Here is a 57,671-nt window from a genome sequence, read left to right as displayed (position 1 = left end):
TGAAAGGGCATGGTCATTGCAGGCATGTAGCCAGGAACGGCTTCATGGGCGATAAACACCGTACGGCCATCGTCACCAAAACCCACAATGCGGCCGCGCATTTCGTAGGAGCGCGATAGTTGGCAACCCATCCATGCCAACAAGAACACCAGTAGAAAGCGGGGCATCACCGGGGCAGGGATCGTTTTATCAACCGTACGCTGTAGCAACCGAATGGATCAAAGCTCAGCTAAAAATTCAGGATCGGCGGCGGTAAAGGGCAGCAGCAATGGCTTCAAGAAGCTGCTTGCGGGTAAACGGCTTGGTTAAGTATTCGTCGAATCCAGATTCTAAGAATTGATGCCGGTCTTCGGGGCGCGCATAGGCCGTAAAAGCAATAGCCGGAGTGTCGCGATACGAAAACTTGGTGCGTAACTCACGGAGTAAATCGACACCGGTGCGTGTTTCGCCCAGGTTAATGTCCAGCAAAAGAATTTCAGCCGTGGCCTCTTGAGCCAGCCGAAGCGCCTCGTCGAAGGTAGCTGCCAGCAATACCTCGAATTGATCTTGGAGGAGATAGCGTAGCAAGATGCGCGTCTCTGGGTTGTCTTCGACGGCCAGCAGTTTGGGCTTAGGGGGAGGCATAGCGATACTGGAAAGTTCTTTTTGGAAAAAGATCGGCTTTTCGAAGCAGCACTTAATCCAGTTGCCATTGGGCGAGGAATTGCCACAGGCGTTTAGGGGTTCCAGTTAAGGGTTGGGTGATTCCGTAACGGACCTGAAGGCGTGCTTGTCGCAGTGGCCTAAGCTGCAGGCGCAGTAGCATGCGCTGCCCTTGGCTCGTTAAGGCGCTCAGTGCGGTGCTGTAGCGCAGGCTGGGTTCCAGCGTGTAGAGCACTAAGGAAGGCGTTGTGTTGAAAAACGTGAGCTGGGCATCGAGCTCGATGGGCGGGATTGGTTGCCAGCGAAGCAGGTGTTGCAGCAGCCATCCTCGACCTGTTGTGCTGTCGGTGCGCTGTACGTATTCAAGGCGTGTCTTAAGGTGCACGGTAGGACTGAAGGTATAACTACCTTGCCAACGGAGGGCCAAATAATGCAATGGTAGGGTAGTTTCAAGCAACGACCCGGCTGGTCCAGCGGCTTCGATGCGGCGAATGCTCTGGTGCAGGCGAAGTTGCAGGGAGCTTTCCAGCCAGGGACGTGGCCGGTAACGGAGCTGTATCCAACGCACCTGGCCACTAGCAGGCCAAAACATCCCGTAACGGGGCCACAGGTGACGGTAATGATCGACGGCGAGCTGGAGTTGCCAGGCTGGATCGAGCAGGAGTTCTAGGCCGCCATAGAGGCCTGTTTCCCCGCTTGGGGGGCCGCTGCGGGTATCGAACGGATCGCCATAAAGGCTAACAAAGCGTGTTGGAAAATGACGAAAAGCCAGTGTAGCTTGTGCAAAGCGCCCCAGCGAGCCTGATAAGTGGCCACTCAAGCCGAGCGGTCGTCCTGCTGTAGCTGCAATTTCTACGCCCAGCAGGGCTTGTCTGAGTGCGATTTGTCCAAAGGCTCCAGCTGCTTGGGCCACCCGGCCGCGCCAAGCATGGCGCTGATAAAGGGCAGGGGTAGGCTCCAGAGGCGAGCTCCAACGAACTTCGTAGACCACCAGTCCTGCTGAGAGTGTGGCTTTGGTGACCAAAAGTGCACCACCCTTTACATCAGCCCGGACCTGGCTTTTACGGCTTTGTTCTGCAGGTGTGCGATGCAAGCCAGAAGCTGGCAGGCTTACGATGCTTAAGAAAGGGGTTGCCACTGTGTCTAGGCGTGCGTCAAGCCAGCGTCGCGAGGCAAAGGCAGCCAGCGATACGCTAGGGGCTAAAGTGAACATGACGGCCAGGCCGCGGAAAAAGCGGGTCTCGTCGGTTCCGCTATAGGGGGTAAGGCCTGACCCCTGGCGCAGTGGGGTACGGGCTGCGGCCTGATAGCTGTCGATGGCAGGGAGCGACCAAAGCGTAAGCCCTAACCCCCAGCGCACGCTAAAATCCCCTAGAATGAGCCGGCGTAGGATACCGCTGCCTTCAAAAAGCAGAAACCCTACCGTGTGGTCGAAGCCATAAGTGCGCCTTTCAGGATCCCAGCGCAACGGTTCACCGGGGTCGTTTTCTAGCGTCAGGCCAGCCCGCAATGCCTTGTAGCTCAGGTGCAAACGCGTTTGCAGACGATAGGGAGGGCCAAGATAAGCTTCCTGGTGGGCCTCAGGATCATAGTCGAGCCGCTGGAGGAGGTAGCCTGTCAACCGTTGTGGGGAGGGAGGGGGATGTACCGTCAGGAAGGGCCGCAGTCGTTCTAGTAACTCCGGAGAAAAACCCTCGATGTGCAGCAGCTCTTCGAGGTTTTGCCACGGGCCATGCTGCTGACGGTAACGTACCAGGCGATGGGCTAGCACGAGGGAAAATCCGGGAAGCTGCGCCAGCGCTTCGGCTGTAGCCGTGTTAACGTTAAGGGGTTGCTGGCGGAGCTCTTCGAGCCAGGCGGCTAGGGCTTCGAGTCCTTCTGGATCGATAACTGCTCCTTCGAAGGCTTCTTCGAGCAAGCGTTGCAGGGTGTCAGCCGGCTGGGCTATTGCCGGCAGGACAAAAAGAGCAGGCAGCAGCAGACGCAAACAGCGCATAGCAGCCTTTTAGAGCCGAAGGGAAAGGGAAAGCGCTGGCGACCAGCCCAGCTGCGCATGATGTTCAGCGGCGATGTCGGCCTCTAGGGCTCCAAGGGCAATGCCAAAACCTGCTGTAAAACGTTCAGGGAGCGACCCACTACCGGCCCGCAGGGCCAAGACCGGCAGTGCCCAGACCTCGATGCCGACGCGAAAGTCAGGCGCAAAACGCATGGTCTGCAGTACATCAAGTAGAAGCTGGAAACGGTTTGAGGGCTGGTAAGCCAAGCCTATAGCCAACGTTTGGGGTAGCGCTTCGCGTCCAGCCCAGCGCGGGGCATTGACGTTGGTTGCTGCCAAACCTAGGGCCAACCAAGGGAAAACTTCAGCCTGCAGGCCTCCCCATATGCCTACAACCCCTGCCGAGCCGTAGCGTGTGAGGGCAACGTGCTGGTAGCGCAAGCTCAGCCCAAGGCGTAGCGGCCGCCGGCTTGCCGGATAGAAAGCCTTGGCCAAGCCGAGCCACAGGTGCGTTTCCCGAAAATCTTCAAAGCCAAACGTACGGACACCAAGGGCAAACGTTGCCGGCGAGGTTGGATGCACATAGGTGACTGCGCCTAAGCGCAACGCCTCTAGACCGTAGGCCTGGCTGACCATGAAGGACAGCATAGGGCGCTGGCAGCCTGCCCAGGAAGCAGGGTTTGCGTGCGCCCAAACCTCGGCACTCAGCGCCGTTGTCGCACCGGCCAGGGCTACAGCCCGCGCACCGCCTTCGAGCGTTTGCGCGTGAGTGATTCCCGCCCATCCTAGCGTAGCCACCACCAAAAGCCAGATGTGCACCTGTTTCAACATGACCCTTTTAAGAAGACACACCTTACGGTGTGGTGAAAGTCTAATTTGGCGCAATTCTTTTGGGAAACCCACGCCACAAGTAACCGTACGATACCGCGCTATGGCTTGGATGCGCTTATACCAATGGATAGGGATGTGGCTTTTGCTGCTCGGCATTGCCAGTGTAACTGGCGTGCGGGCACAAGAGCTGAACTGTACGGTTTCGGTCAACTATCAAAAGCTTCAAGGCTCACAGTACAATTACTTGCGTGAGCTGGAGGACCAAATCCGGCGCTACCTAAACGAGCGGCGCTGGACAGACGACGCGTTTCAGGATATCGAGCGGGTTGATTGTACCCTGCAGGTCTTTTTTGAAGAGGCAGTCACGCTTACGCGCTTTCGGGCACGCCTGGTGCTGGCTACACGCCGACCTATTTATGGCACGCTGCAATACACAACGGTGCTGCAACTCAGCGATCCAAACTGGGAGTTCGAATACCCGCAAGGCACGCCGCTGATTTACAATCCAGAACGCTTTGACCCGTTAAGCTCGGTACTGGATTTCTACGCGCTGGTGATGCTGGGTTACGATTACGATACGTTTAGTGAACTGGGCGGCACACCGCTGTTTGAGCGGGCACGGCGAATTGCTGATCTAGCCCAAACTGCCGCAAACAGTGGTTGGAACCCGATAGGAGACGATCGAAGCCGGGTAGCTTTGATTACCCAATTACTTGATCCGCGATACCGACCGCTACGTCAGGCCTATTTTCAGTATCACTTTAACGGCTTAGACCATTTCCTACAAGATCCTGATCAAGCACGGGCAGCCATTCTCGAAACGCTACGCACCATAGAACGGCTAAACCAAGAATTGGCCCGATCATATATGATGGACTTGTTTTTTGCCGCCAAGTATCAAGAGCTAGCTGCAGTGTTTTTGGGGTCGCGCTTTCAGCAGGAGGCTTTTGTGTTGCTAAGCAACCTGGACCCCGCACATTTGTCGGAATACAACAAACTGGCACAATAAACGTGCAGCAAAGGAATGTTTTTGTATTTTATTGGAAGCGGTTCCAGATTCGTTTTATATAAACCCAGTTGAAGTTATGCCGCGTAGACCCAGACCCAAATGGCCGGCTGAAATTAACGGCCATCGTTTGCACCCGGAAAGCTTAATGATGAGTTACGGCTACCGACCCGAATGGTCGGAAGGAGCGCTCAAGTGCCCTATCTTTCAAACTTCGACGTTTGTTTTTCAGTCTGCAGAAGAGGGTAAACGCTTTTTCGAGCTGGCCTATGGATTGCGTGAGCCGCAGCGGGCGGAGCAGCTTGGGCTCATCTATAGCCGTTTGAATAATCCCGATCTCGAAATTCTCGAAGATCGGCTTACGCTTTGGGATGAAGCTGAAGAAGCTGCCGTCTTTCAGAGCGGCATGGCTGCCATTTGTACGACACTGCTCACGTTTTTGCGTCCTGGCGATGTGGTGCTGCACAGTGAGCCACTCTATGGAGGTACCGACTACCTGATCAAACGCATCTTACCCGAGTGGGGTATTCAGCCTGTGGGTTTTCTAGCTGGAGCTTCGGAGGAGGAAATCCGCGCGCGCATTGCGGCGGCGGGAATAGCTGACCGGATTCGGGTACTGTATGTCGAAACACCGGCCAACCCGACCAATCGGCTTGTGGATCTCCAAGCTTGTGCACGCATTACTCGAGACTTGGGGCAATCAGCGCGGCCCGCATTGCTCCTGGTCGACAACACCTTTTTGGGGCCGCTTTGGCAGCATCCGCTTAAGCATGGGGCTGATCTTGTGCTCTATTCGGCGACCAAGTACATTGGGGGCCACAGTGACGTTATTGCTGGAGCTGTTTTGGGCAAAAGTGAGCTTGTCAAGGCGATTAAGGCCACGCGTACGTTTACCGGTTCAATGGCCGAGCCGTGGACAGGTTGGCTGCTGCTGCGCAGCTTAGAAACCCTCAAAATTCGCATGGAGCGGCAAGCCCGTAATGCCCATCGCGTGGCCGACTTTCTGGCTGAGCACCCCAAGGTAGAAAAAGTCTACTATCTGGGCCATTTGCAGCCGAGTGACCCCCAGTGGGAGGTCTTTCAGCGCCAGTGTGAAAGCCCAGGTGCCATGATTTCGTTTGAAATTCGGGGAGGAGAGGCCGAAGCCTTCCGATTTCTAAATTGCCTGAAGCTGATTAAGCTAGCAGTTAGCTTAGGAGGCACTGAATCGCTGGCCGAGCATCCGGCGACGATGACGCATGCCGATGTCCCCCCTGAAGAGCAGCGGCGTATTGGGATTCGAGAAAATCTTGTGCGGCTTTCTGTAGGGATCGAGCATCCAGCGGATCTGATCTTAGATCTAGAGCAGGCGCTGGAGGCTGTTTAAAAGACTGGTTGTGCGAAAGGGGGGACTCGAACCCCCACGGCCTTGCGGCCACGAGATCCTAAGTCTCGCGCGTCTACCAGTTCCGCCACTTTCGCGTGCTTTACACATTGCCCTTAAATATATTCCAGTTGTTGGGCAGGTTCCAATACGCTGCTCAGAGCTTTCGATGAACTATTGTTGCAAGACCATGAAACGCGTAGATGGGCTACTCATCCTGAGCCTGATCTGGTTTTGGGGATGCGCAAGCAGTCGTCCCTCTGCTACTGTTCCTGCGGTTTCTTCCACGGCGCCCCCACCTCCTGCCGTAGTACCTGAGGTGCTGGCGTCGGGAGCAGCTGTGTTGGCTTCCGACACCGTGCAGGCTGGGCGTTTTGACAACGGCAAGATGTGGACGTTTGAAGATCCGCCGATCGCCTATTTTGCCGAAGCCTATGGTTTTCGTCCCGATTCGAACTGGTTTCGCGAGGCACGTTTAGGGGCACTTCGCTTGCCGAACTGCTCTGCCTCTTTTGTGTCGCCTAATGGTTTGGTGATGACCAACCACCACTGCGCCCGCGAAGCCATTGTAGCAGTCAGTCAGCCCGGAGAAAACCTGCTAGACCATGGATTTTATGCCCGTTCCCTTGCCGAAGAGCGCCGGGCTGAGGACTACTATGTCGACCAGCTCATTGAAATCCGGGACGTGACTCATGAAGTCTATGCGGCACTGGAAGGCGCTGAGACCGATGCCGAGCGGGCTATGGCCCGCCAGCAAGCCATTGAAGCGCTTGAGCAACGCCTTTTGGAAGAAAAAGGCGGTGAGGAAGCAGGCTATGTAGTCGAGGTTATCTCGCTTTACAACGGCGCAAAATACTCAGCGTATATTTTCCGGCGCTATCGCGACTTGCGGTTGGTAATGGCACCTGAGTTACAATTGGGATACTTTGGTGGCGATCCGGACAATTTTACCTATCCGCGCTATGCGCTCGATGTGACGTTTTTCCGGGTCTACGACGAAAATGGCCGGCCAATGCGCACGCCACATTACTTTCGCTGGAGCCAGGAAGGGGTTAAAGAAGGGGATGCTGTTTTTGTGATCGGTAACCCTGGTTCCACGAGTCGCTTGCAAACCGTGGCGCAACTTGAGTTCCGGCGCGATGTGCTGGAGCCAGCCATTTTGCGGTTGATCCAGACGCGCATGGCTGCTCTTCAGGAGCACCTACAAGGGCTACCCGAGGGCTCGGAGCGTGAGCAGGTGCGCAATGAAATTTTCTCGCTCAGCAATGCCGAAAAGCTCTACACAGGCCGTGTTAAAGGCCTGCGGGATCCTTACATTATTGCCCGGCGGCGTGATGCGGAGCGTCGCTTTCGCGAAGCGTTGCAGCGCGATTCAACATTGGCGCAAACCTATGATCCCCTATTTGACCGAATGGCTGAGCTCGTTCGTCAGCAGCGCACGTATGCGACGGAGCTTCAGGCTTTTCTCGGATTTAACCCGGGCAGTAGCCTAAGCAGTACGGTGGAGCGCCGCGCTATTTTGGCGTTTATCTACGCTAGCCGAAAGCAGGTTGGAGCTTCGGAGGAGATGCTCGCTGAGCTGCGCCAGCAGATCCTTAGCGTTGAAGACCAGCCCAAAGGTGTGCAATGGCGCTACCTCAAAGCGCGCCTAGAGGACTTTGTGCATTACTTTGGAGCCAGTAGTCCAGTAGTGCAGCAAATCCTGCAGGGGCGGGATCCTGAAGAGGTTGCCCAGCACATTGTGGCCCATTCGGTCTTGGCCGATTCGGCGCAAGCGGCGCAGGCGCTGGCCTCTGGCACGCTTACGCTGGAGGATCCGGCCGTTGCCTTGGTTGCAGCAGTATGGCCACGTTTCCAAGCGTTCCAGAGCGCCTGGGCAGGGATCTCCGCGCAGCAGCAGGAGATCGCCAGCCAGCTTGGACGGGCGCGTTACGAGGTCTATGGTACTGCTGTACCTCCCGATGCTACCTTTTCGTTGCGCATTGCCGATGGGGTGGTCAAAGGCTACACCTACAACGGCACGCTAGCGCCCCCATACACAACGTTTTACGGGTTGTACGACCGCTACTACGCTTTTGGCCCAGCCACCGATTGGACGCTGCCGGAGCGCTGGCTCCATCCCTCAGAGACCTTTGACCGTTCTACCCCGCTGAACTTTGTGGCTACGGCCGACATTATCGGCGGCAACTCGGGCTCTCCTGTCATTAACGCCAAGCTTGAAGTGGTGGGATTGGTCTTTGATGGCAACATCGAGAGCTTACCCGCCGATTACATCTATCTGCCCGATCGAGGCATGCGGGCAGTGGCAGTCGACGTGCGAGGCATCTTGGAGGCGCTTGACGAGATCTATGATGCTGATCGTTTGGTGCTGGAACTGACCACCGGGGAGGTGGTCGGCACTGAAGAGGAAGCCGATGCGCGCATGAGCCAGAAGGCACCGTGAAATCTGCTATAGCACATCGCTTAGGGCTTTGGGGGCTCAGCTTTACGCTGGGCCTCCTGAGCCTGCGCTGCGCTGGTCCGCGTGAGACGGCGCGACTGGTTGACGTGCCGCCGCTGGTAACCGAAGTCGATACGACTTCAGCTTCGGTACGCGCAGAGGCTTCGGATGAGCGGATACCCGATACCGTACGTGCTGGGCGTTTCGATTGGGGGCGGCTCTGGACGTTTGAAAATCCCCCTCTGGACTATTGGGAGACAACCTATGGTTTTCGGCCCGATTCGGCCTGGTTGGCCCAAGCTCGCCTGGGAACGTTGCGCCTGGTTTTTGAAAGCGGCCGCTGTACGGGGGCTTTCGTTTCGCCTCATGGACTGGTGGTAACCAATCATCACTGCACCTGGGAGAGTCTCGACCGCATTGAGCGCCCTGGCGAGGCCTTGCTGGAGCAGGGTTTCTATGCCGATTCGCTTGGCGACGAGCGACGATTGCCCGGCGTGTATGCAGAGCAGCTCCTAGAGGCTCGCGACGTAACCGAAGCCATTGTGCGCGGCTTAGATGAAATCCGCGACGACGTAGAACGAGAGCGTCTACGTAATCGTCGCATAGAGCGTCTCAAGCAACAACTGACCGCAGAAGCACGAGGGCGAGACACCACGCTGCAGGTTGAGATCGTATCCCTCTATTATGGTGCGCGTTATACAGCTTATACTTGGCGTCGCTATTACGACGTGCGGCTGGTGATGACGCCCGAGCTCCGCATTGGGTATTTTGGCGGTGACTTTGACAATTTTACGTATCCACGCTACAGCTTTGACGTCAGCTTTCTGCGCATCTATAATGCGCATGGTCAGCCACTGCAGAGTCCATGGCATTTTCCCTGGAGTACGGAAGGTGCTCAGGCGGGGCAGCTGGTTTTTGCCATAGGCAATCCCGGGCCTACGCAACGCCACACCACAGCCAGTCAGCTTACGTTTGCGCGCGACTACACGTTGCCTCAGCGGCTTCGGCTGTTGCGCCGAAGGGCGCGTGTGTTGGAAACCTATGTGCAGCAGTATCCCGATTCGGCCGACCACTACGGATTGCGCAGCGTGTATTTTGCCATCAGGAACGCGATCAAGGCTGCCGAAGGGCAGCTTGAAGGCTTGCGCGATGCCTACCTTTTGGCCCGAAAAAAGGCTGCCGAAGATTCGCTGCGGCAAGCCATGATGCGTAGCGACTCGCTGCGCAACCGCTATGGCAATCTGTTTGCGCAGCTTGAGATACTCCAGCGGAGTAAGGCTGCAGCGGCCTCGCAGGCTGCTGCTTTTGAATTCTTCGGCTCCAGCACGCTGTTGAGTTCACATATTCTGCTGCGGGCCCTCTATGGCTATGCCTATGAGCTGATGCGTCAGCGGGGTGTTTCACCCGAACGCCTAGAAGAAGTGCGCAAAGAGGCCTTACAAATTCGAGACTGGCCCGATTCGGTGGAGGTGGGATACATCACGGCGCGCTTGGAAGAGCTGCGCGACTATTTAGGGCTCCAGCACCCAAGTGTGCAGCAGCTTTTGGGGAATCGCACGCCGGCCGAAGTAGCTCGCGACCTGGTAGCCCGCAGTGCGCTTAAGGATTCCAGTAGTTTTGCCCGGTTGCTCAAAGAAGGGTACCTGCGCAGCAAAGACCCCTCTGTGCCCGTTATCGAAGTGCTTGGACCTCTATACTTTACGCTAGGGCAGCAACTAGATCAGCTCGAGGCGCGGGAGCGCTATCTTAATGCCCGCCTAGCTGCGTTGCGTTTTCATGTTTACGGCCACCTTGTGCCGCCCGATGGCACGGGAACGCTGCGCATTGCCGATGGCCGCATCGAAGGCTATCCGTACAACGGCACGCTGGCGCCAGCGTTTACCACGTTTTTGGGGCTTTATGACCGGTTTTACAGCTTTGAAGGACGTGGACCCTGGAATCTGCCTGCCCGATGGCTAACGCCTTCAGAAGCCTTTGTGCGGGCTACGCCCTTTAACCTAGCGGCCAGTACCGATATTTCGGGGGGCAGCTCCGGTTCGCCTCTGGTTGACCGCGATCTGCGCTTGGTAGGCGTGGTGTTTGACAGCAATATGGAAGGTCTGGCGGCTGAATATCTTTATCTGCCCGAGCGCGCCCGAGCTGTAGCTGTTGACAGTCGCGGCGTGCTTGAAGCGTTACGCCATGTGTATGGAGCCGACCGGCTGGTGGTGGAGCTTGTCACAGGACGGTTGCTTGAGGCTGAGTCCGCTGTTGAAGCTACTAGGCCCTAGCTGCTTTAAGAAGGGCTACAATTGTAGGTGTGATGTCGCGCAAATCACGCGCATGCCGAAAATGCATAGCCCCTTGGCCCCAAGCTGCCAGCGGTACAGGGTTGCGTGTGTGCGTGCGCGCACGCAGGTCTTCTAAATTGCCGTGATCGCTGGTGACCAGCAAGAGTTGTTGCTTGGGGTCCAGCAAGTCCAGCAGCGCCGCAAAAAATCGATCCAGTGAAGCAAGCACGCGATAAGCTTCAGCCATATCTTGGCTATGGCCGGCCTGATCGGTGAGAAAGTACTCCAATAGCGTAAAGGCATGGTTTGTGGCTATATGCATCAGGCGGTGGGCTGCTTGGGTTTCATCAATGACTGTAACCATAAAGCCGGCGTCGCGGAGCCTTTGTCCTGTTAGATCGGCGGCTAGGGCGTTTCCCTTCGCCAGGGCTTGCAGATCCCGAAGCATGACACCAGCCTCTAAGCAGCAGCGTGCTGTTACATTCCAGCGATTGCGCATGCGTGCCTGCGTAAAAAAGGTTGGGGGATAAGCATTGACAAAGGCAACGCTGCGCTGGCGGTTTTGCAATCGTCGAAAAACGTTGTAGCGGGCTAGCACGCTGTGTGTGCGTGAGTGCGGATAGGGTCCGTAATGCCGGCCTGCGATGCGGGCACAGTTAAATCCGGTTAGCAGCGTGGCCTGTCCAGTGCCACTTTGGGGCAAGCCTGCAACGCCCAAGGTAGCGTCGATAGGCAAAAAAAGCTGTGTGCTACCAAAGCGTGGCCGTGTTTCTAGGCTCCAGGCTTGACCACCAGCAAGTTCCATTAAAGCAGGCCAGCGAAAGCTGCTCAGGGGGTTGCGTGCATGCACGGGCCCTAGGCCAACCCCATCGAGAAACACCCATAACACCTGAAGCAGCGGTTTCATGATGGCATCAGGGCGCGGCGGGCTGCTTCGACGACCCATTCAAAATCTACCGCATCTCGGACAGGATGTACTTCGGGCAGCGTGCGGGTACTGATGCCAAAGACAGGGCGATTGGCTTGAATGGCCCATTCAAGGGCCCGTTGCTCTGGCGTTTCCTCGCGGGGTTCTACAAACACTACGGCCTGGGCTAGTGCAGCTTGCACTAGGGCCCGTTGTTCGTCCCGTGTGTCGCTGGGCGGTTGCTCCATAAGAAATGGGGACAGCAAAAGTCCCCCAGCACGTAACGTGGCTGTTGCGACCGGACGAATTGGCGGCAGCAACTGGGCTAGGCCGGCGTTGGTCACCATAATGGCAGCTCGAGGTGGAGCAGCGTTGTGGCAGAGCTTCTGCAAGGCTACGTCGAAGCCCGTAGTTGCTCCAGTAACCGGAATGCAGCCCGCGTCGATCGCATGTAACACGAGGTCTTGGGCCCGGTCGTAAGCACTTTCCGAAAGCGGTGGCCGAGCCAGTAAGGCAATGCGAGGCTGCTCGAGCACGTCTAAGTTACCGTAAGCGAAAAGCAAAAAAGGACGCCACTCGGGAGGTAGTGCTTCTAGTCCTGCAGGCCAGGCGGGGTCACTGGGGGTGAGGACGCGTATCCGCCGCGTGATCAGATTCGCCAGCTCTGAGCGCGCTTGCGCCAGCTGCTGTTCCATAAGGCTGGTGTTGTAAAGAAAAGCAACCAAGCGCGCCGAAGCCGGCCGGTCGGCTAGGGCTTCCTGGAGCTTTTCGCGCGAATGCTGTTGGAGGGCATCGTAGCGCGACACATGCCGTACGAGCCAGCCTGCTGTGGCTGTATCGGCTTCAGGCAAGCGGGCCAGCGCCAACGCAAACAGTGTGGTTGCAGCCATAAGACAGTCAACATACAGTGTAATATAGAAACCCTTCGACAGTTTGCCTATAGTTTCTATTGAGGCTTATTGCCTAACATAGTATCGTCGATACTCATCAAAAGCAAAGTTATGTGGCAGGCATTCTGGCAAGCCATGCGACGCTGGTGGCAGCAGGAAAACGCAGGAGACTGGGCGCTAGTGCTTAGTGGTGGTGGAGCGCGTGCGGCGTATCAGGCTGGCGTCATTCGTTACGTTGCTGAGGCATTTCCAGACAGGGCATTTACGATTTTGGCTGGCGTTTCCGCAGGAGCTATCAATGCAGCCCAGCTCGCTAACCACACCGGCACGTTCCCTGAGGCAGCTGAACGGCTTGTGCAAACCTGGCGGGCCGTGCGTCTTGAAGATGTCGTGGCGCCCGTTTCGCGCTGGCAGGTGTTGCGCACGCTGCTTCGGCGCGCCCGGGACGACGACCAGCCCTTGCCTGAAAACACGCTGCGCGGCTTGGTGGATAATGCGCCTTTACGGGCTTTTTTGAAACGCCACTTGCAAACCACAGACGGTCGGCTGCACGGCGTAGCCTTCAATCTAAAACGAGGTACACTACGTGCTTTTGCGGTTACAACCACGAACTACTCGACGGGGCAGTCGGTCACCTGGGTCGAAGGTCGTAACATTGAAAACTGGGAGCGCCCCGACCGCCGTGGGGTGCAAACCGAGCTGACCGTTGAGCATATTTTAGCCTCAGCGGCCTTGCCTTTTGTCTTTCCAGCCATTCGACTGGGGGATGCTTGGTATGGGGATGGTGGTATTAGCCTGCTCACGCCGCTGGCCCCAGCGATTCACTTAGGAGCCGACGCAATCCTGGCCATTTCAACACGTTATAAACGCACCCAGGAAGAGGGGAACGCGCCTGATGTGGTGGGTTATCCACCGGCTGCACAAATACTGGGCATGTTGCTCAATGCCATCTTTTTAGACACGTTCGATCAAGATGCGGCCATGCTGGAGCGCATTAACCGATTGGTGCGGCAACTTCCACCACATCAGCGGCAAGGGCTGCGGCCGGTTCGGCTTTTGATCCTCAGGCCATCGGTCGACTTAGGCAAGCTAGCAGCCGAGTATCCTCCACCTACGCAGGGGGCGCTTCGCTTTTTAACTTGGGGCTTAGGCGCGACCGAGACGAAAACGCCTGACTCGCTTAGCATGATGCTATTTGAGCCGGATTATATTGCGCGATTACTAGAGATCGGCTATGAAGACGCTCGCCGGCAGCACGATCACCTTGCGGAATTTTTGGAAAGAGCGCCACGGCGCCCTCCCGGCAATGGGCATGCAGAAGCTTCCCTGGTGTTCAGCGGTGCGCAAGCACCACGCGTAGCCCAATAAAGGCAGGGGGTGAAGCAGGGGTTTCCCCGGTGCGGGGATCGCGTGCGGTTACGGCTGAGGCACCCCAGGGAATGAGTCGACCTCCCACGTCTACAGCCCATTCGGCTACGTTGCCATCCAGATCGTACAAAAGGGGTGCTTGGGGATCTTTGGCGTTTCCAGGGGGACGCGAGCCTACCGGCATCAGCAGCTCGTCAGGTCGAATCGTGCTAAGCACTGCTTCCAGTTGCTTGTGCTCGTCTGGATTGGGTGTGTAGCCGAGCCAGTAAGTTAGCGTGTTCTCTGATGGTCCAGCCAGCTGCTGGAGTTTTTCCAGCTCCCGCTTTGTCGGTAAGCGATAGGGCTGGCCTGTTTGGCGACGCAGCCAGGCTACGTAGGCTTGGGCTTCCTCAGCCGAAAGACCATTGGCCGGATAATTTTCGGTTCCAGGCGGTACTGGATAGGCTGCATGGAAAGCACGAAACTGCGCCCGCGTGATTTCAAAGCGGCTCACTTGTAGCGTATCGCCTAGCATGATCATTTCCGGAAGCAGCAACCCCTGATGTTCTACTCCATAGCGGCCGTCTTTGGTGCGTGCGATAGCTCGAGCGCGCAAGCGTAGCGTCAAAGGAGCGTCTTCGGGAAGGATACGCTGGCGCAACCGTAAGTCTATCGGGTTGCGCCCAAATAGGTACATGTCGGCCCAAGCCAGATCTTCTTCCATTTTGCGCTTCTGGTGGGAGGGGCGTTGGAAGCTATGGGGTTCGCCGGGATACAGCAGAAAGCGCACAGGCGCTTTACCCAGTTGCTGGAGCGCCCGGTAGTGCTGCCAGCCCTGTTCGGTAGGTACGGCTGTGTCTTGGTCTCCAAAATGGATGAGCGTGGGGGTAACTACCCGATCCAATCGAAAAAGCGGACTTTTGGCAATATAGTGCTCTAAGCGCTCCCAAGGTGGTCCCCCGAAATAGGAGTCGTCAAAGCGTACGCCAAAGGCACAGTTGCCATAGTCTGAAATCCAGTTCACGTTGCCAGCACCCGGCATAGCCACCTTAAAGCGTTCAGGATAGGCGACCGTTAGGGCAATGGTCAGGATAGCGCCATTGGACCAACCCATGACGCCAAGGGAGTCGGGATGGACAAGCCCTTGGCTTACCAGGTGCTCAATGCCGCGGATGATGTCGGGCAATTCCAGTTCGTAATACCGGCCTTTAATAGATTCGACGAACTTCAGTCCGTGGTGGCCGCTGCCGTGATAGTTAGGGCGCAGCACAAAGGCACCCCGCTGCGCCCAAAGCGGAGGATAGACGGTCCAGTCCGCTCGCCAGGCATCCAGGTCGACGCTGCTGGGGCCTCCATGAATGACCACCATGAGGGGGTAGCGGCGACCTGGCTGATAGTTGAAGGGCTCATAGAGAATACCGTTTACCGTGTCGCCTTCGGCACCCTCCCAGTAAATGACTTTCGCGCGGGGAAGGGGATGGTTCTGCAGCTGGGCATTTAGCCGTACAAAAGGCCGCACTTCGCTTAACCGTCCCTGGCGATACGTGCCTACGAGGTATTGAGGTAGGGAATCTGCGCGAGAGTACACAAAGGCGATGGTGCGGCCATCAGGACCAATGCGAAGAGACGTGCTGTAGTGTAAGCGTTCGTCTGAAACCGGATAGGCTTGCCAGCCATTGGCCCCTTGGGCATAGAAGCGAGATTGCATGCGTGGGCCATGGGCAAGCTGCACGTGCACGCCCCCTTCGGCCACTTGGTATCCACCGTAGCCCACGCCTGCTTCCCAGGCTAAGGGCACTTCGGCATAGGTGCGTGTGGCTAGGTCAAAGTAGTACAGCTTGGTGATTCCGGCACCTTCGTTTTCTGGGTCAGAAGCAAATTCGTCACTAGCGTAGAAGCCCTTGCCGTCAAGCGCCCAAAGAAACCGCTCCGGATCAAAATAGCGCTCGGTGAAAATTTCGACTGTTTCCTGCCGTTCAAGATCCAGCAAGTACTGGCGCGGCTGATGGCGCGCATCGGCATCGACCGGATGGGGATCAATGCTGTAGACGATATAGCGTCCGGTAGGATCGATCGCAAACTCCAAAATCTTGCCAGTATTCTCTGTGATACGTTCCATTTTTTTGGAGCTAAGCGATAGGCTAAAAAGCCGAACCGGGTAAAACTCCGTCGTGTCTTCGACGGCCTGGGCGTCGTCTTTTTGTTTTTTGCGCTGCTGTTCGCTGAACGTGATCGTTTCGCGAGCGGCAAGAATGATGCGCGAGCTATCACGCCAGGCAAAGTCTGTTACCGGTACCTCTAGTTCGGTTAGACGATAGGGTTCTCCGCCGAAGGTGTCTAGTAGCCAAAGCTGGCGTCCTGCGGCCTTGTCATTTTCGCTGGTCTTTCGGGAAGAGAGAAAGGCGATATAGCGCCCGTTGGGGCTCCAGCGCCCATGCTGGTTGTCGCCGCTGCGGGTAAGTTGTACGGTTAAGGGTAGTCCGTCAGGTCCTTTGCGATCGAGATAGGTCAGAAACAAGTCGGTTTCAAAGCGATCCTTTTCTAGGTTCGCTTTGCGGCGCGTCCAAAGCAGCCGCTTGCCATCGGGCGAGATTTCTAGGTCCGAGAGCGTTTCTTGCTGCAAAATGTCCTCTATGGTCCAGGTCTGTCGCGGCTGCGCTTGTCCAGAGAGGGCAAAAGTTAGCAGTAAAACAGCCCCAGCAAAGAGTTTGGGTAGCATGGTTGCATCTAGTCTATGGCAGCTTCTAGGGTATGGTGGAGCCACTGGCAGAGATAAAGAAAAAAGGTTTTTGCATTGAAAGGTGCGCCGGGCCCTAGGTGAAGACCGATTTGGCGTAGGTGATCGGCCGGCAGCGTCCCCATAAAACGACCCCAGCGGGCACTGCGCACCGCTACGTAGCCATCGTTGCGTCCTTCGTGCCGATAGATGTATCGAGCTAGGGGTGCAATGCAAGGGGTAATGGGCACATTGGTGCTGGGTCCAGCCATGCCCGCCCAAGAGATATAGTGCACGTCAGGATGATTAGGCACCTGTGGGTTGAAGATCTCGGTGACGTAAGCAGGAGTCAAGCACTCCAGCGCTTCCAGTAAGGCGGCAGGTGCTTCAGGGAGCACCCAATGACTTAAGCGGTGCGCCAGTTGGGCAACCAAACGTTGGGTGAGTGCAGGACGCTGCAGCAGCAAGTATGCTAGTGAAGAGCCGTGATGGGGGGTTGAAAGCGTAATAAGCGCGGTCACGTGCCGATAACCATCTAGGCAACTGATGAGGTAACGGGCGTCCAGTCCGCCCATAGAATGAGCAATCAGGTGTACTTTAGGTGCACGCGTTGTTTCTAGAAGGGCTTGCAGATGACGTCTCCAGAAATGGGCGCGTTGCGCAATGGGGGCATAAGGAGCGACTACGGGGGCATAGGCTCGAATGCCATAGCGGCATAAAAAACGCGCTATAGGCTCAAGCTGGCCTTGACGGCCTATCAGGGGAAGGGCACCTAAGCCGTGAAGTAAAAGTACCGGATAGCGAAGCCATGGCACACCGGTTTTCATATAGGGCCATGAGATTTAAGGCGTGCTGCCTATAGCCTTTTGGGCCAGTTCATGATAGAAGGCTTGTAATACATAAAAGGCTTGCTTGCGCTGCCCGCGATCCGAGATAACGCCTTTGCGGTTCCAGTAGTCTTGAATTTTCGGCAAAGGGCGTCGTGGAGAACGGAAATCCTTCAGAATCCAGGGTGAGGTACCCACAAGGAATGGAATGCGTTGCAGCATAGCGATTTGATGCCGATAGAGCTGGGCCTGGTACTCCTCGGTCCAGATTTGCTGGGGCGATCCGTGATAGCCGGCGCGGGCATCGCCACCCCACTCACTCATGATCAGCGGTTTGTTGTAGACGCTTTGCCACACAATGCGGTCGGCTTTTTCTGGTGGGCCGTCGTACCAACCAATGTATTCGTTATTGCCCAGTACGTCCAAGTAGGCACCCAGCTCGTCGTCGATCACGATTGTGGAATCGTTGATGTAGCGGTGCTCGAGTGCGGCTGTTACCAGTCGTGTAGGATCTAGACGGCGTGCTTCTTCGATAAGCGTTTGTAGGAAATGTAAGCGTGCTTCCCCCCGGGGCGTTTCATTGGCTACCGACCAAAAGATGACGGCTGCACGGTTTTTATCGCGCGTGATCATCTCCTGAAGCTGCTGTTTGGCCAGGGCCAGTGTACGCGGATTATCCCATTGGATGGTCCAGTAAACCGGAATTTCTGCCCATACCAGCAGCCCCATAGCCTCGGCTGTGCGCACCATCGCTTCGTTGTGTGGATAGTGGGCCAACCGCACAAAATTGCAGCCTAGCTCACGCGCCCAGCCCAGCAGCACGCGCGCGTCTTCTTCAGAGAAAGCCCGTCGTCCTGCAAAAGGAGCTTCTTCGTGGATCGAGATGCCACGTAAGAAGATGGGACGCCCGTTTAGTAAGAGTTGTGTGCCCCGGGCTTCGATGGTTCGAAAGCCGATGGTGTCTATCAGAGTTTCGTAAGGGGTGATGAGTTCGACCCGGTAGCGTCGGGGATGTTCGGGGCTCCAGTGCTCTATATTGTCGGGAGTGCGCAGCCGGAACGTACCCCGACCGTTGGTATCGGGCTGGATCGTGTGCGATAACCCCAGCTCAGGCAGCTGCAGCGTTACCGCAAGCGTACGTTCTGGGCCGTCAAGCTGCACCCAACCGGCAAGGTAGGTGGGGTCTGCAGGATCGAGTTGCACAAAATAGTCGCGCACAAACGTGCGGGGCGTTTCGATCAGGAGCACATGGCGCGTCAGCCCCCCATAGTTCCACCAGTCCATGTTGTCGGTGGGCACGCCATCAGGACGGCGGCGGTTGTTCACATAAACCACCAGGTCGTTTTTGCCGTTGCGAACGCGCTGCGTAATCTCAAAATTGAACGGGGTAAAGCCCCCTTCATGGCGTCCTAATTCTTGGCCGTTAAGCCAAACGATAGCTTCGTAGTTGGCTGCGCCAAAGTACAGAAACAGTCGCCGGTCGGCAGGGAGCGTGTAGGAGAAAGTGCGCTGATACCAGACGGTACCTTCGTAGAAAAGCAGTTCGGCGCGCTGGCTGTTCCAATCGCCAGGCACTTCAAGGCGTGGTGCTTCCTCGAAGCTGTACTCAATGCGATCGGCTGGGTGCTGCGGCCGTTGGTTTCGAAAAAAACCATGAGGATCGGGCGTGTTACGGTAGGTACGGTAGCCGACGTCAAAAGGGTCGACAATCGCTGCCCAGCTTCCATGGAGCGATGTGGTTTGCCGGCCCTCTACGTTGATAAGCAGTGGCGTGGGTTGCGCGTAAGCCGAAACGACCAGTAGGAGTAACCCAAGGCCAATATCCATGGCTTTAACCGATCCAGTGAGGTTAAGGACAGCTGAAGCCTACGTAATTTTTCTGTTGGAATCAATGCGCTACTGTAGCACCCAAAGTAGCAAGGCTACGGCAAGGGGGACGCGCAGGTTGTCGTTGAGGGGTAGCGGCAGCACTTCCAATGCGGTGGCCAGTAAGGCAGCTGCCAAACCGTGCATAAAAGGTATGGGAAAGAAGCTGGCTGTGATCAGGGCGGCACCAAAAAAAGCCAGCGATCCTTCAATCGTGCGATGACTGCCTGGCCAGTGGTGGCGACCAAAGCGAAGACCGATTACGGCTGCAGCCGCATCGCCGACCATAAAAATGGCAAAGGCTGTAGCGGCTAGGGGGAGGGGGAAAAGTGTAGCTAGCAGAGCACTGGAAAGCAGGACCCAGCTAGCACCGTTGATCACGACGGTACGATTGGCCGGAAGCTCCTCCGGACGCATCATATAGCCGAAGAGCTTTTGGATGAGGCGATGAAAGGCTGGCCAAAAGGCCCGAAGCAGGTCAGCACCTAAGGCTGCCAGCGCAAGGGGCCAAAGTATTACGAGGGCTGTTGGACGCGTTACGTGCAGCATGCCAATAGGGATACTAAGCGCCAGCAAGTGCAGCCCTTTTCGGAAAAGCTCGCCTTGGTAGGAAAGCACGCTGGAAGGAGACGTCTGAGCCATAGGTCTTGAGCGCTACGTTCGGCCGATCAACGAAGGCTTCCCCTGTTAGGTTCATATTGCATAACCAGGGAACCCAGCTTGTCGTCTTGGAATAGGCCTGGCGGTTAAAGCCTTAAAAGCGTTTATGGCCAACGTTTCGCCCCTGAAAAATGATCTGCTCCTTCGGGCAGCGCGTCGCGAACCGGTTGAACGCACGCCAGTGTGGATCATGCGGCAGGCTGGGCGTTACCTGCCGGAATACCGTGCTTTGCGCGCCGAAGAGGCTTTCTTTGATGTAGTGCGCACGCCTGAGTTGGCTACCGAAGTGACGCTGCAGCCGTTGCGCCGCTTTCCACTCGATGCCGCGATCATCTTTTCGGATATTCTTGTTGTGCCTCAGGCCATGGGTCTGCGCGTCGAAATGGTTCCCGGTCAAGGGCCTTGCTTGTTGGATCCGCTACGCAAGGTTTCGGATTTGCGCCGCTTGCATCGGCCGGTGATTGAAGACGAACTGCACTACGTGCTTGAAGCCTTGAGGCTAACGCGACGGGCCTTGGATGGCAAAGTCCCCTTGATTGGTTTCTGCGGAGCACCGTGGACGCTCATGGCTTATATGATCGAGGGTGGAGGGAGTAAAACTTTTAGCCAAGCTAAGGGCTGGCTCTATGGTGCTCCGGAAGCTAGCCATCAGCTACTTTCGCTACTGACCGAGGTGCTGGTGGAATTTTTGACGGCACAAATCGACGCTGGAGCACAAGTGATCCAGGTGTTTGACTCTTGGGCTGGGGTGCTCAGTCCTGATTTGTACCGAACGTTTGCGCTTCCTTACTTGCGTCGGATTGCTGAAGAGGTGGGGAAAGCGCGGCCGGGCGTGCCGCGTATCGTCTTTGCACGTGGGGCGCATGCTACTTTGGATGAGCTAGCCGCGTCGGGCTATGATGTGGTAGGCATCGACTGGACCGTCGATCCCCGTCAAGCCCGGCAGATAACGCAAGACCGCGTTGCATTGCAGGGCAATTTAGACCCATGTGCGCTGTATGCCGACCTGAAGACGATTCGCCGGCTCACGCACCAGATGCTAGAGGCCTTTGGCCCGCGGGGCCACATTGCCAACTTAGGGCATGGGTTGCACCCTACGCACGATCCGGAGCACGTGCGGGCATTTGTAGAAGCTGTGCACGACTACATGCCTGTTGCGAACACGTGCGCTTGATGTGGGACAGCCTTAAGTATTGCTGAACCCAGCGTGGCCAGCCGTAAACTGAGACCCATGAACTAGCCCCTTAGCCAGCGCTGCACAACTCGGTAAGGTTGCGGTCTGTGGCGTGCTGCTAAACATTCAAGAGGAGTAGACAGGCCTGGTGCTTGAACGTGGTCCAAAGCTGCTCCGTTTGATGGAGGGTTGACCTGACTGAACGCGTCATGAGCTTGGAGATGTTGAAGCCGGAAGCTTTGCCGGTGCTGTACTACGACAATCACTTGCTGGTAATCAATAAGCCAGCAGGGCTGCGGAGTCAAGGAGACCGTAGCGGGGCGCCAACGGTGCTATCCTTGGCTAAAGCCTGGCTGAAGATGCAATGTCACAAGCCTGGAAATGTATACTTGGGGTTGGTGCATCGGCTGGATGCACCCGTTTCGGGTGTGATGGTGCTGGCCCGCACTTCTAAGGCAGCCGCACGGCTTATGCAGCAATTTCGAGATCGTACGGTACAAAAAACCTACCTGGCGCTGGTGGAAGGAGAGCTTGAAGGGGGAGGCACTTGGGAAGACTATGTGGCACCGGCTGGCGAGAGCATGCGTCTGGTGCCAGAGTCGCATCCCTGGGGACGCCGAGCTGTGCTTCACTGGCAGGCCTTGCTGAGCCGAAATGGCCTGACATTGCTGCGTTTGGTGCCTGAAACCGGCCGTAAGCACCAGATTCGGGTTCAGCTGGCTTTCCGGGGATACCCGATTCTGGGCGATCGGCGCTACCGGTCACGCCGTGCTTTTGTCCCCCATCAGTTAGCCTTGCATGCTTGGCAGTTGCAACTCACGCATCCTACCCAGCGCATCCCTATGGCTTGGAGCGCCCCGCCCCCCGTTACCTGGAATGCAGCCTTTCGGCTGTCGATAGATCAGCTGCTGCGTTACTTAGAAGCTGAGGGTATTCGGTAGCCGGATGCTTCTGCTGCACAGATGGCTGCTGCCGGCACCACACATACGGCTTCCTGCCGGAAGGGGTCAACCACAATAGGAACGTGCAAGTAGGTTTCAAACTGGCCTGCTCCACGTTGAAACTGACGTCCAATAGCCTTACATAGGCGACGGTAGGCGGCTTGACCTACCAGAATATAGCGCGGCTCATAGCCTGCCTCTTGAAGTTGGCGGAAGCTGTCGTGGATGAACGGCAGGATCTCGTCGTCGTTTGGCGTATATTCCAAAATAGTCATCGCAAAGCACTCTACGTTGGTTATGATGGATGATCACGCCCGCGTCCGTCGCTTGCGCGAAGCACCCCGAACAGACCTTCCGATGGCGCACCGCGTGCAGCGTTTTGTTGAAGCCTTGCAGCGGCATATCTGTAAAGTTTTGGAAGACGTCGATGGTGCAGCGCAGTTTCGCCGAGATGTTTGGAAATACCGTGAAGGGGGCGGTGGGCTAACTTGCGTGCTTGAAAACGGGGCTGTTTTCGAAAAAGCCGGGGTCAATACGTCGGCCATTTGGGGACAGCTTGCGGATCAGGCAGCACGGGCTATTGGCGTGTCGCCTGCCCCGTTTTTTGCCACCGGCCTTTCGCTGGTGATTCACCCCCGTTCGCCCTATGTGCCTAGCGTACACGCTAACTTCCGGTATTTTGCCCTTGGTGAAGACCTTTTTCAGCCTCAGGATCAATGGTTTGGGGGCGGTGCTGATCTGACACCGTATTATCCGTTCTTAGAAGATGTGCAGCATTTCCACCGCGTTTGGAAAGCGGTTTGCGACCGCCACCCTGGGGTGGCTGACTATGCCCGTTTTAAGGCAGCCTGCGATGCCTACTTTTATCTACCCCACCGAGGCGAAACGCGTGGCGTAGGGGGCATCTTTTACGACTACTTACGCGACGACCCCGAAGGCGCCTTTTTCTTTACCCGTGAAGCAGGTAGGTCTTTTCTGCGGGCATATCTCCCTATTGTGGAACGACGTAAAGGTTTGCCTTATGGTGCGCGAGAACGCCACTTTCAAGCGTTGCGGCGCGGGCGCTACGTAGAGTTTAACTTGCTCTATGATCGGGGCACACGCTTTGGCCTAGAGTCTAATGGCCGTACTGAGAGTATTCTCATGAGCTTACCGCCTGAGGCGTGTTGGCAGTATGATTGGCGGCCTGCGCCTGGGTCACCTGAAGAAGCCGCAAGCTGGTATTTTCAACCCCGCGACTGGCTAATGCTCACAGAAGCCGATGTGCCGCAGCCTTGGCTAATTTGAATTCTTTGCGCGGCGTTCCAAGCGTTAATAATTTCGCAACAATTTACTAACTTATGCCGCGCTTGTTGGCTTCAACAGGAGCAGACTTTCTATGCCAGATGAAGCATTGCAACGAGCTTGGCGCACGCCTGAGATTGAAGATCCAACGAACCGGTATGTGATTCATCCTTTGAGCTGGGCTTTGGTGCAGCGTCTAGCCCGGAGGGGGGTGCATCCCAACACCGTGTCGCTGGTGGGGTTAGGCTTAGGTGCAGGTGCAGCCCTAGCCTATTACCACTACGCTTCTTGGCAAGCATGTGTGCTGGGGCTAGCCCTGATGATCGGCTGGCACGTGATGGATGGTGCTGATGGTCAGCTGGCGCGACTAACGGGACGCACCTCAGAGATTGGTAAAGTGCTCGACGGTCTGTGTGACCACGGTACGTTTGTGCTTATTTACCTTAGTTTGGCCTTAGCTACGTATCCTTCGGCCGGTATTACGGCTTGGATATTGGCCGTGCTGGCCGGAGCTAGCCATATCATTCAGGCAAGCACGTACGAGTTTCAACGCCAGGCTTATGACTACTGGGTGCACGGCAAGCAAAGTGCACGCCCAATAACCCCTGAGGCCTTTCGGCAGACGCTTGCCACGAAGCAGGGTCTGGCGGGCTGGATGGGCAGGCTTTATCTGTGCTATTTGATTGTGCAACATCGCGTAGGTGGTGTGGACGCCCGTCTGATGCAACAGCTTGAGACTGTCTTGCGGCACCATCCCCATCCGGAGCTTGTGCGTCAGATGTACCGTTTTTGGCAGCAACCTCTGGTACGGCGTTGGGGCTGGATGAGCTCAAACTATCGGACGCTGGCGATTTTTGTTGCTTGCCTTGGGGGTCAACCCCTAGCGTTTTTTGTGTTTGAACTTGTGGGGCTGAATCTTTTGTTTTTCCTGCTTGTTATGCGCCAGCGATTGCGTAACCAACGTTTCAGGGTCTGGTTGCGGCAGCAGCCTGTTGGACAACCAACCGAAGCTTCGCTGGCCGGTTAATCGTTATCTTGTTCACCATCTAAGAAGTTGACCTATGAGCGAATCCGTTTCTATTGCCTCGCCCGAAGGCAAATTGCTGGTACTAACGCCGGGGCTGGGTGCAGTGGCCACGACGTTTATTGCTGGTGTAGAGGCTGTTCGCCGGGGGCGCGCTCGCCCTTACGGCTCGCTGACCCAGCTGCAGACCATCCGTCTAGGGCGCCGCTCAGCTGGGCGTAACCCGCTGATTCGGGAGTTTCTGCCCTTGGCTGAGCTAGATGATCTGGTGTTCGGCGCCTGGGATATCTTTCCCGATGATGCCTATGAGGCTGCCGTGCGGGCTCAGGTGCTCGAAGAGCGCGACCTAAAGCCATTGGAAGACTTTCTGCGGACCATTCGGCCTATGCCGGCGGTCTTTGATCGGCAGTACGTTCGTCGACTCGACGGACCCAATGTCAAAAAGGCCCGTACCAAAAAAGAACTGGCCCAAATGCTGCGCGAAGACATTTGCCGTGCTATGGACGAAACAGGTGCACAGCGGGCTGTGATGATCTGGTGCGGCTCTACGGAAGTCTACACGCGGCCCTCCGACTGCCATCGCTCGATTGAAGCCTTCGAAGCTGGCTTAGAAGCCAACGACCCAGCCATCACACCGTCACAGCTTTATGCCTACGCGGCCATCATGGAGGGTGTCCCGTATGCTAACGGGGCCCCCAACCTCTCAGCTGATGTGCCTGCGTTGGAACAATTGGCTGAGGAAAAGGGCGTCCCTATTGCCGGTAAAGATTTCAAGACCGGTCAAACGATGCTCAAAACGGCTTTGGCGCCGGCCTTTAAGGTGCGCATGCTAGGGGTGCGTGGCTGGTTTTCTACCAATATCCTGGGTAACCGCGATGGCGAAGTGCTCGATGACATCGATAGCTTCCGTGCTAAAGAGGTAACCAAGTCGGGCGTACTCGATACCATCCTGCAGCCGGAGCTCTACCCTGAGCTCTATAGCAACCTTTACCATAAGGTGCGGATCAACTTCTATCCGCCTCGTGGTGATGCCAAAGAAAGCTGGGACAATATCGATATCTTTGGCTGGATGGGGTACCCGATGCAAATCAAAGTCAACTTCCTTTGCCGGGACTCTATCTTGGCTGCCCCGATTGTGCTGGATTTGGCGTTGTTTCTTGATTTGGCGGCTCGGGCTGGCCTAAAAGGCATTCAGGAGTGGCTCTCGTTCTACTTCAAGAGCCCCCATGTCCAGGAAGGACACGTACCTGAGCACGATCTATTCATTCAGCATATTCGGCTGAAAAATACGCTACGTGTGTTGGGTGGTGAGGCGCCTATTACCCATCTTTCCGAAGAGTTTGAGCTTTACGAAAACCTCAAATGAACTGCCAAGCAGCAGGTCTCCGGACGGGCGTGGTGCTAGCTGCGGGGTTGGGCTCCCGGCTGGCAGGTGCCCGTCCGGGCTTTCGTTTGAAGCCTTTGACACCGGTGGCCGGTATGCCGCTTCTGCTACGCACGCTGCGCAGCGTAGCCCTGGCTGGCTGCCGCGACGTGGTGATTGTAGTGGGCTATCACGGCGAGGAAGTGGAAGCAGCAGTCAGGCAGTACTATGACGGACCGCTGCAAGTGCACATTGCCTATAACCCACACTACGCGTTGCAAAACGGCCTTTCTGTGCTTGCGGCCCGGCCCTATGTGGCTGCAGAGCCTTTTTTAGTGATGATGGCCGACCATGTGGTGGGCGATGAGCTGATGACACTAGTTCGCGCCCATGTGCCACCAGCACAAGGGGCCACGCTTCTTGTCGATTATCGGGTCGATCAGATTTTTGACTTGGCAGATGCCACCAAGGTACGCGTCGAGAACGGATGGATTGTCGATATTGGCAAACAGCTAACCAACTACAACGCGATTGATACAGGGGTTTTTGTGTGCAGCTTTGCCCTTATGGACGCGCTAGAAGCTGTTTACCGCGAGCGGGGCGACGCATCGCTTTCGGATGGTGTACGCCGCCTAGCCCAAATGCGTCGTATGGCAGCGCTGGATATCGGTAACGGATTCTGGCAAGACGTCGACACTCCAGAAATGCTGGCCTATGCCGAGGCCCAGTTGTTGGCCCGTGCAGGGCAGCCAGTGACCTTACATTCGAGCTAAGCACGGGCCAGCGGCAGCGACCTCTTGCGTGCATCCAGCACGATACTTCTCAAAGTTCTGGGCAAATAGACGCGCCAGTCGGTTGGCCATCTCGTCGTAGGCTTCGGGGCTTTCCCAGGTATTTCGGGGTTGCAGCAAGACTTCTGGAACACCAGGACAGCGGACAGGCACGGCAAAACCAAAGCGTTCGTCCACTTCTGTAGGCACCTGAGCCAGTGTGCCGTTGTGAATGGCGTCAACCAACGCCCGCGTATAGGCCAACGGAATGCGGCGCCCCTGGCCGTAAGGTCCCCCAGTAAGCCCCGTATTCACCAGCCAAACCTGGGTACCGTGACGGCGAATGCGCTCAGCCAGCATCTCGGCGTACTTGAAGGGATGCCAAACGAGAAAAGCCGCGCCAAAGCAAGCTGAAAAGGTCGCTTGCGGCTCGGTAACGCCTACTTCGGTACCAGCCACCTTGGCAGTGTAGCCGCTGATGAAATGATACATCGCTTGCTCTGGCGTCAGGCGTGCCACTGGCGGCAACACGCCAAAGGCATCGTAAGTCAAAAACAAAATGTTGCTTGGATGACCGCCGCGGCAGGGAATTTTAGCGTTGTCGATGAATTCGATGGGATAAGCAGCCCGCGTGTTTTCGGTGATGGAAGCGTCGGCATAGTCAACCTGTCGCGTTTGCGGATCGAAAACCACGTTTTCTAACACAGTGCCAAAGCGAATCGCGCGGTAAATTTGTGGTTCGTGCTCCGGAGAGAGGTGGATCACTTTAGCGTAGCAACCGCCTTCAATGTTGAAGATCCCCTCGTCGGTCCAGCAGTGCTCATCGTCACCAATAAGACGGCGTTGCGGATCGGCCGACAGGGTTGTTTTTCCTGTTCCCGAGAGCCCGAAAAACAACGTTACGTCACCTCGAGGCCCTTCGTTAGCGGCACAATGCATGGAAAGTACGCCCTTGAGGGGCATCAGGTAATTCATGACCGTGAAGATCCCCTTTTTCATTTCTCCAGCATACTCGGTCCCTAGGATGACCATTTCCCTTCGCTCAAAAGAGAGGTCCACACTGGTCTGTGAGGTCATGTGTGAAGTGTATCGATTGGCTGGGAAACGCCCAGCGTTCAGAATGACGTAATCGGGCTCGCCAAAGTGGATAAGTTCTTCGGTGCTGGGCCGAATCAGCAGGTTGTGCATGAATAGGGCATGATAGGGCCGTTCACAGATAACCCGCACCTTGAGCCGATATTTAGGATCCCATCCGGCAAAACCGTCCACCACGTAGAGTCGGGCACGTGTGTTTAGGTAGTCAATAGCCCGTTCCCGGTTGATCAGGAAGGTGTGCTCGTCGAGCGGAATATTGATGGGGCCCCACCAGATGTGGTCTTGGCTTTCGGGATGTTCGACGATGCGCTTGTCGGCTGGACTGCGTCCGGTTTTGCGTCCTGAAGTGCAAGCCAGCGCGCCGCTGCTCACCAGTGCAGCTTGGGGGTCAAAGCGGATGGCTTCCTCGTAGAGCACAGCTGGGGAAGGATTGTGCAATACCTGTGGAACGTGCAAGCCGTAGGCGGTAAGGTCCATACTTTTTTGTCTATTTTTTGAATGGGACATGCTTCTAAACGCACAACACAAGCTTAAAATTCAGTATAGGAAAAGCGCTCCCAGGCGATATTAAATCCTGTTAAAAACAGGTTGAGGTCCTCAAGAATAAGCTGTGCTTACGCGAAACTTCAATAGCAGCCAGGAACTGGCAGCCCTTGTTTGGTTCTAAGGCGTAGGCCAGAAAAGATCCAGAGGTGAGCTTATGACGCCTCGTCAATTTCTCAAATTGTATCAATACGACGCGCGACTGGTGCGTGGTGGGTATTTTTCTTCTGCACCGCTTACGGTGGAAGCAGGGGAAACCGTTGGGGTGGTGTTGCTCAACTTAGGTGGTCCGGAGCGCGTAGCCGACGTAGAGCCTTTCTTGTATAACCTGTTTATGGATCCAGCGATCATCGACATTCCGTTGAAAGGGACGCTGCGTCATGTGCTATGCCGCTGGATTGCTCGTCTGCGCGCCAAAAAAGTGGGGAAGGATTACGAGCTGATTGGGGGCGGGTCGCCCCTCAATCGTCTCACGCGTGAGCAGGCCCAGGCGCTTGAGCGCCTGCTGAATCGACGTTTTGGGCAGCCTGCGGGTGTGCGCTTTCGTACCTACATGGCTATGCGCTACTGGCATCCATTTAGCGAAGAAGCAGCACAACAGATGCAGAGTGATGGTGTCGATAAGGTGGTGTTGCTGCCCTTGTATCCCCAGTATTCCAAAACAACTACGGGGTCTTCGCTGCTGTACTGGTGGACGCTGGAGCAGGTAGGGGAAATTCCACGCTGGCCTACAACGTACGTGTTCGAGTACGCTGCCCATCCTAAATATATTCAGGCACTCAGTGAGCGCATTGATGAAGCTTTGCAACGTTTCCCACGCCAACTGCGCCAAGAGGTACATCTTGTCTTTAGCGCTCATGGCACGCCGCTTGTCGAAATGAAGCAACGGCGAGATCCCTACTGCTGTTTGATTCACGCAACGGTTGACCGTGTGATGACTTATCGGCGCCACGATTTGCCTTATCATGTCTCGTTTCAGAGCAAAGTAGGTCCGGGAGAATGGTTAACGCCTAGCACGCCGGATAAGCTGGCTGAGCTGGCGCAGCAGGGCGTGCGTGCTGTGCTTATGGTTCCGGTCGCATTTGTAACAGACCACATTGAAACTTCCTTTGAGCTCGATATTGAAGTGCGGGAGGAAGCCGAACAGATGGGCATTGCACATTACGAAGTGATGCCGGCGCTGAATTGCCATCCGCTGTTCATCGAAGCTTTGGCTGAGGTCACTGTTGCCCAGCTGCGTTTGCCGCTGGCGCCAGAAGCAGCAGGAACCTCGGGAGATGGGGCAGTCGCCACGCAGAGCTATCCTATCCGTCCCTTGGACGAGCTGCCTCGTTACCATCCCAAGATGCGTAAAACGCGCTGTCATCAGTGTGAGCACATCACAGAGGCCCGCTGCTGGATTCCAGGCGAATGTGAGCCAGAGAGTAAGGTGTCGCCAGCAGGCTCCCGCAAGGAAGCTCCCTCCAAGTCGTCGCTTTTGTGAGGCCTATGCGGCTAACGCGAAGCCAGGCGCTCTTTGAGACCGCGTGTAAGGTTATTCCCGGTGGGGTCAATTCGCCCGTGAGGGCCTTTCGCAGCGTAGGTGGAACGCCCCCTTTTCTTGTCCGCGGCGAAGGCGCCTACCTTGAAGATGTCGATGGCAACCGCTATATCGACTATGTGGGATCTTGGGGTCCAATGCTTTTCGGCCATGCCGATCCCGATGTGGTGCAGGCAGTCCAAGAAGCGGCGACGCGCTCCCTCTCGTTTGGGGCGCCTACAGAGATCGAGGTGCGTCTGGCCGAGCTCATCTGTGCGCTTGTGCCTTCAATTGAAATGGTTCGCCTGGTCAATTCGGGTACTGAGGCTACCATGAGTGCGGTGCGTTTGGCGCGGGCTTATACAGGGCGTTCGAAGATTATCAAGTTTGAAGGCCATTACCATGGGCATGCGGATTTTTTCCTTATTGCGGCCGGAAGTGGCGCGCTGACGCTAGGGCAGCCCAACTCCCCGGGTGTGACGCCAGCTGCTGCGCAGGATACGCTTTTGGCGCGTTTTAATGATCTGGCGCACGTTACACAGCTGGTCGAAGCTTATGCGGATGAAATTGCCGCTATCATTTTAGAACCCGTAGCCGGCAACATGGGATGTGTGCCTCCAGAGCCAGGGTTTCTGGAAGGGGTGCGTGCCTTGTGCGACCGTTATGGCATCGTGCTCATCTTTGACGAAGTGATGACCGGCTTTCGGGTGGCGCGTGGGGGTGCTCAAGAACGCTATGGCGTGCGACCTGACCTAACCACGCTGGGCAAAATCATTGGCGGTGGACTGCCGGTTGGCGCCTATGGTGGCCGACGGGAAATCATGGAATGGGTGGCGCCGCAAGGTCCCGTTTACCAGGCTGGTACGCTTTCGGGCAATCCGCTGGCTATGCATGCCGGCTATGCCGTGCTGCGCAAGATTGCCGACACGCCTGACTTGTACGACCGTCTAGAAGCCTTTGGCGCAGCACTGGAGGAGGGGGTTCGTGCCAACCTCAAGGCGTTGGGCCTGGAGCTTTACTTTACGCGCGTAGGGGCGATGGCCACCTTGTTTTTTACCGGAGAACGCGTAGTAGACTATGAAACCGCCCGCCGCTGCGACACCCAGCGTTTTGCCCGCTACTTTCACGCTATGCTTGAAGAAGGCATCTACCTGCCACCCTCACAGTTCGAAGCCTTTTTCTTTTCAACCGCGCACGGCGAACGGGAACTGGAGCGCACGCTTAGCGCCCAGCGCCGCGCGTTGATGCGCGCTTTTTCCGACGGCGCGTAAGCGGTGCTGGCGACGTGTCGTCTTCAGCAACAAAGCGCAGGTCGATCTGACGGGTTGCCGGATCGGCACGGATAACCATAACGCGTACGCGGTCGCCTGGGCGATACCGTTTGCCCGTGTACAATCCCCGTAACGTGTAGCGTCGCTCGTCGTACTCGTAGTAATCGTCGCCCATATCACGCACATGCACCAGCCCATCGACCAGCACGTCGTCAAGCTCAACAAATGCGCCAAAGGGCGTTACGCTGCTAACTACGCCCCAGAAAGTTTCGCCCACGTGTTGTTGCATATACTGCACTTGCTTCAGGCGTACCGAATCCCGTTCCGCTTCTTCAGCAGCCCGCTCCCGTTCAGAGCAGTGTTCACAGCGTGCTTCCAAGGCCTCTATGTCGATCAAAGTGGGGGCAGCTTGAGGCTGCAAATAGTGCTTAAGCAGGCGATGCACCATGAGATCTGGATAGCGCCGGATTGGACTGGTAAAATGCGTGTAGTAGGCGAAGGCCAAACCGTAATGCCCAATGTTTTGCGTGGAATAGCGCGCTTTGGCCATGGCGCGCAAGGCGGCCTCTTCGATAACAGGTTCCTCGGGAGTTCCTTTAACGTGGTGCAGAAGTGCGTTTAAGGCCTTCGAAGATACGCTGCCGTCTTCTAATTCTAGCCGATAGCCAAAGGCGCGTACGTACTGGGCAAGCTGATAGATCTTTTGCGCATCAGGCCGGTCGTGAATGCGGTACACAAACGGGAGGGCTTGGCGACGCTTACCGATAGTTTCGGCCACCAGCCGATTGGCCAGTAGCATGAACTCTTCGATCAGTTGGTGAGCAGCCAGGCGAGCTTTGCGATATACCTTGACCGGATAGCCCAAGGCGTCCAGTTCGACCTTAACTTCTGGTAGGTCAAAGTCGATGGCGCCAGCTTCTAGGCGAGCTTGGCGTAGCTTTTGGGCTAGGGCATGTGCCAGCCGAATCGGATCGGCCAGCGGATGCTCGGCACCCTCGATGATTGCTTGGGCTTCTTCGTAGGTAAACCGGTGGCGAGAGTGGGTGATCGTTTCGGAAATGCGGTAGCGGACAAGCTCAGCTTCCGGTGTTAGTTCGATGAGAACCGAAAAGGTCAGTTTGTCTTCGCCAGGCCGAAGTGAGCAAACCTGGTTTGAAAGCTTTTCAGGTAACATGGGGATAACCCGATCTACCAGGTAGACACTGGTGCCGCGTGCATAGGCTTCTTCGTCGAGTGTAGTGCCGGGGTGGACATAAAAGCTCACGTCGGCAATGTGCACACCAATTTCAATGTGGCCGTTAGGCAGCGGGCGCAGATGGAGCGCATCGTCGAAGTCCTTGGCATCAGAGGGATCGATCGTGAAGACTTCACGGTCGCGCAGGTCCAGTCGACGCTGGTATTCTGCTTCGGGTATCGCATCGGGGATGCGTTCGGCCTCGCGTAAGACAATTTCCGGAAAGCTTGAGCGTACGTCTTTACTCAGTGCTAACGCCAAGACTTGAACAGCAGGATCGCTGCTGGGTCCTAGTACAGCAAGCACGCGGCCCTCGGGGAGCCCTTTGGGGTCTGTGAACTGGTCGATCGAGACCACGACCTTGTCTCCCGCCTGGGCTCCCCCAAAAGCATTCGGCGGCACATAGATGTCGCGCGTTAGCCGGGGATCGTCAGGCACGACTACGGCAAAGCTGCCGTGCGGCTGAAAGGTGCCCACGGTTTGCGTGCGACGGCGTTCTAAGACTTGAAGCACCTCGCCTTCGCGACGCCGGTTACCGCGGGCCGGTGCAGCCAAGCCCACCAGTACCCGATCGCCATCGAGGGCTGTACCCATATGGGCCTCAGGAATGTAGATATCCGCTTCTTCGCGTCCTTCTACTTCCACAAAGCCATACCCCTGAGGATGAACACGCAGAATGCCTTCTAGGCGATAAGGACGGCGCTCGTAGGTATACCGGCCACCTTTAACCCGAGCAATTAGATGCTGATGCTCGAGCTCGGCAAGTACCTCCCAAAAGCGCTGGTAAGCTTCGTAGTCTTTTAGATTGAGACGGCGAGCCAGCTCTTTAGGATGATAGGTTTTGTGGGCATTGTTGCGTAGCAAGGAAAGAATCGCCTGTCGAAGCTGCTGCCGTGTTAGAGATTGCGGGTGCGCTTCAGAAGACGAGACTGCAGAACGTTTACGCGCCAAGGATTTTGACAGATTTTGACGTTATCATGGTGGTTGAACGCTACTGCTATCGCTATTGTTGCTCGTATGGGTGAGTGGAGGAGAGGTGGTGTCTTCCGGACTAGGGCTTAGCCACCCGAAGAGTCGATGCCAGAGGTGGCGCCAGGTTGGAAAGTCTGTCTGATAAAGCAGCCCTGCACCGGCAGTGTTGGTCAGGGTATAGTCGTTGAGCACGTCGTCTTCGCGTCGATAGAATACCTGAACCGAAACGTTGGGCGTAAGGCGCATTTCGATAGCAAATTCTCCAAGGAGATTTTGCGGACTGTTTGTGCTTTCACCGCGATAGACACCCTGTCCGCGAATGACCAGGCGCTCGTTGAGCAGTCGCAGCGCGACCCCATAGGTGACGTCTAGGCGCTGGGCACTTTCGCCTTGCACGCCCAGAAGCACGTCGACATTGGGGAGCATCTGACTGAGATAGCGGTTGAGCTGGCTGGCCACCAGTTGAGAGAGGCTGTTAAAAGCCAGCTGGTTGCCCGAAGAGGTAAGTGCTTCGGGGTTGGTTTGTTCTGTGGTCAGTAAAAACGAGTTGGTTAGCAAAACGCTCGTGGCGTATTCGGCTGCGCGTTCGGGCTGGTTGAGCAGTGTTTCTATCCCCTCATAACCGGCTAAGGGCTCATTGGTGGCGCGGTCGATTGCCAAGCGCAGATTCACCTGCGGTGTTTTAACGCGGCCCGTAATACGCATTTGCACCACAAGAGGAATAAGGCCGCCGCCTTGACCCAGCGTTCCTGGTAGTCCAGCCCGAGAGGCGCGGGTCCGATAAGCTGCGGCCAGATCCAGACGGGCATTAATGGGATCGCCATCCCAGGTAATGGTGCCGCTGTCGAGCAAAAAGCGACGCATAAACACTTCGCCGGCGGTAAACAGATAGTCCCCTCCCGCAACATTGAGCTGGCCAAAAGTTTGAAATTCTCCTTGCTGGCGGATGATTTGCAGTCGGCCGCTACTGCGCGCGTTGATGACGTCGCCTAGTAGCGGATCGATCACCAGCCGTACCATTGTGCCCTGGGGAGCCAGGAGGTTAACATCTAGGTCCAGTCCGTCCAAAAACGATCGTTCCTCTGGTGGGCGGCTGGCCAGCAGGTTGGGGCGGCGTTGCGGCCGTTTGGGCAGTTGACCTGTAGGATCAGCAAAGATGATGAAAGCTTCGTCCGACTCAACGCCTGTTTCGGCTAAGGGGATGTAAATTTCACTTTGCGAGAGCACCTCGCCGTCGGCCGTAGCGAGGAGGGCGCTGTAGAGCGGACCATTGAGCGTAAAGGTCCCGTTACCCCAAATGCGGCCATAGAAAGGCAGCGTTCGAACATACGTCACATTCATGACCTGGAGGCCGCTTAAGCGGGCGGTGAGGCCAAAAGAGAAAAAGCGATATTCGTTAAAGTTAATGCGCCCTTGTACCTGGGCGCGGCCGCCCGTAGGGTCGCGTAGTTGCACATTTTCCAGTATGATCCCCTCGCGATCGACGCGCACTGGCCCTTCAACGGTATAATGCAAGTTGAACTGTGGAATGTCGAAGGCACCGGCATGCAGTTGCATCGCCGCTTCGAAGATCGGCCTTCGGAAGGTACCTGTAATGCGGCCACTGCCGCTAAAGTAGCCTTGCACATTGGCGATGAGATCTGGGAAAATGTATTCGAAGAAAAAGGCTTCAGCATGAGCGGTCTCCAGGCGAAGATTTAGGGCACCTGCAGATGTTGCTGAAGGAAGCTGTAGGGTACCCCGAAGGCGCAGCTGATTCGCTGCAGGCAAGGTGGTATCCGGCATCAGCTGGGCATCGAGGGCAACAAGCGGTGAGCCCGGCATGTAGTAGCTGACCAGCGACAACGTACCCAACAGGTGCTCTTTAAGGCGCAACTGATCGACGCGCAGGTAACCCGCCAGCTGCGGCGCGCCTAGCACTCCAGTGAAGCTGAGTGCGCCGTTAAGCTGCCCGCCAAGCCAGGGTACCTCATAGGTCGCCTCAAGTAATCCATCGAGCGAAATGCCTTGCAGCACCACATAGGCGGTATCGGAGGGTAACGCAGAAAGCAAGCCTTGGAGTGAAATGCGGCCACCTTGAGCATCAGACCGACCTATAAGGTTTAGGCGGTGCAGCAGGACAGCATCGGCGTACAGGTCAATCTGGGCCGGCTGCTCCAGCTGCCATTGATAATCGCGCACCTGCCAAAAAACTTCCTGTACCGTCAGGCGATTAAAGCGTTCAAGCAAGTCCAGCGTGGCTGTAAAGCGCAGCGTGGCTTTCACCGTGTCGGGTCGACTGCTTAGGCTGAGCTGTCCACCATCCGGTTGCAAGTAACCCACCAGGCGTACGTTGCGGAGCGTTTGCCGGCCATAGGTTACTTGAGCGCTTTGCACCTCGAGCATGGCGGTCAGACGTTGGGTAACGGGAAAGCCCGTAGCGAGTTGGAACTGACCGTGTAACCGGCGCTGCCGGAGTGCACCCAGCCGCAGCGAGTCGGCCTGAACTTCAAGGTTCAGGACTAGGGTGTCGGCACCAGCTCGCATCTGGAAGAGGCCTTGAAGGTCTGTTTGCAGCACTGGCCAGCCTAAAAGCACCTGGAACCATTCAGGCTTTCTCAGTCGAAACCGGCCCTGCGCTGCCATTTCCGGCCCCATATAGCTGGGCAGTGAAGCGATGGGTTGCACACGCGGTGGTCGGTAAAGGGGCTTGTCGAATTGTTCAGCTAACGCTATGGTTATTGCTTGTCCCCACCGCTGCATGAGGTGCCAAAGCGATTGCGGCGGTAGCAACCCATTTACAGAGGCTTCCAACAAGTCACCCTGCAGCTGCACCTGATGGCGATGGGCTTCGGCATTCCATGTAAGTGCCATAGTGACGGGTGGGAGCATGTGTCGATATCCTGAGCGTTCGGCCTGTGAAGAATCCACCCGTAGGGTTGCTTGCAGTTGCAGGGCCTCTGAGGCAAAACCCGTAGCCTGCAGCGATAGTGTGGCGTTTAGCGCGGTATGCAGCGTATCAGGCGCTAGGTAAGGGCCAAGATCGAACCGTTGGGCTAGGGCTTGTAGGCTAAAGTGCGCATCATCCGACGCTGTGCTCCAAGAAGCAGTAGCGGTGAGTTTTCCGCTTGCCTGAGGTAAGGCGAGCGTGGCCCATAGCTGCTGGTTTTGCTGCTTGAGCGTCATCCGAAGCGAATCAGGGCCCTGTCCACCAAAAGGTGTGGGAAGCAAGTGGGCATGCAACGTAAGGTTTTCCCTACCCGAACCCTGCAGTTCAAATCTACCGTCCAATGGCGTTGCCAATGGGCTTTGCGTCCACACGCTTTGGAGGTTGACGCGTTCTAGGCGGCCGCGTGCGCGGTAGAACAGCTCCGAGCCAGGGCTTGGACGCGCTAGCTGAAGGGATCCGCTAAGAACTCCTGGAAGCCCAGAAAGCCGGATGCGGCCTTCAAGGTAGCGTATGGCTACAGGCTGAAGTTGCGCTAGCGCACCTCTAAGCTCGGCCTTTAGCGTTAGCCGACTGCGTTGGTTGGCAGACGCAGGAACCACCTGTTTAGGCCAAAGTGCTGCGATGTCGGCTAGGCGCAAGCTGGTGCTGGAAAAGGTAGCCGTAAAGGCTAGCGAATCGGGCAACCCCTGCACGGTGCCTTCAATACGCAACAGGCTGGCTCCACTGGCCAGCGAGAGGGGATCCAGTTGGAGTGCATTCAGCGGTCCGCGAAGGCGTCCCGTGAGATCTACCGCTCGAAGCAGTGCAAAGCGCGGTAGCAGCAAGCGCAGCGACTTTGGGTCGAGATGCGAGGGGTCTACCGTAAGATCCAACCAAGGCGTGCGTTTGGGGTCTAGCTGAATCTCTCCGTCTGCTGCTAGCCAGCTGGTACCGACACGCAGTGCTAGGCGCGAAAACTGCCATCGTGAGGCCTGATGGATTACTTGGCCTGCAGCGTGCAGCGGCAGGTTAACTGGAGTAGTCAGGTGTGCCGAAAGCTGCCAGAGATCCACGAGTTGCTGCCCCGGGCGTAAGTCTACCGAGGCCCAGAGCGTGAGGCTGTCGAGCTTGGCTTCGGTAAAATCCTGCAAGATTTGCTGTGCGACAATGGGGGGAGGATCTCCGGTACGTCGGGTTTGGATTGCACCGCCTACAACCCGTAGACGGGCTACAGCAAAGGACCACGTAGAAGTGGGGCCTGGTTGATCTGGGCGGCGCCATAGCGTGGCTAGGTTCCAAGTACCCTTGTCGTAATGCAGTAGCAGCAAGGGGTTGTAGAGCTCTAGGCTTCGGAAAGCCAGTGTACGCTCGAGTAACAGACGCCAGGAGGGGCGAAGCGCTACCGAATCGATGGTAAGCACCAGCCGACCAGCTGCATCGCGAAGCTGTACGTCGCGCGCATAGAGGCCATGTACAACGTTGCCTTCCAGCCGTCCGATGTGCAGTTGTCCATTCACCGTAGCCCGAAAGGCAGCCTCAAGCTGCTGGCGCAGCAGGTCACGCCCGACCTCGGTGCGGGTCAGTATGAAAAAAAACACCACGCCCCCAAAGAGCAAAGCGCCAGCAATTCGTAGCAGCCAGCGCACGATATGTTTGGCAAAGCGTAGGGGCAACGTTCTATGAGGAGGGATAGGGGGTGACTTTGAAAAAACGCCAAAAGCAGCTTTAAGTGCCAACTGCAAGTCGTCGCATTTCCAACACAAACTGCCAGGCGGCTTGGAGCTCGCCAACGCTGACCTTGTCGGTCACGTAAGCTTTACCTAATGCTTGGAGAAGCACAAAGCGCAAGCGGCTTGCTAGCGTTTTTTTGTCTACCTGCATAGCGTCAAGCAGCAAGGAAAACGTTAGACCGTCGAGCGGTTGGGCTATAGGGAGCTTCAAAATTAGGCTGCACAGGCGGTCAAACGGCAGCTCCGGATGGCGCTGGTGCGACAGCCACAGTGCGGCCAGCATACCCAAGGCTACCGCCTCGCCGTGCGTAAAACGGCCGTAGCCAGCTACGCGCTCAATGGCATGGCCAAACGTATGGCCAAAGTTCAAAATCGCCCGAAGTCCGGATTCCCGCTCGTCTTGCACCACTACGCGTACCTTAACCGCCATGGCCTGAGCAATAAGCTGTGGCAACAGCTCGGCTGCGCGATGCCGGATCACTTCCCAGTGCGCTTCCAGAAACGCGAACAAGTCGGCATCGCCAATTAGGGCATGCTTGATGACTTCAGCCAGGCCACTGGTCCATTCCCGCTCTGGAAGCGTCAACAGCAACGTCGGATCGGCATAAACTAACTCAGGCTGATAAAAGGCACCGATCAGGTTCTTGCCCCGTGCATGGTTGATGCCGGTCTTGCCCCCAATGGCACTATCCACTTGTGCAATGAGCGTTGTGGGCACCTGAACCAGCGGTAGGCCCCGTAGGAGGGTAGCTGCAGCAAAACCAGCCAAGTCGCCGATCACGCCACCCCCGAAGGCGAGTAGAGGCGTGCGCCGATCGATCCCCCAGGCCAGGGCCGCATCGTAGATTTGGCTTAGATGCGTCAGCGATTTGGTTTCCTCGCCTGCCGGCAGGATGAGGGCATGGGGCAGCCAACCGAAAGCCTCCAAAGTAGTCCGAAGCAGGTCAAGATGCAGTGCAGCTACATTTTCGTCAGTTACAATCAGGCAACGCCCGCGTTGCAGACCAATGCGGTCAAGCCATTCTGGTAAGGCCTGCAGCCCGCCCACCACGATCGGGTAGCGGCGGCCATCAGGTAAGGCGACTTCGTGCACCATCGAATGCAGGGATACCGTATGCATGCCGTGCGTAAACTAACCCTAAACCAAACCTTGAGTCTCCCAATTTAGGCACAAACGCAAGGGATGCGTGCCGTGCAGCCGTTTTTTCTCAATGTCTCGCAACTGGCTCATTTTTTTGTGGCAACTGTTTTGCAACCTGGCGAGGCTGCTATTGATGCTACCGTAGGTAACGGATACGATACGGTTTTTCTGGCGCGCCAGGTAGGCGATACCGGACGCGTTTTTGGCTTTGAGGTGCAGCTGGAAGCCCTGGAGAAGGCCCGCAAGCGTTTACGCATGGCTGGACTGGAAGCGCGCGTTACGCTGTTTGGGGAAAGTCATGCCCACATGGCAACGGCGTTGGCTACGGTTTGGCACGGCCGTATCAGTGTCGTCATGTTTAACCTAGGCTACTTACCCGGTGGACATGACCGAAGCTGTATTACGCGACCAGAAACAACCCTACCAGCTTTGAATGCTGCGCTGCAGCTTTTGCGCCCTGGTGGATTAATCACTGTCGTGGCCTACCCTGGGCATCCAGGCGGGGCTGAAGAAGCAGAAAGCGTTCGGGCCTGGGCAGCTACGCTGGACGCCACGCATTACGCAGCCTCAACCTACCGATGCTGCAATTGTCGGAAGCCACCGCCTGAGCTTACCCTGGTATGGAAGCGGGCACGCTAAGGCTTCACCACAAGCCGATAGGTCCAGCTATATGGCCCAGCCTCGACGCGGCACAAGTACACGCCTGCAGCCCAGCCTTTGGCCTGAATCGGGAGCTGGTGCGTACCAGGAGCAAGCCATCCCCCAAAAGCCCGGGCGACTTCCTGTCCCAGTAGGTTGTAGATGCGCACTGAAACCGGCTGCGGTGTGGGTAGCGTAAGCGTGAGCATCGTTTGCTCAGCAAACGGATTGGGATAGGGAGCTTGCAATAAAGCCCCCGAGGTCGTGGCCCATGGTTGGTGTGCAACTGGCGCTACATGGCTTACGCTGTAAGAGGCTGCGCTAGGTTGCAATGAAAGGGTAAACGAAGAAAACACCAGCCGCGTGGCAATCTCGGCTGCCAAGCTCAGGTCTTCGGTAAGATAGAGGTAATCGACAGCTACGTCTTGCGTAGAAGGAAACGGCGCTGGAAGACCCTGAACGCGAACGGTTCGCTTAAGTCGTAAACAGGGGGACGATCCTGCAGGCGTAATCAGCATGCCGTAGCCATCTACCTCCCAAAGGAGCGTGACCGAGGCATTTTGCAAAAGGCTTTTGTACTGCTCATACAAAGCTGCCAGCGAGCTGTCGCCTGAAAAAGCCACCAGGAAAGCCACCAGCACCTCAAGGTTAAAAGAGGCGCTCGGCCAGCTCCATTGCGGTGTGCCGTAGGTCAGCGGAAAGCGCAACGCTGGAAACGGATCGTCGGGAGGCAAGGCCATAATGGAATCGCCAGTTGCCAGGCCATAGTAAAATTGCCCCTCATTCTGGCGTAATGCCCCATAGAGGTACACGCCTTCACGCACCTGCAACGCATGGTCTGCCTGTAAAAATGCACGCGCTCCCGGCAGCGTATCGCTGTAGGGCAGATAGACTTGCGCACTTGTGACGGGTTCTAGATACGTAAAGGCCGAAAAATCCCAACTTTGTGCTGCACCCTGGCGTGTAATGAGTCCCTGCAAAGCTTGGCGCACTTGAACTTGCGTTTCTGAGGAAGTGCCAAAGTCAACCGGGTGCCGTATGCTTATGTAGGCATTCCCGATCAATTGGGCGTAGGTGTTTGCATTCAGCGTCGGTTGGGCTGTTGCAGACAAGATGCCTAGCAGTAGCAAAGGCAACGCGAAGCTTCCGCGGCAAAGCATAGACGTATGTGCATACGTGACGAAGTATATTAATAAAAAAAGCGAAAATAAACATGTGTTTGGTACTCTTGGCGTATCATCAGCACACCCGTTACCGGTTAGTACTGGCGGCCAACCGGGATGAATACTACGCCCGGCCGTCCGCAGCAGCGCATTGGTGGCCTGATGCCCCAATGGTGTTGGGCGGACGCGACCTAGAGGCTGGCGGCACGTGGCTAGGCATTACGCGTCAGGGGCGCCTGGCTTTAGTTACAAACTATCGCGAACCAGATCGCCGCACCGCTGGTAACCGTTCCCGGGGATGGCTAACACGAGATTTTTTACTGGGTCACATGGATCCCCAAACCTACCTACGGTACGTGCTTGCTCAAGGCGAAGTCTACAATGGTTTCAACCTACTTGTCGGAAATGGGCAAACCTTGGTTTATGGCTCCAACCGGCAACAGGAAATTGAAGTGCTCCGGCCTGGCGTATACGGCTTGAGCAATCACCTGCTGGGCACGCGTTGGCCTAAGGTAACGCGCGGCTTAGCCGCTTTTAACGCCATCCTCGAGCAGGACACCATAAACCCCGAGACCTTGCTACACCTGCTGGCTGACCGCAGGCCGGCACCCGAGGCGGCATTGACGCAGACTGCGCTGGAAGCCGAATTAGAGCGGCGCCTTTCGGCGATCTTTGTGGTTAGTCCTGCTTATGGAACACGTGCGGCCACGGTTCTCCTGTGGACTTATGACGGCAGCGTAACCTTTGCAGAACGTACGTTTGGCCCTGAAGGGCGTTGCTTAGAGACGCGAATCTATCAGCTCAACCTCAGTACGCCCTGAACCCTATCGCTATGCTGATCTACTTCGTTCGTCATGCGGAAGCTTACCCTGCTGCGCCGGGACAGTCCGATGCCGAACGTCCGCTGACCGAAGCAGGTCTGGCAACCGCTCGAAAGTTGGGGCAAACGCTGCATCACCTTGGCTGCAAGCCACCAGCAGTGCATACCAGCCCCTACCTACGAGCACGGCAGACAGCGCAAGCCATCGCCCAGGCGCTGCAGGTTCCCATTGTTGAGGAGCGACTGTTGGCGCCAGGTTGCAGACCAGCCGCGTTGGAAGCCTTTCTCCAAACCCATGCTCCAGCAGACCGCGTGCTGGTCGTGGGTCATCAGCCCGACTTGGGCGAACTCATTCGCTGGTTGACCGGCGCAGCTGTTCGATTGCCACCAGGGGGATTAGCGGTTGTAGAAACGCCGGCTATCCGAGAAGCCGCAGGCACCCTCATAGGACTTTACGATCCAGCCTGGCTTTTAGGAGCACCTTCCTTGGGTTGACAAAAAGTTCTTCGATTCTGGGTGGGGTTTTCATAAGTTCTGCTTTTAGTCTTTATTTAGATAAAGTACTATTAAGTCGAAAATAAAACTATCGCCACCCATTAAAACGATACTTGCCATGAAAGCCAGCTCGCGCCGTGATTTTCTCAAGGGTTTAGGGGTAGCCGCTGCCGGTGGTCTGATGACATCGGGGTGGGCGTTAGAAGCTGCAGGCAGCCGCCGTCGCGTTCCGGTCATAGGACCGATGGGTCGTCGTGTGGATCGTGTGGCGGCCGATCCCGCGGCCATTCCGCCACCGATTCACCGCGATGTGCCGGTTACGCATGACATTACGTTACGGGTTGAAGAGGTCGTTGCTGAAATTGAGCCCGAGGTCACGTTTAACTTTATGACTTTTAATGGTCAGGTGCCGGGTCCGCTCATTCGGGTGCGCCAGGGCGATGTGGTCAACCTGACGCTGGAGAATCCGGCAACGAACCACATGCCGCACAATGTGGATTTTCACGCCGTCTACGGACCCGGTGGTGGGGCAGCGCATACGCTGGTAGCGCCTGGGCAGTCACGCACAATTCGCTTCCGCTGCTTGTATCCGGGCGCGTACGTTTACCACTGCGCTGTGCCCGACATGGATTACCATATCTCCAGCGGCATGTTTGGTATGATCCTCGTCGAGCCACCCGAAGGGCTGCCACCGGTTGACCGAGAGTTTTATCTCGGGCAGCACGAGCTCTACACCGACAAGTTGCCGGGAGAGCCTGGGCACCACAACTTCGACTTTGAGAAGCTTTTTGAGGAAAAGCCTACCTATGTGCTGTTTAATGGCGCCAAAAATGGTCTGACGGCCGAGCGCTATGGTCCAATGAAGGCCAAGGTAGGCGAGACAGTGCGCATCTTTTTGGCTGTAGGCGGGCCGAACTTGACGAGTGCTTTTCATCCGATTGGGAACGTATTCACGCATGCATGGCGCGAAGGCGCCATCCAAAGCAATCCTGAGCGGAATGTACAAACGGTAGCCATTCCGCCTGGGAGCTGTGGCATTTTCCACATGCGGCTGCCTGTGCCTGGGCCCGTGGTGTTGGTTGACCACGCACTAACGCGGGTAGCCCGCAAAGGACTAAAAGCGGTTATCGATGTCGAAGGGCCAGAGCAGCCCGACATTTACAACGCCATGGGGAACATGGTCCTTGGGGCTCACTGAAGTAAGCACAAACTTAATGGAGCTAGTCATGCGGTATTTCCTTAGCATGCTGCTTGTGATAGGATGGGCAGCACAGGCCGAGCCTGTAAAGGAGATCGTGATTGAGCCTGTGGGGGATGAGCTAAAGTTTAAGCAAACGGAGTTTACGGTGCAGCCTGGGGAGACGGTGCGGCTGATTTTTAAGAATACGGCGAAGGTTATGCCGCACAATGTGGTGGTGCTGAACACGAGCAGCCCGGCTGTGGTCAACCGGGTGGGCACGGCTGCTATCACAGCCAAAGATTACGTGCCCGACGATCCGGCCATTTTGGCTTACACCAAGCTAGCGCAGCCTGGGGAAACCGTCGAGGTAACGTTCAAAGCACCAGCAACTCCTGGTCGGTATCGCTATATCTGCACGTTTCCTGGTCACTTCTCGATGATGCAGGGGACCATGGTGGTGGCCCCTAAACCCGCAAGCTAACGCCACAAAGCGATACAGACCAGTGCGTGGCGGGTGCCCATGGGCACCCGCCACTTGTTTAGGCCAAGCGATGTGCAAGATTATTTCAAAGCAGTCCAACGCGCTTAGCGAATCTTTTTTTCAAACGCAAAATCCCTATCTTTGACCGCTAGAGCAGGGTCACTTAGCTTAACGGTCAAGTATGATGCGTCGTGCATTGGTGCATTGCCTACTGCTAAGCGCGGGGCTGTTTTGGGTTTCGGTTGCTGCAGCCCAGCAAACCGCGCAAACCCGCCAGCGGCTAACGCTGGAAGACATTCACGCTTCGCGCAAATTTGCGGGTGAATTTTTTGAAGGTGGGCGCTGGGCTGAAGAGGGGCCGGTGATCCTCTACATTGAGCCGGATGCGCAAACTGGCGCCACGCATCTCGTGCGCTACAATTTGGAGACGGGTCAGCGTGAACGCCTGATTGATGGCAATCGACTCTATGCCTCGGATGTTGGGCGTTTGGTTCAGATTGAAGACTACGCCTACAGCCGTGATGGTCGCCGGGTGCTTATTTACACAGATTCGGAGCCTGTATGGCGCTACAATACCAAGGGCTTTTACTACCTCTATGATATCGCTTCGGGGACGCTGCGGCCGATAAGTGACCGAGCCAAAGGCTTTCAGATGTTTGCCAAGCTCAGTCCAAATGGCCGTCAGGTTGCTTTTGTGCGGGATCGCAATCTCTACCTGGTGGATCTGGAAAGCGGCCAAGAAGTGCCGCTTACCGTCGATGGTAGGCCCGAAAGCATCATCAATGGCACGTTCGATTGGGTCTACGAAGAGGAGTTCGGTCTGCGGGATGGCTGGGCCTGGAGTCCAGATGGGCGCTACATTGCGTTCTTTAAGCTCGACGAATCGCACGTGCCAGCGTTTACCATGGTGGACCTGCGGGAGTACTATCCGAAGTCGATTACGTTTCGCTATCCCAAAGCCGGCCAGCCCAATAGCGAAATTCAAATTGGCGTTATTGACTTGCAGACTGGTCAGGTGCGCTTTTTTGACACAGATACCTGGTATGAAGACGACAGTCCCTACGAATATCTGGCGCGTATGGGCTGGACGCCAGCTATTGATGGTCGCTTCTACGTGTGGATGTTTCGCATGAATCGCGAGCAGAACCATCTGGAGCTGCTCTATGGCGACCCTGCCACGATGCGTGTGCGCAAAGTACTGGAGGAACGCGCTTCAGCCTGGCTTGAGGTAGAAACAGGTTTTACCGATCTGCAGGCAGGCCAGCTCACTTACCTGAATGATGGGCAGCATTTTGTGTGGATCAGTGAGCGTGATGGATACCGCCACCTGTACCTATATCGCAACGATGGCACGCTAGTTCGCCAGCTGACGCAAGGGGCTTGGGATGTTACGGATTTTCACGGTGTTGATGAAGTGGGCGGCTGGGTATACTTTACCGCCACGATCGAAGGGCCGCGTGAACGTCACTTATACCGCGTGCCGTTGCAGCCGGGTGCTTCAAATGGGCAAGCTTTCGGGCCGCAACGCATTAGCCAAGAGCCTGGAACGCATGAGGTCAGCCTATCCCGGGACTTCCGTTACTACATCGATGTGCATACGCGCTTTTTGCAGCCGCCCGTGGTTACCCTGCGCCGCATAAGTGGCGAGCAGCTTGCGGTGTTGGTAGGCAATGAAGCCTTGCAGCAGCGCCTTAAGGCTTACAAGCTGCGACCTCCAGAATTTTTTACGGTGCCCGGTGCCGACGGCACGCCACTGGAAGCTTACCTCATTAAACCTTCAGATTTTGACTCCACCAAGCAATATCCGCTGTTGCTCTACGTCTATGGTGGTCCGGGCTCGCAGACGGTGGTGGATGACTGGGGCGGGGCACGCATGCTTTGGCACTACTATTTGGCCGAAGAGCTGGGTATTCTGGTAGCTAGCGTGGATAACCGGGGTACAGGAGCCCGGGGCTATGCCTTTAAGACGGCCACCTATCGTAGGCTAGGGCAGCTTGAAGCCCAAGATCAGATTGCAGCAGCCAAAGCGCTGGCCCAGCGTTCCTATGTCGATCCCGATCGCATAGGCATTTGGGGTTGGAGCTATGGAGGGTATCTGACGCTGATGGCCATGCTTTATGGGGACGGGCCACAAGTCTTTCGCGTTGGGGTATCGGTTGCGCCTGTAACCGATTGGCGGCTCTACGATACGATCTATACCGAACGTTACATGTCCACACCCCAACAGAACCCAGAGGGCTACCGCTTAGGCGCGCCGCTTACGTACGCGGATCGGCTTGCTGAGCGTCAGCGGTTGTTGCTGATTCATGGCGATCTGGACGATAATGTGCATTTTCAAAATGCGGTTTTAATGGCCGAGGCGCTACAGCGGGCTGGAAAGCAATTTGCTTTCATGGTGTATCCTGGCCGAAACCACGGTATCTATGGGGGGAACACCCGGTTGCATCTGTTCACGCTCATTACGGGTTTTCTTGAGGAAAACCTGGTGAATCCCCGCTGAGCATCGCTGGCGTGTGCTATCTTTGCGCGGCATTGGACGAACGATCAATACCTGCCATGATGTCGAAGGCGCAGAAGCTGCCTAACCTGCTTTTGCGGGGAGGCATTTTGCTAGATCCTGAGACTGGTAAGCAGCAGCGGGCTGATCTGTTGATTCGGGGCGGCCGCATTGTCCGCATCGCTCCGTCTATTGAGGCCGACGACGTTGCTGTCTACGATGCCACAGGAAAGCTGATTTCGCCAGGCTGGATCGATATGCACGTGCACTTACGCGAGCCCGGCCAGGAACATAAGGAAACCATTGAAACGGGATGCCGCGCAGCCGCCTTTGGTGGATTTACCGCCGTGGCTTGCATGCCCAATACCGACCCCCCTATCCACACCCGCGATGTTGTCGAGTTTGTCATTGAACGGGGGCAACACACGCCGGTTGACGTGTATCCGATCGCTTGTGTGTCGAAGAACCGGGAAGGGAAAGAGCTTACTGAAATGGCCGACCTGGTGGAAGGGGGAGCAGTAGCCTTTAGCGACGATGGCGCACCTGTGCAGCATAGTGGACTAATGCGCCGGGCTTTGGAATATGCTTCAATGCTTGATCGGGCCATCATCAATCATATGGAGGACCTGACGCTGAATCCACATGGCCACATGCACGAAGGCGTTGTGGCAACGCGCCTGGGTATTCCGGGTATTCCGTCGGTGGCCGAAGAGGTCATGGTCGCGCGCGACTTGTTGCTGGCCGAATATACAGGTGGGCATGTGCACGTAGCCCATATTTCCACGGCCCGGTCTGTTGAGCTGGTGCGTCAAGCTAAAGCCCGAGGGGTACGGGTAACGGCCGAAGTTTGCCCCCATCATTTCACGCTGACCGATGAGGCGGTTGAGCGTTCGGGCTTTTCAACCCATACCAAAATGCATCCGCCGCTGCGCACGGCAACCGATGTTGCAGCGCTTAAGGAAGGATTGCGTGATGGTACGATTGACGCGATCTGTACCGATCATGCGCCGCATGCCAGCTTTGAAAAGGAGGTTGAGTTCATTGAAGCCCCGTTTGGAATCATTGGTCTAGAGACCGCTTGGGGGCTGATCGGCCGTGAGCTGATTGCTCCGGGGGTTTTGACGCTCGCTGAAGCAGTCTACAAGCTAACCGTAGCCCCACGGCGCATCCTTCGGCTTCCCGTACCGCGCCTGGCTGAAGGCGAGCCAGCCAACCTGACGGTCTTTGATGCGACTACGCGCTGGGTTTTTGAAGAGCGACACATTCGCTCGAAAAGCCGAAATACACCGTTTCTTGGCGAAACGCTGGTTGGGCGCGCGTGGGCGATCTATAACCGTGGCTGGTTTGTATCTCAGGAGCCTTAGACCGCTTGCTATGCAGCGATTACGCGTAGGCGTAGTTTTTGGCGGCGTCTCGCCAGAGCATGAGGTGTCTGTCATTACCGGGCTGCAAGCTGCTGCGGCGCTTGATCCGGACCGCTACGAGGTAGTGCCGCTGTACGTAGCCAAGGACGGTAGCTGGTACACCGGATCGGTGCTTTTGGCGCTGGAGGCCTACCAAGACCTGGACGCCTTGCGGCGATTGGCCATTCCCGTACGCTTTGATCCAGCTGTACACGGCCGCCTGTTGCTGGTGGATGCGCGCCCGCGTCGTTGGCCTTGGCAGCGCCCACTACGCTATTTGCTTGATGTGGTTGTGCTGGCCTTGCATGGCGGTGATGGCGAAAACGGCGGTGTGCAGGGATTGTGCGAGACGCTTAATGTGCCTTACACGGGCAGTGGCGTGCTGGGTTCAGCCTTGGGCATGGATAAAGTGCTCTCGAAGTTACTCTGCCAGCAGCAGGGCATTCCTGTGGTCGATTTCCGTTGGTTTCGTGAGCACGAATGGGCTGGTCAAGAGGAAGCTTGGCTAGATCGCCTAGAGGCTGAGTTGGGCTATCCCATGGTGGTCAAGCCGGCCCGTTTGGGATCGTCGATAGGGATTCAGCGTGTAGCAGAGCGCGTGGCACTGGATGCAGCAATCGAAGAAGCCTTGCGCTACGATGAAAAAGTGCTTGTTGAACGGGCCGTACAGCATCTACGGGAGGTTAACTGTGCCGTGCTGGGCGATCCTTCAGCAGCGCGTCCCAGCGTGCTCGAGGAGCCCGTACGCAGCGACCCATCGAAGCTGCTGACGTTTCAGGATAAGTATCTGCGAGGGCAAAGTAAGGGAGGCCAAGGGACAAAGCAGCCACAAGGTATGGCTTCGCTGGAACGCATAATTCCAGCACCCCTTGACCCGACACAAACGCAAGCTATCCAGGAGATGGCCGTCCGCATCTTTCAGCTTTTTGAATGTGCTGGTGTGGCCCGCATCGATTTTCTGCTGGATGGTGATACCGGTCAGGTGTATTTCAATGAGATTAATACCATTCCGGGTTCGTTTTCGTTTTACCTGTGGGAGCCAGCAGGCGTGCCGTTCGATGCACTAATGGATGAACTGATCCGACTGGCTCAGAAGCGCCATCGAGAGAAAAACGGCCGCGTGCGTTCTTACGACGTCAATTTGTTATCGCTGCGCAGCTTGCAGGGGGTGAAAGGGGCAAAGCAGCCATAGCTAAGGCGCGCGCAATCCGAGCGGCAACGATCGCGTTTTGCTCTAGCAATGCAAGGTTTGCCTGTAGGACGCGAGACCCCAAGCGTTCGCGCAACCGAGCTAGCAGAAAAGGCGTGAGTGCTTCGGCTGCGATGCCCTGCCGTTCGGCTTCTTGCAAGGCCTCTTCAAGCGCTGGCATGAGCACTGCCGTAGGGATAGCTACGCGATCGGGAGGGGGTACAGTAACCACTAAGGCGCCCGGTAGGCCCAGACGCAGGCGTGCCTGGTAGAGGGCGACAACAGCCTCCGGTGTGTCGCAGCGCGCGTCGACCGGTAGGCCGCTTGTGGCAGTGTAAAACGCGGGCATTTCATGAGTACGGTAGCCTACCGTTGTGATGCCGCGCGTTTCTAGCTGTTCGCGTGTAGCTTTGAGGTCGAGAATCGTTTTGGGTCCTGAGCACACCACCACGGCTGGGATGCGCGCCAGTGCTTCAAGATCAGCGCTGATGTCCATCGAAGGACGGCCATCGGCACTGCGATGCACACCGCCAATACCTCCAGTAGCCATAACCGAAATGCCCGCTCGCCAAGCCAAGTGTAGCGTGGCAGCAACCGTGGTGGCACCATCGCATCCTTGAGCGACGGCAACAGGGAGGTCGCGTAGGCTAACTTTGCGGACGCCCTCGGCTGTGGCTAGATAGCGCAATTCGTGCGGCTCAAGCCCAAGTCGCACCTGGCCTTTAAGGATAGCAATGGTGCACGGTCGGGCACCTTCGGCGCGGATAGCCGCTTCGATGCGATAGGCTGCATCTAAATTGTGAGGCGCGGGTAGGCCATGCGCAATCACCGTCGACTCTAAGGCAACAACAGCGTTCATCATCCCACCAGCAGGTTGCGACTACCGTTACGTAAATTAACAAGAAAACGACCCTACAGATTAGCGGCATACTTCTGCGAATATGCACCAGTACATGCAGCGATGGGTGTTTTTGCTGATCTTCGCGGGGATGGGTTGCCAGGGAGGGTGTGCTGTACCAACCCCCTTCAAGGGGGAACGTGTGCAAACGGGATCTTTCCGGGTGGTGTTGCAAGGAACGATAAGCGATACCCTGGTAGGCAAGGCGCTTTTTCGAAAAAATGCCCAGGGTGAACCCATTGGGTTAGACTTGCTGGATGCATCGGCACCTACCCGTGGGCTATCCTTAGAGATCAGGCGCCATGGTGCCGATACTTTAGAAGCTGTGCGCCGTTTGGTCCCAGGACCTGCAGCGCACCCCTGGGTGATTGCCTATCTAGACTGGCCTCCCTATACGTTCCTTTCGGAATCAGGGCAACTCATCTTTGAAGCTGTAGCTCCCGACCAACTCAAAGGAAAGTTCCGTCTGCAAATGGGCACGATTGACCGCACCACGGGCGAATATCTGGAGCTTGAAGCAATAGGGACATTTGTGGCTGTTCCAGATACAGAATTTGCGCCAGGGGCTTGACGTTGCGTGCTGTTTGCTTAACTTTCTCTTAACAGGAGGGGCTTATCCTGCAACCCATGATTATGTAAGTGGAGGGTGCGTATGTTTCGGAGCAGCTATGGCCGCAAGGATCGCATCTTAAAACAGCGGCACCGGGATGCTTACTGGGAGCATCAAAAGTGGCCTGAACCTACGCGATGCACAGACTGTGGTGCAGTGTTTAGTGGGGGACGGTGGACGTGGATGGAGGTTACAGAGGTGGTGCATGAGGTGCGGTGTCCGGCTTGCCGACGCACGGCCGATCGCTATCCGGCTGGTTATGTAGAGCTCAGTGGTGCGTTTTGGTGTGCCCATCAAGCAGAGATCCTCAATTTGGTGCGTAATCTAGAAGCGCAAGAAAAGCAGACGCGGCCGCTAGAGCGCTTGATGGAACTGGATCTCCAAGATGGCTACTGCCGGATTACGACCACAGGAGTGCATCTGGCCCGTCGTATTGGTGAAGCGCTGGCTCGGGCCTATCAGGGTAAGCTGGATTATAGCTATGCAGATGGGGACCGCGTCGTCCGTGTGCAGTGGCGGCGCGACTGAAGCTTTAGGCCGCTGAGGGCAGGCGTCCGTAGATTTCGGTGAGCCTGCGCAGCCGTTCGGCCAGCTCTGGGCGAAGTTGGCTAGCACACACGCGCCAGGACCAGTTGTGTGGACCGGTAGTACCGGGGGTATTCATACGTGCTTCACTGCCTAGGCCGAGTACGTCTTGTAAGGGGAAAACCACCAGGTCGGCTACCGAAGCCATAAGTGCACGGATGCACGTCCAATGGATCTCACGCTCCCGCTTGCGATCCAGGTCTAAGTAAGCTCGGGCGTAGGCCTTAGCGCGGGCAACGACTTCAGGGGGCAACGTGTTTTTGCTTTCTCCGCGCCACCAGCCCACGATGGTGTCGTTGTCGTGCGTGCCGGTATAGGCCACCAGGTTGCGGGTGTAGTTGTGCGGCAGAAAGGTAGAGGAGGCATCCTCATCGAAGGCAAATTGAAGGACAGCCATCCCTGGAAAACCAAAACGTTCCATGAGTTCGGTGACGTCAGGTGTGATGACCCCAAGGTTTTCAGCCACAATAGGCAGAGGACCAAGCTTTTGCTGAATGGTCTCGAAAAACTCGGCACCGGGTCCAGCCACCCAACGTCCGTGGACAGCTGTAGGCTCGCTAGCAGGGATTTCCCAGTATGCTGCAAACCCGCGGAAGTGATCGAGGCGAATCAGGTCGACGCGTTCCAGAAGCACAGCAAAGCGCTGGGTCCACCAGTGATGGCCTGTGTGGCGGGAGACGTCCCAACGGTATAGTGGATTGCCCCAGCGCTGACCGGTTTCACTGAAGTAGTCGGGGGGCACACCAGCTACAACGGTGGGCCGGCCCCTTTCGTCTAGATGAAAAAGGTGCGGGTTGGCCCATACGTCGGCGCTGTCGTGGGCTACGTAGATTGGGATATCGCCCATCAGCCGGATACCACGCTGGTGGCAGTAGGCGCGCAGGTCCATCCACTGCTTGTGAAAGAGATACTGCCAGAACTGGTGCTTGCGGAAGGCACGTGCCAGGCGCTGGCGAGCATGGTGCAACGCTCCAGGATCGCGCCGGGCTAGCTCAGCGGGCCACTCTGTCCAAACCGCACCGCCATGCGCCTCTTTTAACGCCATAAAGAGGGCATAATCGTCGAGCCAGAAGGCCTGTCGCTCACAAAAGAGCCAAAAATCCGTCTCGTCGATGCGGTCAGGATGTGCCTCAAACGTTGCATAGGCTTTTTCGAGCAAATGATGCTTGTAGGTAATCACCCAGTCGTAATCGACGCGTTCAGCTGGGAAATTAGGTCTTTGAGAGACGTCGTTAGGACTGAGTAAGCCCTGCTCGACTAGGCGGTCTGGACTGATCAGCAGCGGATTTCCAGCAAAGGTCGACGGGCTAGCATACGGAGAAAAGCCTAAGCCTACAGGGACTAGGGGAAGCATTTGCCAGAGCCGTTGACCCGCTTCGGCCAAAAAATCGGCAAAATGGTAGGCGGCAGGCCCTAGATCGCCAATTCCATAAGGGCCTGGAAGTGAGGTAGGATGCAACAAAATACCACTTGAGCGAGGCATAGTTCTTTTGCGCTAAAAGCCAAAACAAGCGGCCCCAAAATACGGCTAGCCGTGCTTTGGCTTCAGGGAAAAGGGTGTAAAGAAAAAGAAAGCAAAGATTTGCTTACATCGATTCGGGTTCAAGGATAATCGCAGCCAAGGGGGGAAGCGTTAGGCTGAGATGAAACGGGCGGCCGTGCCACGATTCGGGTATAGCTTCAACGCGACCAAGATTTCCTAGACCGCTGCCGCCATAGACAACCGCGTCGCTATTGAGCACTTCGCGCCAAGGACCTCCCAGAGGCACGCCTACGCGATAGTGTAGGCGTGGAACGGGCGTGAAGTTCAGCACAAAAAGCAGTATGCGACCGGCATTTTTTCGCAGGTAGCAGATAACGCTCTGGTCACGGTCGCTAAAGTCAATCCATTCAAAGCCTTCGGGGCCATCGTGCCAAAGCGCGGGATGGGTGCGGTAGAGGTGGTTAAGGTCGCGTACCCACGTCTGAATGCCGCGCTGAAAAGGTTTTTCGAGCAAGTGCCATTCAATTTGCACGTCGTGGTTCCACTCATGATACTGGCCAAATTCCCCGCCCATAAAGAGGAGCTTTTTTCCAGGGTGCCCCCACATGTGGCCGTAGAGCAGGCGTAGGTTGGCGGCTTTTTGCCAGTCATCGCCGGGCATCTTACCCCAAAGCGATCCCTTACCATGCACTACCTCGTCGTGGGATAAGGGTAAGATGTAATGCTCCGAAAAGGCATAAACCAAAGAAAATGTTAGCTCGTCGTGGTGGTATTTGCGATGAACGGGGTCACGACGCAGGTAGGTCAGCGTGTCGTGCATCCAGCCCATGTTCCATTTGTAGAGAAAACCCAGCCCGTGGTTGTAGGTGGGGGCTGAAACGCCTGGCCAAGCCGTCGATTCTTCGGCAATGGTCATTGCTTCGGGGAAGTGCAGATAGACTGTTTCGTTGAGTTTTTTGAGGAAGTCGATCGCTTCCAAGTTTTCTCGGCCGCCAAAGATATTGGGTGTCCATTCCTTGCGGGAATAATCACGATAGAGCATGGAGGCAACGGCATCCACGCGCAGCCCATCGGCATGGTAACAGGCAAGCCAGAAAAGGGCATTTGAAATGAGAAAGTTACGCACGCCTGGCTTGTTGTAATCAAATACGTACGTACCCCAGTCGGGGTGGTAGCGCATTTTAGGATCATCGTACTCAAACAGGGTCGTGCCGTCGAAAAAGACAAGTCCCTGGGGATCAGCGGCAAAGTGGCTAGGTACCCAATCAAGAATGACCCCAATACCGCGCTGATGCAAGTAATCGATCAGATACATCAAATCTTGTGGTTTACCGTAGCGAAACGTGGGTGCATAGTAGCCCACCACTTGGTAGCCCCAGGAGCCATAGTAGGGGTGTTCCATAACGGGCATCAGCTCCACGTGGGTAAAGCCCATTTCCTCAACATAGTCAGCCAAGGGCTCGGCAATTTCACGATAGGAAAATGACTCGCCGGGGCGTTTATGCCGCCAAGACCCTAGGTGCACTTCGTAGATCGCAACGGGTCCATAGAGACTGGCCGGACCTTTGCGCTGGCGCATCCATTCGTGATCATGCCAGGTGTAGTCCAGGCGTGTGATAATGGAGGCCAAGCCCTCAATAGGGCTTCCTGTTGGCGGCTCCATGGCGAAGGCATAGGGATCGGTTTTATCGGCCTGGTAGAAGCCGTGACGAATCCGATATTTGTAGGTGTGTCCGGGACGTGCGCCAGGTACATAACCGGCCCACAGGCCTCCACCATAGCGCTCCAAGGGGCTGGCTTCCGGATTCCAATCATTAAATGCACCCAGTACCGAAACGGCATCGGCATGGGGTGCCCACAGGCAAAACCACGTGCCTTCTTCGTCCGGGTGCGCGCCCAACTTGCGATAACTGTCGAAGAACGTACCGCTTTCCCAACGCCGAATGTCGTCTTCGGTTAACCAGCCCATATTCTTTGCGTTTTTGATGGAGGTGTTAAGATCTATTTTACCCGTGTTGCAATGCCCCTATCTTTGGGGGGATTATACCAGTAAGCTTTCCAAAATACAAAAAAGCCCTACCATGCCCGCATAGCTGCGCTTTGTAAGACATGCGAAAAGTCCATGAGCAAACGTTCTGGAAGCGCATTCTAGAGCACCCAAAGGCGCAGTTGGATAAGCCGCAAACGTACCAATGACGCATCCCCGCAGTACGTACGCTTGCGTAAAAGGGCGGCTCAGCGGTTTGGCGTCCTCTTGATGGCGCAGCGTTTGCTACCTTCAAGCGAAGTGCATTGAACAATCCTCATGGCAGGTGCAGTCCAACCGGTAGTGTCGACGGTTTCGAGCTCCTGGCCTGGTCGCCCCTATCCTTTAGGGGCAACATGGGATGGCATGGGGGTGAATTTTGCCCTCTACAGCCAGCATGCTGAAGCCGTAGAGCTCGTGCTTTTTGACAATCCGGACGACCCGGCCCCGTCGCGGGTTGTAGAGCTGACCGAACGTACAGGCCCAATTTGGCATGTTTACTTGCCTGGTCTGCGACCTGGACAACTCTACGGCTATCGCGTCTATGGCCCCTACCAACCGGAAAAGGGGCATCGTTTCAATCCCAACAAAGTCTTGCTCGACCCTTACGCTAAGGCCATTGGTCGGCCGCTACGTTGGCACGACAGCCTTTTCGGGTATAAAGTGGGAGATGCGGCGGGAGACCTCTCTTTCTCAGAAGAGGACAATGCGCCCTATGCGCCTTTAGGCGCTGTGGTTGAACCTTGCTTTGAATGGGGGGACGATCGGCCGCCGCGTATTCCGTGGGAGGACACCATCATCTACGAAACGCACGTCAAAGGGCTGACCAAGCTGCATCCCGAAGTTCCAGAACCGCTACGTGGCACCTACCTCGGCTTGACGTGTGAGCCAGTACTAGAGCATCTGAAACGCTTGGGCATTACGACCATTCAGCTTTTGCCGGTGCACGCTAAGGTGCACGACCGACACCTTGTTGAACGGGGGTTACGTAACTACTGGGGCTATAACCCATTGTGCTACTTTGCTCCGGAGCCAGAATACGCCACCAATGGGCCGATTTCGGCAGTGCGCGAGTTTAAGATGATGGTGCGGGCGCTCCATGCCGCTGGCTTTGAAGTCATCGTCGATGTCGTCTACAACCATACGGGTGAAGGCGGGGTGTTGGGGCCTACGCTTTCGTTTCGCGGCATTGACAACCGCGCCTATTACAAAGCCGATCCTAAAAATCCACGCTTTTTGGTCGACTATACCGGCACGGGTAATACGCTTGACGTGGGCAATCCCTACGTCATCCAGCTCATCATGGATAGCCTACGCTACTGGGTGACCGAAATGCACGTTGACGGCTTCCGTTTTGACCTAGCAGCCGCTTTGGCTCGTGAGCTCTACGATGTCGACATGCTTTCGACGTTTTTTCAGGTTATTCAACAGGATCCCGTGCTTAGCCAAGTGAAGCTGATCGCTGAACCGTGGGATGTAGGACCAGGGGGCTATCAGGTAGGACATTTCCCCTGGCAATGGACAGAATGGAATGGCCGCTATCGGGATGCGGTGCGTCGTTTCTGGCGCGGCGAGCGAGGGCTCAACGGTGAATTTGCTACCCGCTTTGCAGGCTCGAGTGACCTTTATGAACGGAGCGGCCGCAGACCGTTTGCTTCGATTAACTTTGTCACTGCCCACGACGGTTTTACCCTGGAAGACCTGGTGAGCTACGAAAAAAAGCATAACGAGGTCAATCTGGAAGGCAACCGAGACGGGATGGATGCGAACTACAGCCACAATTGTGGTGTGGAGGGGCCCACGCAAGATCCTGCAATTCTGGCTTGTCGAGAAGCCCGAAAACGCAGCCTCATCAGTACGCTCTTTCTTTCTCAAGGCGTTCCGATGCTTCTAGGAGGGGACGAGCTTTCGCGCTCCCAACATGGTAATAACAATGCCTACTGCCAAGATAACGAGATCAGCTGGTATAACTGGCAGCTGGACGCGCGTAAGCAGCACTTTTTAGCATTTGTTCAGCAGGTGATCTGGTTCCGTAAGCAGCATCGCAGCTTTCGCCGGCGACATTTTCTAACAGGTCTGCCCAATGGGGGAGAGGCTCCCGATGCCGTCTGGTGGCATCCTGAAGGGCGTCCCATGAAACATGAAGACTGGGTTAAGACAGAGCTTACCGCCTTTGGCCTATTGCTCCATGGCGAAGCCATTCAGGGCACTGACGATCGAGGGCGACCATTTCGCGACGATACGTTTCTCATCCTGTTTAACAATGGTGCTCAAGCTGTACCTGTTGTAGTGCCTTCCGTTTGTGCTTGCGGCAAACCCCATCACTGGGAAGTGGTAGAGGCCTTTCGCCGAGAGCTGTTGCAAACGACCTATGCGCCTGGGGCAACGCTTGAACTTCCGGCCGGTACGTTAACGGTGTTGACCGCAGTGCCACCTTTTGAAGCAAACGGAAACTCTGCGGCTGCGGAGCGCTTACACGAAGCATCCAAGAACATATGAAAGGCGATCATGACCTCCTGCCGGCTGTATGCGCTGAGCCTAGGCCTGATGTTTCTGGTTGGATGCGCAACCCTGCGCCCTAATACCGAGCCGCGAGGGCCTCAGCCTACAGAAGAAGCGCTCGCCTTGGCTGATTATGAAGAATTTGAGCCATCAGCCTATGCCGACCCGCCGCCGCCGACCCCGCAGGTCGTACACGACGTGCCCGAAGCCCTGTGGCTGGGGCAGTTAGGTGCGGCAGAACCACGTGTGGTGGTTGAGGGTTATCGCGTGCAGATTGCCCTGACCGAAAACAAGGCAGAAGCGGATCGACTGTACGAAGAAGTGCTCACTTGGTGGCGGCAGATGGTGGCCGAGGGGCGGCTAGCCGACATTGCAGGCGCTGCTGCCGATCCACCGCCTATCTATATTGTCTACAAAGCCCCTTACTACCGCATTCGACTAGGCAATTTCCGAAACCGGGCAGAAGCGCAACGCCTACTTCGCCTGGCAGCGCAACGGTTTGAGGGGGCCTTTATTACCGCCGATCAAGTCATCCTGAGACCGTAGCGCTCATAGGCGCACGTGAGGCCCTATGATCGGGTGCTGGCGAATTTGGGAGGCTTCTTCAGCAGAAGGTCGCGTGGGGCGATCCCGATCTGCAGCTACCAAACATAAAAAACCTAAAGGAGCATCTTTGGCCGCTTGAAACTGATGCCACGTTTGGGGTGGCACGTAAACCAAGTCGAACGGCGCTATCTCAAAGACTTGTTCGCCTACGATAGCCCGACCGTGGCCTTGCAAAATAAGCACTGCGTGAACGTGTTCGTGGCGCTCAAACGTAGAGTAGCCGCCTGGTGCAACCTCAAAATAGCGCAGTTCGGCTGGTAGTCCCGATTCTGGGCCAAACAGCACCTGCCGGGTGATGTCGCGAAAATGGGTGCCTTCAGGTTTGTAGTGCTTTAGCACAACGCTTTCCCAACGAAAGCCCTCA

General features: G+C 56.3%; 45 protein-coding genes and 1 tRNA gene (2 of these 46 only partly in view). 25 read left to right on the top strand and 21 right to left on the bottom strand.

The features are described 5' to 3' along the window. The 4 genes from J8E65_RS10145 to J8E65_RS10130 all read right to left on the bottom strand — a co-directional run. On the bottom strand, positions 1–167 hold the beginning of the coding sequence (locus tag J8E65_RS10145; RefSeq protein WP_210375634.1) for an SCO family protein. Its footprint begins 670 nt before the window's first position; the window shows 167 of its 837 coding nt (coding positions 1–167); its start codon is at positions 165–167; its stop codon lies beyond the left edge, outside the window. A gap of 70 nt (positions 168–237) precedes the next feature. Then, positions 238–624 carry a response regulator gene (locus J8E65_RS10140; protein WP_210375633.1) on the bottom strand — a complete coding sequence of 129 codons (387 nt, stop codon included), beginning with the start codon at positions 622–624 and terminating at the stop codon, positions 238–240. Between the two features lie 52 nt (positions 625–676). Further along, a complete protein-coding gene (locus J8E65_RS10135; RefSeq protein WP_210375632.1) occupies positions 677–2,638 on the bottom strand; it encodes a ComEA family DNA-binding protein in 1,962 nt (653 codons plus the stop codon). Between the two features lie 9 nt (positions 2,639–2,647). After that, the gene (locus J8E65_RS10130; protein WP_210375631.1) at positions 2,648–3,469 is read right to left on the bottom strand and encodes a hypothetical protein; all 822 of its coding nucleotides are present in this window, start codon (positions 3,467–3,469) and stop codon (positions 2,648–2,650) included. A gap of 100 nt (positions 3,470–3,569) precedes the next feature. Here J8E65_RS10130 and porD point away from each other — a divergent pair, with 100 nt between their 5' ends. Both porD and J8E65_RS10120 read left to right on the top strand, forming a co-directional pair. Next, entirely contained in the window at positions 3,570–4,478 is a 909-nt protein-coding gene (gene porD, locus J8E65_RS10125; protein ID WP_210375630.1) for a type IX secretion system protein PorD, read from the top strand. A 76-nt stretch (positions 4,479–4,554) separates the two neighbouring features. Further along, a complete protein-coding gene (locus tag J8E65_RS10120; protein ID WP_210375629.1) occupies positions 4,555–5,841 on the top strand; it encodes a cystathionine gamma-synthase family protein in 1,287 nt (428 codons plus the stop codon). 11 nt (positions 5,842–5,852) lie between these two features. Here J8E65_RS10120 and J8E65_RS10115 read toward each other — a convergent pair. After that, positions 5,853–5,936: transfer RNA gene (locus tag J8E65_RS10115), tRNA-Leu, on the bottom strand. Positions 5,937–6,028: 92 nt separating this feature from the next. Between J8E65_RS10115 and J8E65_RS10110 the strand changes: the two genes are divergently transcribed. Next, positions 6,029–8,281 (top strand): S46 family peptidase, encoded by a 2,253-nt coding sequence (locus J8E65_RS10110; protein WP_210375628.1) that lies wholly within the window; start codon positions 6,029–6,031, stop codon positions 8,279–8,281. Further along, a complete protein-coding gene (locus J8E65_RS10105) occupies positions 8,278–10,548 on the top strand; it encodes a S46 family peptidase (protein WP_341481760.1) in 2,271 nt (756 codons plus the stop codon). The genes J8E65_RS10110 and J8E65_RS10105 overlap by 4 nt, the downstream gene beginning before the upstream one ends. Here the strand turns inward: J8E65_RS10105 and J8E65_RS10100 are convergent. Both J8E65_RS10100 and J8E65_RS10095 read right to left on the bottom strand, forming a co-directional pair. Continuing rightward, on the bottom strand, positions 10,538–11,455 hold the full coding sequence (locus J8E65_RS10100) for an alkaline phosphatase family protein (protein WP_210375627.1): 918 nt from the start codon (positions 11,453–11,455) through the stop codon (positions 10,538–10,540). The two genes, J8E65_RS10105 and J8E65_RS10100, sit on opposite strands and share 11 nt — an antisense overlap. Beyond that, the gene (locus tag J8E65_RS10095) at positions 11,452–12,345 is read right to left on the bottom strand and encodes a DNA-processing protein DprA (protein ID WP_210375626.1); all 894 of its coding nucleotides are present in this window, start codon (positions 12,343–12,345) and stop codon (positions 11,452–11,454) included. The genes J8E65_RS10100 and J8E65_RS10095 overlap by 4 nt, the downstream gene beginning before the upstream one ends. Before the next feature lie 135 nt (positions 12,346–12,480). On the opposite strand from J8E65_RS10095, the gene J8E65_RS10090 reads away from it, so the two are divergent. Next, positions 12,481–13,713 carry a patatin-like phospholipase family protein gene (locus J8E65_RS10090; protein WP_210375625.1) on the top strand — a complete coding sequence of 411 codons (1,233 nt, stop codon included), beginning with the start codon at positions 12,481–12,483 and terminating at the stop codon, positions 13,711–13,713. Here the strand turns inward: J8E65_RS10090 and J8E65_RS10085 are convergent. The 4 genes from J8E65_RS10085 to J8E65_RS10070 form a co-directional block, all read right to left on the bottom strand. Then, the gene (locus J8E65_RS10085; protein WP_210375624.1) at positions 13,679–16,411 is read right to left on the bottom strand and encodes a S9 family peptidase; all 2,733 of its coding nucleotides are present in this window, start codon (positions 16,409–16,411) and stop codon (positions 13,679–13,681) included. The two genes, J8E65_RS10090 and J8E65_RS10085, sit on opposite strands and share 35 nt — an antisense overlap. Before the next feature lie 8 nt (positions 16,412–16,419). Then, positions 16,420–17,235 (bottom strand): esterase/lipase family protein, encoded by an 816-nt coding sequence (locus J8E65_RS10080; protein WP_210375623.1) that lies wholly within the window; start codon positions 17,233–17,235, stop codon positions 16,420–16,422. A 15-nt stretch (positions 17,236–17,250) separates the two neighbouring features. After that, entirely contained in the window at positions 17,251–19,062 is a 1,812-nt protein-coding gene (locus J8E65_RS10075) for a glycoside hydrolase family 2 protein (protein ID WP_210375622.1), read from the bottom strand. Between the two features lie 69 nt (positions 19,063–19,131). Then, positions 19,132–19,743 (bottom strand): diacylglycerol/polyprenol kinase family protein, encoded by a 612-nt coding sequence (locus J8E65_RS10070; protein ID WP_210375621.1) that lies wholly within the window; start codon positions 19,741–19,743, stop codon positions 19,132–19,134. A 124-nt stretch (positions 19,744–19,867) separates the two neighbouring features. On the opposite strand from J8E65_RS10070, the gene hemE reads away from it, so the two are divergent. Next, positions 19,868–20,935: a uroporphyrinogen decarboxylase gene (hemE, locus tag J8E65_RS10065; RefSeq protein ID WP_210375620.1), complete on the top strand. Its 1,068-nt coding sequence runs from the start codon at positions 19,868–19,870 to the stop codon at positions 20,933–20,935. Between the two features lie 209 nt (positions 20,936–21,144). Further along, the gene (locus J8E65_RS10060; RefSeq protein WP_237181895.1) at positions 21,145–21,876 is read left to right on the top strand and encodes an RluA family pseudouridine synthase; all 732 of its coding nucleotides are present in this window, start codon (positions 21,145–21,147) and stop codon (positions 21,874–21,876) included. On the opposite strand, the gene J8E65_RS10055 is transcribed toward J8E65_RS10060, so the two are convergent. Next, a complete protein-coding gene (locus J8E65_RS10055) occupies positions 21,849–22,151 on the bottom strand; it encodes a family 4C encapsulin nanocompartment shell protein (RefSeq protein WP_210375619.1) in 303 nt (100 codons plus the stop codon). The two genes, J8E65_RS10060 and J8E65_RS10055, sit on opposite strands and share 28 nt — an antisense overlap. Before the next feature lie 22 nt (positions 22,152–22,173). Here J8E65_RS10055 and hemF point away from each other — a divergent pair, with 22 nt between their 5' ends. From hemF to J8E65_RS10035, 4 genes are all read left to right on the top strand, one after another. Continuing rightward, a complete protein-coding gene (hemF, locus tag J8E65_RS10050; protein WP_210375618.1) occupies positions 22,174–23,163 on the top strand; it encodes an oxygen-dependent coproporphyrinogen oxidase in 990 nt (329 codons plus the stop codon). Positions 23,164–23,254: 91 nt separating this feature from the next. Further along, complete coding sequence (locus J8E65_RS10045; RefSeq protein ID WP_210375617.1) at positions 23,255–24,187, top strand: CDP-alcohol phosphatidyltransferase family protein; 933 nt, start codon at positions 23,255–23,257, stop codon at positions 24,185–24,187. Between the two features lie 34 nt (positions 24,188–24,221). Continuing rightward, positions 24,222–25,550, top strand: coding sequence for an inositol-3-phosphate synthase (locus tag J8E65_RS10040; protein WP_210375616.1), 1,329 nt, complete (start codon positions 24,222–24,224; stop codon positions 25,548–25,550). Next, entirely contained in the window at positions 25,547–26,320 is a 774-nt protein-coding gene (locus J8E65_RS10035; RefSeq protein ID WP_210375615.1) for a phosphocholine cytidylyltransferase family protein, read from the top strand. The genes J8E65_RS10040 and J8E65_RS10035 overlap by 4 nt, the downstream gene beginning before the upstream one ends. On the opposite strand, the gene pckA is transcribed toward J8E65_RS10035, so the two are convergent. Continuing rightward, positions 26,306–27,889 (bottom strand): phosphoenolpyruvate carboxykinase (ATP), encoded by a 1,584-nt coding sequence (gene pckA / locus J8E65_RS10030; RefSeq protein ID WP_210375614.1) that lies wholly within the window; start codon positions 27,887–27,889, stop codon positions 26,306–26,308. The two genes, J8E65_RS10035 and pckA, sit on opposite strands and share 15 nt — an antisense overlap. A 223-nt stretch (positions 27,890–28,112) precedes the next feature. On the opposite strand from pckA, the gene hemH reads away from it, so the two are divergent. Continuing rightward, entirely contained in the window at positions 28,113–29,438 is a 1,326-nt protein-coding gene (gene hemH, locus J8E65_RS10025) for a ferrochelatase (RefSeq protein ID WP_210375613.1), read from the top strand. Positions 29,439–29,443: 5 nt separating this feature from the next. Beyond that, the gene (gene hemL, locus J8E65_RS10020; protein WP_210375612.1) at positions 29,444–30,745 is read left to right on the top strand and encodes a glutamate-1-semialdehyde 2,1-aminomutase; all 1,302 of its coding nucleotides are present in this window, start codon (positions 29,444–29,446) and stop codon (positions 30,743–30,745) included. Here hemL and rnr read toward each other — a convergent pair. The 3 genes from rnr to aroB form a co-directional block, all read right to left on the bottom strand. Continuing rightward, complete coding sequence (gene rnr / locus J8E65_RS10015) at positions 30,696–32,930, bottom strand: ribonuclease R (protein ID WP_237181893.1); 2,235 nt, start codon at positions 32,928–32,930, stop codon at positions 30,696–30,698. The genes hemL and rnr overlap by 50 nt on opposite strands. A gap of 24 nt (positions 32,931–32,954) precedes the next feature. Beyond that, positions 32,955–37,505, bottom strand: a complete 4,551-nt coding sequence (locus tag J8E65_RS10010; protein ID WP_341481759.1) for a translocation/assembly module TamB domain-containing protein — start codon at positions 37,503–37,505, stop codon at positions 32,955–32,957. Positions 37,506–37,584: 79 nt separating this feature from the next. Beyond that, positions 37,585–38,685 carry a 3-dehydroquinate synthase gene (gene aroB, locus J8E65_RS10005; protein ID WP_210375932.1) on the bottom strand — a complete coding sequence of 367 codons (1,101 nt, stop codon included), beginning with the start codon at positions 38,683–38,685 and terminating at the stop codon, positions 37,585–37,587. Positions 38,686–38,772: 87 nt separating this feature from the next. Between aroB and mnmM the strand changes: the two genes are divergently transcribed. Beyond that, on the top strand, positions 38,773–39,369 hold the full coding sequence (mnmM, locus tag J8E65_RS10000; protein WP_210375611.1) for a tRNA 5-(aminomethyl)-2-thiouridylate-methyltransferase MnmM: 597 nt from the start codon (positions 38,773–38,775) through the stop codon (positions 39,367–39,369). Here mnmM and J8E65_RS09995 read toward each other — a convergent pair. Continuing rightward, positions 39,366–40,505, bottom strand: coding sequence for a T9SS type A sorting domain-containing protein (locus tag J8E65_RS09995; protein WP_237181889.1), 1,140 nt, complete (start codon positions 40,503–40,505; stop codon positions 39,366–39,368). The two genes, mnmM and J8E65_RS09995, sit on opposite strands and share 4 nt — an antisense overlap. Before the next feature lie 77 nt (positions 40,506–40,582). On the opposite strand from J8E65_RS09995, the gene J8E65_RS09990 reads away from it, so the two are divergent. The 7 genes from J8E65_RS09990 (at position 40,583) to J8E65_RS09960 (ending at position 48,600) form a co-directional block, all read left to right on the top strand. Continuing rightward, positions 40,583–41,353 (top strand): NRDE family protein, encoded by a 771-nt coding sequence (locus J8E65_RS09990; protein WP_210375609.1) that lies wholly within the window; start codon positions 40,583–40,585, stop codon positions 41,351–41,353. An 11-nt stretch (positions 41,354–41,364) separates the two neighbouring features. Continuing rightward, positions 41,365–41,847: a SixA phosphatase family protein gene (locus J8E65_RS09985; RefSeq protein WP_210375608.1), complete on the top strand. Its 483-nt coding sequence runs from the start codon at positions 41,365–41,367 to the stop codon at positions 41,845–41,847. A gap of 118 nt (positions 41,848–41,965) precedes the next feature. Next, entirely contained in the window at positions 41,966–43,045 is a 1,080-nt protein-coding gene (gene nirK / locus J8E65_RS09980; protein WP_210375607.1) for a copper-containing nitrite reductase, read from the top strand. Between the two features lie 28 nt (positions 43,046–43,073). Continuing rightward, positions 43,074–43,508, top strand: a complete 435-nt coding sequence (locus J8E65_RS09975; protein WP_237181887.1) for a plastocyanin/azurin family copper-binding protein — start codon at positions 43,074–43,076, stop codon at positions 43,506–43,508. Between the two features lie 181 nt (positions 43,509–43,689). Beyond that, positions 43,690–46,008: a S9 family peptidase gene (locus J8E65_RS09970; protein ID WP_237181885.1), complete on the top strand. Its 2,319-nt coding sequence runs from the start codon at positions 43,690–43,692 to the stop codon at positions 46,006–46,008. 56 nt (positions 46,009–46,064) lie between these two features. Beyond that, a complete protein-coding gene (locus J8E65_RS09965) occupies positions 46,065–47,369 on the top strand; it encodes a dihydroorotase (protein ID WP_210375605.1) in 1,305 nt (434 codons plus the stop codon). A 10-nt stretch (positions 47,370–47,379) separates the two neighbouring features. Next, positions 47,380–48,600 carry a D-alanine--D-alanine ligase family protein gene (locus J8E65_RS09960; RefSeq protein ID WP_210375604.1) on the top strand — a complete coding sequence of 407 codons (1,221 nt, stop codon included), beginning with the start codon at positions 47,380–47,382 and terminating at the stop codon, positions 48,598–48,600. Here the strand turns inward: J8E65_RS09960 and J8E65_RS09955 are convergent. After that, positions 48,545–49,459: a pseudouridine-5'-phosphate glycosidase gene (locus tag J8E65_RS09955; RefSeq protein WP_237181884.1), complete on the bottom strand. Its 915-nt coding sequence runs from the start codon at positions 49,457–49,459 to the stop codon at positions 48,545–48,547. The two genes, J8E65_RS09960 and J8E65_RS09955, sit on opposite strands and share 56 nt — an antisense overlap. A 79-nt stretch (positions 49,460–49,538) precedes the next feature. Between J8E65_RS09955 and J8E65_RS09950 the strand changes: the two genes are divergently transcribed. Continuing rightward, complete coding sequence (locus J8E65_RS09950) at positions 49,539–50,066, top strand: hypothetical protein (protein ID WP_210375603.1); 528 nt, start codon at positions 49,539–49,541, stop codon at positions 50,064–50,066. 81 nt (positions 50,067–50,147) lie between these two features. Then, complete coding sequence (locus J8E65_RS09945; protein ID WP_210375602.1) at positions 50,148–50,633, top strand: BCAM0308 family protein; 486 nt, start codon at positions 50,148–50,150, stop codon at positions 50,631–50,633. 4 nt (positions 50,634–50,637) lie between these two features. Here J8E65_RS09945 and malQ read toward each other — a convergent pair whose 3' ends face one another. Then, positions 50,638–52,173, bottom strand: a complete 1,536-nt coding sequence (gene malQ, locus J8E65_RS09940; RefSeq protein ID WP_210375601.1) for a 4-alpha-glucanotransferase — start codon at positions 52,171–52,173, stop codon at positions 50,638–50,640. Positions 52,174–52,276: 103 nt separating this feature from the next. Then, complete coding sequence (gene glgB / locus J8E65_RS09935) at positions 52,277–54,142, bottom strand: 1,4-alpha-glucan branching protein GlgB (RefSeq protein WP_210375600.1); 1,866 nt, start codon at positions 54,140–54,142, stop codon at positions 52,277–52,279. A gap of 336 nt (positions 54,143–54,478) precedes the next feature. Between glgB and glgX the strand changes: the two genes are divergently transcribed. Together glgX and J8E65_RS09925 are read left to right on the top strand one after the other, a co-directional pair. Next, on the top strand, positions 54,479–56,698 hold the full coding sequence (gene glgX, locus J8E65_RS09930; RefSeq protein WP_210375599.1) for a glycogen debranching protein GlgX: 2,220 nt from the start codon (positions 54,479–54,481) through the stop codon (positions 56,696–56,698). A gap of 9 nt (positions 56,699–56,707) precedes the next feature. Further along, positions 56,708–57,247 (top strand): SPOR domain-containing protein, encoded by a 540-nt coding sequence (locus J8E65_RS09925; protein WP_210375598.1) that lies wholly within the window; start codon positions 56,708–56,710, stop codon positions 57,245–57,247. Positions 57,248–57,250: 3 nt separating this feature from the next. Here J8E65_RS09925 and J8E65_RS09920 read toward each other — a convergent pair whose 3' ends face one another. Continuing rightward, positions 57,251–57,671, bottom strand: the 3' portion of a protein-coding gene (locus J8E65_RS09920) for a cupin domain-containing protein (protein WP_210375597.1). The gene runs 53 nt beyond the window's last position; 421 of the gene's 474 nt are visible here — the last part of the coding sequence; the start codon falls outside the window, past its right edge; the stop codon is at positions 57,251–57,253.

This window comes from Rhodothermus bifroesti (assembly GCF_017908595.1).
GTDB classification, from domain to species: domain Bacteria; phylum Bacteroidota; class Rhodothermia; order Rhodothermales; family Rhodothermaceae; genus Rhodothermus; species Rhodothermus bifroesti.
Note: the sequence above shows the minus strand (reverse complement) of the source record. Positions and strands in the feature narration are given on the sequence as shown.

What these genes read in the sequence shown, in the direction of transcription:
- J8E65_RS10035 (WP_210375615.1), top strand. Translation starts at nt 25,547, where the DNA reads ATGAACTGCCAAGCAGCAGGTCTCCGGACGGGCGTGGTGCTAGCTGCG.
- hemH (WP_210375613.1), top strand. Translation starts at nt 28,113, where the DNA reads ATGACGCCTCGTCAATTTCTCAAATTGTATCAATACGACGCGCGACTG.
- aroB (WP_210375932.1), bottom strand. Translation starts at nt 38,685, where the DNA reads ATGGTGCACGAAGTCGCCTTACCTGATGGCCGCCGCTACCCGATCGTG.
- J8E65_RS10110 (WP_210375628.1), top strand. Translation starts at nt 6,029, where the DNA reads ATGAAACGCGTAGATGGGCTACTCATCCTGAGCCTGATCTGGTTTTGG.
- glgX (WP_210375599.1), top strand. Translation starts at nt 54,479, where the DNA reads ATGGCAGGTGCAGTCCAACCGGTAGTGTCGACGGTTTCGAGCTCCTGG.
- J8E65_RS09945 (WP_210375602.1), top strand. Translation starts at nt 50,148, where the DNA reads ATGTTTCGGAGCAGCTATGGCCGCAAGGATCGCATCTTAAAACAGCGG.
- J8E65_RS09955 (WP_237181884.1), bottom strand. Translation starts at nt 49,459, where the DNA reads ATGATGAACGCTGTTGTTGCCTTAGAGTCGACGGTGATTGCGCATGGC.
- J8E65_RS09965 (WP_210375605.1), top strand. Translation starts at nt 46,065, where the DNA reads ATGATGTCGAAGGCGCAGAAGCTGCCTAACCTGCTTTTGCGGGGAGGC.
- J8E65_RS10130 (WP_210375631.1), bottom strand. Translation starts at nt 3,469, where the DNA reads ATGTTGAAACAGGTGCACATCTGGCTTTTGGTGGTGGCTACGCTAGGA.
- mnmM (WP_210375611.1), top strand. Translation starts at nt 38,773, where the DNA reads ATGCGTGCCGTGCAGCCGTTTTTTCTCAATGTCTCGCAACTGGCTCAT.
- J8E65_RS10080 (WP_210375623.1), bottom strand. Translation starts at nt 17,235, where the DNA reads ATGAAAACCGGTGTGCCATGGCTTCGCTATCCGGTACTTTTACTTCAC.
- J8E65_RS10040 (WP_210375616.1), top strand. Translation starts at nt 24,222, where the DNA reads ATGAGCGAATCCGTTTCTATTGCCTCGCCCGAAGGCAAATTGCTGGTA.
- pckA (WP_210375614.1), bottom strand. Translation starts at nt 27,889, where the DNA reads ATGGACCTTACCGCCTACGGCTTGCACGTTCCACAGGTATTGCACAAT.
- J8E65_RS09925 (WP_210375598.1), top strand. Translation starts at nt 56,708, where the DNA reads ATGACCTCCTGCCGGCTGTATGCGCTGAGCCTAGGCCTGATGTTTCTG.
- J8E65_RS10085 (WP_210375624.1), bottom strand. Translation starts at nt 16,411, where the DNA reads ATGCTACCCAAACTCTTTGCTGGGGCTGTTTTACTGCTAACTTTTGCC.
- J8E65_RS09950 (WP_210375603.1), top strand. Translation starts at nt 49,539, where the DNA reads ATGCACCAGTACATGCAGCGATGGGTGTTTTTGCTGATCTTCGCGGGG.
- J8E65_RS10135 (WP_210375632.1), bottom strand. Translation starts at nt 2,638, where the DNA reads ATGCGCTGTTTGCGTCTGCTGCTGCCTGCTCTTTTTGTCCTGCCGGCA.
- J8E65_RS10095 (WP_210375626.1), bottom strand. Translation starts at nt 12,345, where the DNA reads ATGGCTGCAACCACACTGTTTGCGTTGGCGCTGGCCCGCTTGCCTGAA.
- hemE (WP_210375620.1), top strand. Translation starts at nt 19,868, where the DNA reads ATGGCCAACGTTTCGCCCCTGAAAAATGATCTGCTCCTTCGGGCAGCG.
- J8E65_RS09975 (WP_237181887.1), top strand. Translation starts at nt 43,074, where the DNA reads ATGCGGTATTTCCTTAGCATGCTGCTTGTGATAGGATGGGCAGCACAG.
- J8E65_RS10055 (WP_210375619.1), bottom strand. Translation starts at nt 22,151, where the DNA reads ATGACTATTTTGGAATATACGCCAAACGACGACGAGATCCTGCCGTTC.
- J8E65_RS09970 (WP_237181885.1), top strand. Translation starts at nt 43,690, where the DNA reads ATGATGCGTCGTGCATTGGTGCATTGCCTACTGCTAAGCGCGGGGCTG.
- hemL (WP_210375612.1), top strand. Translation starts at nt 29,444, where the DNA reads ATGCGGCTAACGCGAAGCCAGGCGCTCTTTGAGACCGCGTGTAAGGTT.
- J8E65_RS10100 (WP_210375627.1), bottom strand. Translation starts at nt 11,455, where the DNA reads ATGAAACCGCTGCTTCAGGTGTTATGGGTGTTTCTCGATGGGGTTGGC.
- nirK (WP_210375607.1), top strand. Translation starts at nt 41,966, where the DNA reads ATGAAAGCCAGCTCGCGCCGTGATTTTCTCAAGGGTTTAGGGGTAGCC.
- J8E65_RS10060 (WP_237181895.1), top strand. Translation starts at nt 21,145, where the DNA reads ATGAGCTTGGAGATGTTGAAGCCGGAAGCTTTGCCGGTGCTGTACTAC.
- J8E65_RS10120 (WP_210375629.1), top strand. Translation starts at nt 4,555, where the DNA reads ATGCCGCGTAGACCCAGACCCAAATGGCCGGCTGAAATTAACGGCCAT.
- glgB (WP_210375600.1), bottom strand. Translation starts at nt 54,142, where the DNA reads ATGGGCTGGTTAACCGAAGACGACATTCGGCGTTGGGAAAGCGGTACG.
- J8E65_RS10090 (WP_210375625.1), top strand. Translation starts at nt 12,481, where the DNA reads ATGCGACGCTGGTGGCAGCAGGAAAACGCAGGAGACTGGGCGCTAGTG.
- J8E65_RS09990 (WP_210375609.1), top strand. Translation starts at nt 40,583, where the DNA reads ATGTGTTTGGTACTCTTGGCGTATCATCAGCACACCCGTTACCGGTTA.
- hemF (WP_210375618.1), top strand. Translation starts at nt 22,174, where the DNA reads ATGATGGATGATCACGCCCGCGTCCGTCGCTTGCGCGAAGCACCCCGA.
- J8E65_RS10075 (WP_210375622.1), bottom strand. Translation starts at nt 19,062, where the DNA reads ATGGATATTGGCCTTGGGTTACTCCTACTGGTCGTTTCGGCTTACGCG.
- J8E65_RS09960 (WP_210375604.1), top strand. Translation starts at nt 47,380, where the DNA reads ATGCAGCGATTACGCGTAGGCGTAGTTTTTGGCGGCGTCTCGCCAGAG.
- J8E65_RS09985 (WP_210375608.1), top strand. Translation starts at nt 41,365, where the DNA reads ATGCTGATCTACTTCGTTCGTCATGCGGAAGCTTACCCTGCTGCGCCG.
- J8E65_RS10045 (WP_210375617.1), top strand. Translation starts at nt 23,255, where the DNA reads ATGCCAGATGAAGCATTGCAACGAGCTTGGCGCACGCCTGAGATTGAA.
- J8E65_RS10070 (WP_210375621.1), bottom strand. Translation starts at nt 19,743, where the DNA reads ATGGCTCAGACGTCTCCTTCCAGCGTGCTTTCCTACCAAGGCGAGCTT.
- malQ (WP_210375601.1), bottom strand. Translation starts at nt 52,173, where the DNA reads ATGCCTCGCTCAAGTGGTATTTTGTTGCATCCTACCTCACTTCCAGGC.
- J8E65_RS10140 (WP_210375633.1), bottom strand. Translation starts at nt 624, where the DNA reads ATGCCTCCCCCTAAGCCCAAACTGCTGGCCGTCGAAGACAACCCAGAG.
- porD (WP_210375630.1), top strand. Translation starts at nt 3,570, where the DNA reads ATGGCTTGGATGCGCTTATACCAATGGATAGGGATGTGGCTTTTGCTG.